61 protein-coding genes (2 of these 61 cut by a window edge) are annotated in these 55,450 nt (G+C 57.0%); 36 read left to right on the top strand and 25 right to left on the bottom strand.

Features of this window, described 5'->3' with window-relative positions; translation table 11 throughout:
• Together OGX80_RS06015 and OGX80_RS06020 are read left to right on the top strand one after the other, a co-directional pair.
• Window positions 1-266, top strand: partial view of an Hcp family type VI secretion system effector gene (locus tag OGX80_RS06015; protein ID WP_225622037.1) — the final stretch only. Its footprint begins 637 nt before the window's first position; the window shows 266 of its 903 coding nt (coding positions 638-903); its start codon lies beyond the left edge, outside the window; it ends in the stop codon at window positions 264-266.
• Window positions 256-516, top strand: coding sequence for a MarR family transcriptional regulator (locus tag OGX80_RS06020; protein WP_071259335.1), 261 nt, complete (start codon window positions 256-258; stop codon window positions 514-516). The genes OGX80_RS06015 and OGX80_RS06020 overlap by 11 nt, the downstream gene beginning before the upstream one ends.
• Window positions 517-603: 87 nt before the next feature.
• Here the strand turns inward: OGX80_RS06020 and ggt are convergent, their stop codons facing one another.
• The gene (gene ggt, locus OGX80_RS06025) at window positions 604-2,349 is read right to left on the bottom strand and encodes a gamma-glutamyltransferase (protein WP_049009224.1); all 1,746 of its coding nucleotides are present in this window, start codon (window positions 2,347-2,349) and stop codon (window positions 604-606) included.
• Window positions 2,350-2,469: 120 nt separating this feature from the next.
• Between ggt and OGX80_RS06030 the strand changes: the two genes are divergently transcribed.
• Window positions 2,470-2,850 (top strand): DUF2756 family protein, encoded by a 381-nt coding sequence (locus OGX80_RS06030; RefSeq protein WP_012135554.1) that lies wholly within the window; start codon window positions 2,470-2,472, stop codon window positions 2,848-2,850.
• Here the strand turns inward: OGX80_RS06030 and ugpQ are convergent.
• The 12 genes from ugpQ to livK all read right to left on the bottom strand — a co-directional run bounded on the left by ugpQ (window position 2,831) and on the right by livK (window position 13,594).
• Complete coding sequence (gene ugpQ / locus OGX80_RS06035; RefSeq protein ID WP_110493709.1) at window positions 2,831-3,580, bottom strand: glycerophosphodiester phosphodiesterase; 750 nt, start codon at window positions 3,578-3,580, stop codon at window positions 2,831-2,833. The genes OGX80_RS06030 and ugpQ overlap by 20 nt on opposite strands.
• On the bottom strand, window positions 3,577-4,647 hold the full coding sequence (locus tag OGX80_RS06040; RefSeq protein WP_049009227.1) for a sn-glycerol-3-phosphate import ATP-binding protein UgpC: 1,071 nt from the start codon (window positions 4,645-4,647) through the stop codon (window positions 3,577-3,579). The genes ugpQ and OGX80_RS06040 overlap by 4 nt, the downstream gene beginning before the upstream one ends.
• A gap of 8 nt (window positions 4,648-4,655) precedes the next feature.
• Window positions 4,656-5,501, bottom strand: coding sequence for a sn-glycerol-3-phosphate ABC transporter permease UgpE (gene ugpE, locus OGX80_RS06045; RefSeq protein WP_047460601.1), 846 nt, complete (start codon window positions 5,499-5,501; stop codon window positions 4,656-4,658).
• Window positions 5,498-6,385, bottom strand: coding sequence for a sn-glycerol-3-phosphate ABC transporter permease UgpA (gene ugpA / locus OGX80_RS06050; RefSeq protein ID WP_024131024.1), 888 nt, complete (start codon window positions 6,383-6,385; stop codon window positions 5,498-5,500). Before ugpA ends, ugpE begins: the two co-directional genes overlap by 4 nt.
• 100 nt (window positions 6,386-6,485) lie before the next feature.
• Window positions 6,486-7,802: a sn-glycerol-3-phosphate ABC transporter substrate-binding protein UgpB gene (gene ugpB, locus OGX80_RS06055; protein ID WP_024131025.1), complete on the bottom strand. Its 1,317-nt coding sequence runs from the start codon at window positions 7,800-7,802 to the stop codon at window positions 6,486-6,488.
• A 200-nt stretch (window positions 7,803-8,002) separates the two neighbouring features.
• Window positions 8,003-8,371 carry a type II toxin-antitoxin system death-on-curing family toxin gene (locus OGX80_RS06060; RefSeq protein WP_047460595.1) on the bottom strand — a complete coding sequence of 123 codons (369 nt, stop codon included), beginning with the start codon at window positions 8,369-8,371 and terminating at the stop codon, window positions 8,003-8,005.
• Window positions 8,368-8,589: a type II toxin-antitoxin system Phd/YefM family antitoxin gene (locus tag OGX80_RS06065; protein ID WP_047460592.1), complete on the bottom strand. Its 222-nt coding sequence runs from the start codon at window positions 8,587-8,589 to the stop codon at window positions 8,368-8,370. Before OGX80_RS06065 ends, OGX80_RS06060 begins: the two co-directional genes overlap by 4 nt.
• Before the next feature lie 138 nt (window positions 8,590-8,727).
• Entirely contained in the window at window positions 8,728-9,441 is a 714-nt protein-coding gene (livF, locus tag OGX80_RS06070; protein WP_047463875.1) for a high-affinity branched-chain amino acid ABC transporter ATP-binding protein LivF, read from the bottom strand.
• A 17-nt stretch (window positions 9,442-9,458) separates the two neighbouring features.
• Window positions 9,459-10,226: a high-affinity branched-chain amino acid ABC transporter ATP-binding protein LivG gene (livG, locus tag OGX80_RS06075; RefSeq protein WP_110493706.1), complete on the bottom strand. Its 768-nt coding sequence runs from the start codon at window positions 10,224-10,226 to the stop codon at window positions 9,459-9,461.
• Window positions 10,223-11,500, bottom strand: a complete 1,278-nt coding sequence (gene livM / locus OGX80_RS06080; RefSeq protein WP_115181027.1) for a branched chain amino acid ABC transporter permease LivM — start codon at window positions 11,498-11,500, stop codon at window positions 10,223-10,225. The genes livG and livM overlap by 4 nt, the downstream gene beginning before the upstream one ends.
• On the bottom strand, window positions 11,497-12,423 hold the full coding sequence (livH, locus tag OGX80_RS06085; RefSeq protein ID WP_012135564.1) for a high-affinity branched-chain amino acid ABC transporter permease LivH: 927 nt from the start codon (window positions 12,421-12,423) through the stop codon (window positions 11,497-11,499). The genes livM and livH overlap by 4 nt, the downstream gene beginning before the upstream one ends.
• 61 nt (window positions 12,424-12,484) lie before the next feature.
• Window positions 12,485-13,594 carry a high-affinity branched-chain amino acid ABC transporter substrate-binding protein LivK gene (gene livK / locus OGX80_RS06090; RefSeq protein ID WP_012135565.1) on the bottom strand — a complete coding sequence of 370 codons (1,110 nt, stop codon included), beginning with the start codon at window positions 13,592-13,594 and terminating at the stop codon, window positions 12,485-12,487.
• A gap of 545 nt (window positions 13,595-14,139) precedes the next feature.
• Between livK and panM the strand changes: the two genes are divergently transcribed.
• On the top strand, window positions 14,140-14,523 hold the full coding sequence (panM, locus tag OGX80_RS06095; RefSeq protein ID WP_024131029.1) for an aspartate 1-decarboxylase autocleavage activator PanM: 384 nt from the start codon (window positions 14,140-14,142) through the stop codon (window positions 14,521-14,523).
• A gap of 110 nt (window positions 14,524-14,633) precedes the next feature.
• Here panM and livJ read toward each other — a convergent pair whose 3' ends face one another.
• From livJ to ftsY, 6 genes are all read right to left on the bottom strand, one after another.
• Complete coding sequence (livJ, locus tag OGX80_RS06100) at window positions 14,634-15,737, bottom strand: branched chain amino acid ABC transporter substrate-binding protein LivJ (protein ID WP_024131030.1); 1,104 nt, start codon at window positions 15,735-15,737, stop codon at window positions 14,634-14,636.
• A gap of 206 nt (window positions 15,738-15,943) precedes the next feature.
• Window positions 15,944-17,209, bottom strand: a complete 1,266-nt coding sequence (locus OGX80_RS06105) for a 4-aminobutyrate--2-oxoglutarate transaminase (RefSeq protein ID WP_115181026.1) — start codon at window positions 17,207-17,209, stop codon at window positions 15,944-15,946.
• Window positions 17,210-17,433: 224 nt separating this feature from the next.
• Window positions 17,434-18,288 (bottom strand): RNA polymerase sigma factor RpoH, encoded by an 855-nt coding sequence (gene rpoH / locus OGX80_RS06110; RefSeq protein WP_012135571.1) that lies wholly within the window; start codon window positions 18,286-18,288, stop codon window positions 17,434-17,436.
• A gap of 258 nt (window positions 18,289-18,546) precedes the next feature.
• Window positions 18,547-19,605: a permease-like cell division protein FtsX gene (gene ftsX / locus OGX80_RS06115; protein ID WP_115181025.1), complete on the bottom strand. Its 1,059-nt coding sequence runs from the start codon at window positions 19,603-19,605 to the stop codon at window positions 18,547-18,549.
• Window positions 19,598-20,266, bottom strand: a complete 669-nt coding sequence (gene ftsE, locus OGX80_RS06120) for a cell division ATP-binding protein FtsE (protein ID WP_012135575.1) — start codon at window positions 20,264-20,266, stop codon at window positions 19,598-19,600. Before ftsE ends, ftsX begins: the two co-directional genes overlap by 8 nt.
• Before the next feature lie 2 nt (window positions 20,267-20,268).
• Window positions 20,269-21,771 carry a signal recognition particle-docking protein FtsY gene (gene ftsY / locus OGX80_RS06125; protein ID WP_115181024.1) on the bottom strand — a complete coding sequence of 501 codons (1,503 nt, stop codon included), beginning with the start codon at window positions 21,769-21,771 and terminating at the stop codon, window positions 20,269-20,271.
• A gap of 136 nt (window positions 21,772-21,907) precedes the next feature.
• On the opposite strand from ftsY, the gene rsmD reads away from it, so the two are divergent.
• Together rsmD and OGX80_RS06135 are read left to right on the top strand one after the other, a co-directional pair.
• A complete protein-coding gene (gene rsmD, locus OGX80_RS06130; RefSeq protein ID WP_115181023.1) occupies window positions 21,908-22,504 on the top strand; it encodes a 16S rRNA (guanine(966)-N(2))-methyltransferase in 597 nt (198 codons plus the stop codon).
• Entirely contained in the window at window positions 22,494-22,763 is a 270-nt protein-coding gene (locus tag OGX80_RS06135) for a DUF1145 family protein (protein ID WP_114647205.1), read from the top strand. Before rsmD ends, OGX80_RS06135 begins: the two co-directional genes overlap by 11 nt.
• Window positions 22,764-22,851: 88 nt before the next feature.
• On the opposite strand, the gene OGX80_RS06140 is transcribed toward OGX80_RS06135, so the two are convergent.
• On the bottom strand, window positions 22,852-23,211 hold the full coding sequence (locus OGX80_RS06140) for a DUF2500 domain-containing protein (RefSeq protein ID WP_112001437.1): 360 nt from the start codon (window positions 23,209-23,211) through the stop codon (window positions 22,852-22,854).
• Between the two features lie 141 nt (window positions 23,212-23,352).
• Between OGX80_RS06140 and OGX80_RS06145 the strand changes: the two genes are divergently transcribed.
• Together OGX80_RS06145 and zntA are read left to right on the top strand one after the other, a co-directional pair.
• Entirely contained in the window at window positions 23,353-23,979 is a 627-nt protein-coding gene (locus OGX80_RS06145) for a lysoplasmalogenase (RefSeq protein ID WP_012135582.1), read from the top strand.
• A 76-nt stretch (window positions 23,980-24,055) separates the two neighbouring features.
• Window positions 24,056-26,254 carry a Zn(II)/Cd(II)/Pb(II) translocating P-type ATPase ZntA gene (gene zntA, locus OGX80_RS06150; protein WP_115181022.1) on the top strand — a complete coding sequence of 733 codons (2,199 nt, stop codon included), beginning with the start codon at window positions 24,056-24,058 and terminating at the stop codon, window positions 26,252-26,254.
• Between the two features lie 90 nt (window positions 26,255-26,344).
• On the opposite strand, the gene OGX80_RS06155 is transcribed toward zntA, so the two are convergent.
• Both OGX80_RS06155 and tusA read right to left on the bottom strand, forming a co-directional pair.
• Window positions 26,345-27,328, bottom strand: coding sequence for a TRAP transporter substrate-binding protein (locus OGX80_RS06155; RefSeq protein WP_012135584.1), 984 nt, complete (start codon window positions 27,326-27,328; stop codon window positions 26,345-26,347).
• Window positions 27,329-27,504: 176 nt separating this feature from the next.
• On the bottom strand, window positions 27,505-27,750 hold the full coding sequence (gene tusA / locus OGX80_RS06160; RefSeq protein ID WP_012135585.1) for a sulfurtransferase TusA: 246 nt from the start codon (window positions 27,748-27,750) through the stop codon (window positions 27,505-27,507).
• A gap of 170 nt (window positions 27,751-27,920) precedes the next feature.
• Between tusA and OGX80_RS06165 the strand changes: the two genes are divergently transcribed.
• Window positions 27,921-28,586: a 7-cyano-7-deazaguanine/7-aminomethyl-7-deazaguanine transporter gene (locus OGX80_RS06165; RefSeq protein ID WP_012135586.1), complete on the top strand. Its 666-nt coding sequence runs from the start codon at window positions 27,921-27,923 to the stop codon at window positions 28,584-28,586.
• A 72-nt stretch (window positions 28,587-28,658) separates the two neighbouring features.
• Window positions 28,659-29,216: a DcrB family lipoprotein gene (locus tag OGX80_RS06170; protein ID WP_024131033.1), complete on the top strand. Its 558-nt coding sequence runs from the start codon at window positions 28,659-28,661 to the stop codon at window positions 29,214-29,216.
• 3 nt (window positions 29,217-29,219) lie between these two features.
• Here OGX80_RS06170 and OGX80_RS06175 read toward each other — a convergent pair whose 3' ends face one another.
• Window positions 29,220-30,437 (bottom strand): MFS transporter, encoded by a 1,218-nt coding sequence (locus tag OGX80_RS06175; RefSeq protein ID WP_012135588.1) that lies wholly within the window; start codon window positions 30,435-30,437, stop codon window positions 29,220-29,222.
• A gap of 131 nt (window positions 30,438-30,568) precedes the next feature.
• On the opposite strand from OGX80_RS06175, the gene OGX80_RS06180 reads away from it, so the two are divergent.
• The 26 genes from OGX80_RS06180 (at window position 30,569) to nikR (ending at window position 53,275) form a co-directional block, all read left to right on the top strand.
• Entirely contained in the window at window positions 30,569-31,618 is a 1,050-nt protein-coding gene (locus OGX80_RS06180; protein ID WP_047460519.1) for an AI-2E family transporter, read from the top strand.
• A 324-nt stretch (window positions 31,619-31,942) separates the two neighbouring features.
• Window positions 31,943-32,320 (top strand): hypothetical protein, encoded by a 378-nt coding sequence (locus OGX80_RS06185; RefSeq protein WP_123907531.1) that lies wholly within the window; start codon window positions 31,943-31,945, stop codon window positions 32,318-32,320.
• A gap of 151 nt (window positions 32,321-32,471) precedes the next feature.
• Window positions 32,472-33,533: a methyltransferase gene (locus tag OGX80_RS06190; RefSeq protein ID WP_104868082.1), complete on the top strand. Its 1,062-nt coding sequence runs from the start codon at window positions 32,472-32,474 to the stop codon at window positions 33,531-33,533.
• A 57-nt stretch (window positions 33,534-33,590) separates the two neighbouring features.
• Complete coding sequence (locus OGX80_RS06195) at window positions 33,591-34,313, top strand: beta-ketoacyl synthase chain length factor (protein ID WP_049011351.1); 723 nt, start codon at window positions 33,591-33,593, stop codon at window positions 34,311-34,313.
• Window positions 34,314-34,354: 41 nt separating this feature from the next.
• Window positions 34,355-35,125 carry a lysophospholipid acyltransferase family protein gene (locus OGX80_RS06200; protein ID WP_265098335.1) on the top strand — a complete coding sequence of 257 codons (771 nt, stop codon included), beginning with the start codon at window positions 34,355-34,357 and terminating at the stop codon, window positions 35,123-35,125.
• A complete protein-coding gene (locus OGX80_RS06205; RefSeq protein ID WP_024131035.1) occupies window positions 35,106-35,363 on the top strand; it encodes a phosphopantetheine-binding protein in 258 nt (85 codons plus the stop codon). Before OGX80_RS06200 ends, OGX80_RS06205 begins: the two co-directional genes overlap by 20 nt.
• 12 nt (window positions 35,364-35,375) lie before the next feature.
• Window positions 35,376-35,627 (top strand): acyl carrier protein, encoded by a 252-nt coding sequence (locus tag OGX80_RS06210; protein ID WP_012135597.1) that lies wholly within the window; start codon window positions 35,376-35,378, stop codon window positions 35,625-35,627.
• Between the two features lie 6 nt (window positions 35,628-35,633).
• A complete protein-coding gene (locus OGX80_RS06215; protein WP_024131036.1) occupies window positions 35,634-36,215 on the top strand; it encodes a COG4648 family protein in 582 nt (193 codons plus the stop codon).
• A complete protein-coding gene (locus OGX80_RS06220; protein ID WP_110493695.1) occupies window positions 36,212-37,573 on the top strand; it encodes a class I adenylate-forming enzyme family protein in 1,362 nt (453 codons plus the stop codon). Before OGX80_RS06215 ends, OGX80_RS06220 begins: the two co-directional genes overlap by 4 nt.
• Window positions 37,560-37,913, top strand: coding sequence for an ApeI family dehydratase (locus OGX80_RS06225; protein WP_049011356.1), 354 nt, complete (start codon window positions 37,560-37,562; stop codon window positions 37,911-37,913). Before OGX80_RS06220 ends, OGX80_RS06225 begins: the two co-directional genes overlap by 14 nt.
• The gene (locus OGX80_RS06230) at window positions 37,904-39,595 is read left to right on the top strand and encodes a glycosyltransferase family 2 protein (protein ID WP_115181021.1); all 1,692 of its coding nucleotides are present in this window, start codon (window positions 37,904-37,906) and stop codon (window positions 39,593-39,595) included. The genes OGX80_RS06225 and OGX80_RS06230 overlap by 10 nt, the downstream gene beginning before the upstream one ends.
• A 3-nt stretch (window positions 39,596-39,598) precedes the next feature.
• Entirely contained in the window at window positions 39,599-40,021 is a 423-nt protein-coding gene (locus tag OGX80_RS06235) for an acyl-CoA thioesterase (RefSeq protein ID WP_115181020.1), read from the top strand.
• The gene (locus OGX80_RS06240; RefSeq protein WP_047460500.1) at window positions 40,018-40,623 is read left to right on the top strand and encodes a LolA family protein; all 606 of its coding nucleotides are present in this window, start codon (window positions 40,018-40,020) and stop codon (window positions 40,621-40,623) included. Before OGX80_RS06235 ends, OGX80_RS06240 begins: the two co-directional genes overlap by 4 nt.
• Window positions 40,592-42,916 (top strand): MMPL family transporter, encoded by a 2,325-nt coding sequence (locus OGX80_RS06245; RefSeq protein WP_115181019.1) that lies wholly within the window; start codon window positions 40,592-40,594, stop codon window positions 42,914-42,916. The genes OGX80_RS06240 and OGX80_RS06245 overlap by 32 nt, the downstream gene beginning before the upstream one ends.
• Window positions 42,917-43,038: 122 nt before the next feature.
• Window positions 43,039-43,590 carry a DUF3261 domain-containing protein gene (locus OGX80_RS06250; RefSeq protein ID WP_096753934.1) on the top strand — a complete coding sequence of 184 codons (552 nt, stop codon included), beginning with the start codon at window positions 43,039-43,041 and terminating at the stop codon, window positions 43,588-43,590.
• Between the two features lies 1 nt (window position 43,591).
• Window positions 43,592-44,761 (top strand): beta-ketoacyl-[acyl-carrier-protein] synthase family protein, encoded by a 1,170-nt coding sequence (locus OGX80_RS06255; RefSeq protein ID WP_115181018.1) that lies wholly within the window; start codon window positions 43,592-43,594, stop codon window positions 44,759-44,761.
• The gene (locus OGX80_RS06260) at window positions 44,758-45,234 is read left to right on the top strand and encodes a hotdog family protein (RefSeq protein WP_023285755.1); all 477 of its coding nucleotides are present in this window, start codon (window positions 44,758-44,760) and stop codon (window positions 45,232-45,234) included. The genes OGX80_RS06255 and OGX80_RS06260 overlap by 4 nt, the downstream gene beginning before the upstream one ends.
• A complete protein-coding gene (locus OGX80_RS06265) occupies window positions 45,231-45,962 on the top strand; it encodes a 3-ketoacyl-ACP reductase FabG2 (protein ID WP_115181017.1) in 732 nt (243 codons plus the stop codon). Before OGX80_RS06260 ends, OGX80_RS06265 begins: the two co-directional genes overlap by 4 nt.
• Window positions 45,959-47,188, top strand: a complete 1,230-nt coding sequence (locus tag OGX80_RS06270) for a beta-ketoacyl-ACP synthase (protein ID WP_058668238.1) — start codon at window positions 45,959-45,961, stop codon at window positions 47,186-47,188. Before OGX80_RS06265 ends, OGX80_RS06270 begins: the two co-directional genes overlap by 4 nt.
• Before the next feature lies 1 nt (window position 47,189).
• Window positions 47,190-47,777 carry a 4'-phosphopantetheinyl transferase AcpT gene (gene acpT / locus OGX80_RS06275; RefSeq protein WP_115181016.1) on the top strand — a complete coding sequence of 196 codons (588 nt, stop codon included), beginning with the start codon at window positions 47,190-47,192 and terminating at the stop codon, window positions 47,775-47,777.
• Between the two features lie 175 nt (window positions 47,778-47,952).
• The gene (gene nikA, locus OGX80_RS06280) at window positions 47,953-49,527 is read left to right on the top strand and encodes a nickel ABC transporter substrate-binding protein (protein WP_114848084.1); all 1,575 of its coding nucleotides are present in this window, start codon (window positions 47,953-47,955) and stop codon (window positions 49,525-49,527) included.
• Entirely contained in the window at window positions 49,527-50,471 is a 945-nt protein-coding gene (gene nikB / locus OGX80_RS06285; protein ID WP_012135612.1) for a nickel ABC transporter permease subunit NikB, read from the top strand. Before nikA ends, nikB begins: the two co-directional genes overlap by 1 nt.
• Complete coding sequence (gene nikC, locus OGX80_RS06290) at window positions 50,468-51,301, top strand: nickel ABC transporter permease subunit NikC (protein ID WP_012135613.1); 834 nt, start codon at window positions 50,468-50,470, stop codon at window positions 51,299-51,301. The genes nikB and nikC overlap by 4 nt, the downstream gene beginning before the upstream one ends.
• Window positions 51,301-52,065 carry a nickel import ATP-binding protein NikD gene (gene nikD, locus OGX80_RS06295; RefSeq protein ID WP_115181015.1) on the top strand — a complete coding sequence of 255 codons (765 nt, stop codon included), beginning with the start codon at window positions 51,301-51,303 and terminating at the stop codon, window positions 52,063-52,065. The genes nikC and nikD overlap by 1 nt, the downstream gene beginning before the upstream one ends.
• Window positions 52,062-52,868 (top strand): nickel import ATP-binding protein NikE, encoded by an 807-nt coding sequence (gene nikE / locus OGX80_RS06300; RefSeq protein ID WP_049011517.1) that lies wholly within the window; start codon window positions 52,062-52,064, stop codon window positions 52,866-52,868. Before nikD ends, nikE begins: the two co-directional genes overlap by 4 nt.
• Before the next feature lie 5 nt (window positions 52,869-52,873).
• On the top strand, window positions 52,874-53,275 hold the full coding sequence (gene nikR / locus OGX80_RS06305) for a nickel-responsive transcriptional regulator NikR (RefSeq protein WP_012135616.1): 402 nt from the start codon (window positions 52,874-52,876) through the stop codon (window positions 53,273-53,275).
• 104 nt (window positions 53,276-53,379) lie between these two features.
• On the opposite strand, the gene OGX80_RS06310 is transcribed toward nikR, so the two are convergent.
• Both OGX80_RS06310 and rbbA read right to left on the bottom strand, forming a co-directional pair.
• Window positions 53,380-54,504, bottom strand: a complete 1,125-nt coding sequence (locus OGX80_RS06310; RefSeq protein WP_049011518.1) for an ABC transporter permease — start codon at window positions 54,502-54,504, stop codon at window positions 53,380-53,382.
• A protein-coding gene (gene rbbA / locus OGX80_RS06315) for a ribosome-associated ATPase/putative transporter RbbA (RefSeq protein ID WP_012135620.1) crosses the window boundary here: on the bottom strand, window positions 54,504-55,450 show its 3' end. It continues 1,801 nt past the right edge of the window; the window shows 947 of its 2,748 coding nt (coding positions 1,802-2,748); the start codon falls outside the window, past its right edge; its stop codon occupies window positions 54,504-54,506. The genes OGX80_RS06310 and rbbA overlap by 1 nt, the downstream gene beginning before the upstream one ends.

Consider the following 55,450-nt stretch of genomic DNA (forward strand, 5'->3'; position numbering starts at 1 on the left):
ATCCTGCAAATGATGTAATGTTCGGCAGGTTGGAAGACATTGAAAAAGGGAAAATACCTCCAGAACAGGTCGATCTGAATTACTATACTCATGAATGCCGAGAATATCAGCGCTACTGTAATCTGGGATGGGAATTTGGGCAGCCTGAGGGGGATGCAGGATATAATCTATGGAATCATGCCCATACAGCCACGCTGGAAGATTACAGACTCAAGGGAACAGTTGACGACTTATACCACCAGGATGCACTTAACTATGATAACTGAAACTGAACTTAACGTACTAAAAGTTATGGCCGAAAAAGATATTAACTGGAACTGGATGAATCTGGATCGCACGCTTTCCATGAAAAGAATCCCGGGGTTCAGCAATGTCGTTAATATTGTGAATAAATTGGCTAGCGAGGGTCTGGTAAATATTGAAGATAGTGGGCATAAGTCCATGCCTTACTATCGCGTATCTGAAAAAGGATACAGGCTAATCAAGAATACTGATACTGACAATAACGTACCATAATCGCCGTGCAGAATAATGCTGTTGAAAAACAAGGTTACAACCAGAACTTCCTGATAAGCCCTCTTCCACCGAAGAGGGCCACTTACCTCAATACCCCGCCGTTAAATCATCGACTGAGCGCGGGTCAGACGCGCCGTACAGCGAACCATCCGGCCCCACCATGATGCTCTGGGTGCTGCCCATCGCTTCTTTCAGCGCGACTTTTTGCCCACGCTGTTCCAGGAGTTTCAGCGTATCCGGGCTAAAGCCCTTTTCCACGCGCAGCTCATCCGGCAGCCACTGATGATGGAAACGCGGTGCGTTGGTCGCCTCAGCGACATTCATCCCGAAATCGATGCTGTTGACCACCATTTGCAGCACGGTGGTAATAATCCGGCTACCGCCAGGGCTGCCTGTCACCAGCCAGGTTTTACCGTCTTTCACCACAATGGTTGGCGACATTGACGACAGCGGACGTTTCTTCGGCCCTACGGCGTTAGCATCGCCGCCCACCAGACCGTAAACGTTTGGTACGCCAGGTTTCGCGGAGAAGTCATCCATCTCATTGTTGAGCAGAATTCCGGTGTTTCCCGCCACAATCCCGGTGCCAAACGTGGTGTTCAGGGTGTAGGTGACGGCCACCGCGTTGCCGTCTTTATCCACCACCGAGAAATGGGTGGTCTGATTGCTTTCGTACGGCGCCAGTTTACCGGGGCGAATCTCGCTGGACGGTTTGGCTTTATTGATATCTATCTGATCGGCGATGGATTTCGCATACGCTTTACTGGTCAGCGCCTGCCACGGCACCTTCACAAAATCCGGGTCGCCGAGATACTCCGACCGATCGGCATAGGCATATTTCTCCGCTTCAGCCATTATCTGCATGGCATCGGCGCTGCCAAACCCGTATTTCTTCATGTCGAAGTTTTCAAGGATATTGAGGATCTGCACGATATGAATGCCGCCGGAGGACGGAGGCGGCATCGAAAAGACCTGATACCCGCGATAATCGCCGCTAATCGGCGTACGTTCTACCGCTTTGTAAGCCGCCAGATCCTCTTTGGTGATAAGCCCCCCGTTCTTCTGCATCTCCTGTGCGATCTGGTCGGCTATTGCCCCTTTGTAGAAGGCATCAGGGCCATTCTCAGCAATCATCTCCAGACTTTTCGCCAGGTTTTTCTGCACCAGCTTGTCGCCCTTCTTCAGCGGTTCGCCGTCTTTCCAGAAAATAGCCTTGCTGTTTTCATAATTCGGCAGCACCTCACTACCGTAGGTTTTCAGGTCATCCGCCAGCGCATCGTTGACGACGAATCCCTCATCCGCAAGTTTCATCGCCGGGCGTATCACTTTGTTGAGCGGCAGGGTGCCGTATTTCTCCAGCGCCAGCGAGAATCCGGCCACGGTGCCCGGCGTACCGGTCGCCAGGTGCGACGTCAGCGATTTTTTACTGTCAGGATTGCCCTGATCGTCCAGGAACATATCGCGGGTGGCATTGGCTGGCGCCATTTCGCGGAAGTCGATCGCCGTGGTATTCCCGTCTTTGGTGCGCAGCAGCATAAAACCCCCGCCGCCGAGGTTCCCCGCCTGCGGATGCGTCACCGCCAGCGCATAGCCAACGGCAACCGCCGCATCGACGGCATTTCCCCCTTGCTTAAGGATATCGACGCCGACCTGGGTCGCCATCGCATCCACGGATGCCACCATCCCCTGCTTCGCACGAACAGGGTGGAAAACATCCTCTTCAACACCGTATGACACCGGAGGTGGCGCAGGCGGCGCGGCAACAACACTAAAACAACTTCCTGAGAGCAGAGCAGCAATGGCTACCCGGCGCAAAAACGTCGGTTTCATCATCGTTATTCTCCAGAGATACGGGGTCAGCCCCCCACTAAGCCTGGTGCATAACTCTGAAATAATCATCGTTGCGACGGGAAAGGAGTAAACTTAATAGATCCCCCCAGAGGAGGAAAGACGATGAAACGACTCTTAATTTTAGCGGCGCTACTGCCGTTTTCCGGCTTTGCGCAGCCCATCAACACCATGAATAACCCGAATCAGCCGGGGTATCAGATCCCGAGTCAACAGCGGATGCAAACCCAAATGCAGACGCAGCAGACCCAGCAGAAAGGGATGCTTAACCAGCAGTTAAAAACGCAGACCCAGCTTCAGCAACAGCATCTGCAAACGCAGATGAACAATAACGCGCAGCGGGTCCAGCAGGGCCAGGTGCGTGAGCAGGTTTTACCAAACAACAATGGCGGGATGTTAAGCGGTGGAACCCGCCAGAGCAGCGGTCAGCAACATCTGCTGCCCCAGCGACAGAGTGGCGATATGCTCAATAACTCGCCGCAGTAAAATCCGGCCCAATCACATCAATGGCATCGGTACAGATGCAGTCCACGCCCCAGCGCAGCAGTTCCGCCGCGCGCTGGGGTTTGTTGACGGTGTAAACCAGAATGCGCAGTCCCGCCGCCTTGAGCGCTTTTACCCGCGCTTCATCGAGCAATTTATGGTTGAGATGAACAGAGACGCAGCCCAGCCGGGTCGTCAGCGCATGCCAGTCGTCACGCCAGTCATCCAGCAGTAAACCGCGCGGTAGCTCTGGCGCCGCCTGTTGCGCCGCTTCCAGCGCATCAATTTCAAACGATGAAAGTAAAGGCGCGGTCATTCCAGACCACAGCTCCCGCGCCGCCAGCGCCACCACTCTCCCCGTCAATGGCCCGGTGCCGGTCGTCGGTTTAATTTCAATATTCGCCATCATGCCGTGCTCGCGGCAGCGTTCCGCTACCTGAGACAACAGCGGCAACGGCTCGCCTTTAAACTTGCCGCTAAACCAGCTCCCGGCATCAACGCGCAGCAGATCCTGCCAGTTGACTTCCCCCGCCACGCCCCAGCCGTTACTGGTGCGCTCCAGGTTGTCGTCATGCAGCAGAAAGATCTCGCCGTCTTTCGACAGCTTCACGTCAAACTCAATCATCGTGTGTCCGCACCGCGCCCCCACGTCAATCGCCGCCAGCGTGTTTTCCGGTGCGAGTTTTCCGCCACCGCGATGCGCGACGATGTGGGGATAAGGCCAGTTACTCATACTCGTTGTCCTGTTTCGCCATCGAAAAGATGCAGATGATTTTCCGGCAAATGCAGCCATAGCGTGCTGCCTGCCGTCGGGCGTTGCTGATGCGCCAGCCGCACGACCATTTTTTGATCGCCCCAGCGTCCGTGCGCCAGGTTATCCGCCCCCAGCATCTCCAGCGTGTCCATCACCAGCGGTACGCCGCCTTCCGCTTGCGAGCTTAGCGCAATATGCTCAGGACGGATACCCAGCGTCATTTTCCGCCCGGCATAGCGACGATAGTTCCAGTTAACGGGCAGCGCCATCCCGCTCTCCAGCTCAAAATGGGTGCCTGCGGCGCTGATGCGCCCCTCCAGCAGATTCATCGCCGGGCTGCCGATAAAGCTCGCCACAAAGCGGCTGGCTGGCTTCTCATACACCTCTACCGGCGTACCGATTTGCTCCGCCACGCCTTTGTTCATCACCATCACCCGCTGGGCGAGCGTCATCGCTTCGACCTGATCGTGCGTCACGTACAGCGAGGTGGTTTTCAGGCGGCGATGCAGATGTTGTAACTCAAGGCGCATCTGGACGCGCAATTTAGCGTCAAGGTTGGACAGCGGCTCATCAAACAGGAAGACGGCCGGATCGCGCACAATCGCACGCCCCATTGCCACACGCTGGCGCTGGCCGCCGGAAAGCTCGCGTGGACGGCGTTTGAGCAAACCGTCCAGCTCCAGAATCCGCGCCGCCTCTTTCACCCGTTCGGCAATATGTCCTTTGCCCATGCCGCGAATCTTCAGCCCCCACGCCATGTTCTCCTCTACGCTCATGTGTGGGTAGAGCGCGTAGTTCTGGAACACCATCGCAATGCCCCTGTCTTTCGGCTCCATCTCCGTAACGCGCTGGCGGTCAATCCAGATATCGCCGCTCGTTACCCGCTCAAGCCCGGCCACCATACGCAGCAGCGTCGATTTACCGCAGCCGGACGGCCCAACCATCACAATAAACTCGCCATCCGCCACATCCAGCGTTAACGGCTGTATGACCTGGGTTTTGCCGTCCCAGCTTTTGGTTACTGCCTGTAATTTCAAACCAGCCATAAAATTTCCTACTTCTCACTGTCCACCAGGCCGCGTACAAACGCGCGCTGCATGGCTAAAACGATAACGACGGGGGGAATCAGGGTCAGCAGCATCGCCGCCATCACCTGATTCCACTGAGTGGTGCCTTCCCCGGTGGCGATCATGCCTTTAATCCCCGCAACGGCGGTGCCGAGATCAACGTCGGTAATAATCAGCAACGGCCACAGGTACTGGTTCCAGCCGTAGATGAAGGTGATGACGAACAGCGCCGCGAGATTGGTTTTCGACAGCGGCAGCACAATGTCGCGGAAAAAGCGCATCGGTGAAGCGCCGTCGATGCGCGCCGCTTCAATCAGCTCGTCCGGCAGCGTCATGAAGAACTGGCGAAACAGAAAGGTGGCGGTCGCTGAGGCCATCAGCGGCAGGGTCAGACCCGCGTAGCTGTCGAGCATTTTCAGATTGGCGATCACTTCCACCGTCGGGAAAATACGCACCTCAACCGGCAGCATCAGGGTGATAAAGATCATCCAGAAAAACAGATTACGCAGCGGAAAACGAAACCAGACAATGGCAAACGCCGACAGCATAGAAACGGTGATTTTCCCCACCGTAATGCCAAAAGCCATGATGAAACTGTTAAGCATCATCAGCCAGAACGGCGCGCTGTTCACGCCCACGCCGTTAACCCAGATCGTTGCCATGTTTTCCAGCAGATGCGTTCCGGGGATGAGCGTCATCGGCGTATCGAACACCGCGCTGTTGTCCAGCGTCGCCGCCACAAAGGCGACGTACAAGGGAAACAGGATCACCACAATCCCCAGAATCAACATAGTGTGGCTGAATATCGTCAGCCCGCGACGGTTCTCAATCATTGGTAACGCACCTTACTTTCCACATAGCGGAACTGGATAACCGTCAGAATGATGACGAGGAACATCAGCACCACCGACTGTGCGGCAGAGGCGGAGAGATCCAGCCCGGCAAAGCCTTCGCGGTAAATCTTATAAATCAGCGTGGTCGTCGCCTGTACCGGTCCGCCTGCGGTAGCGGCGTCGATCACCGGGAAGGTGTCGAAGAAGGCATACACCAGATTGACCACCAGCAGGAAGAAACTCACCGGTGCAATCAGCGGTAGCGAAAGTTTAAAGAAGCGCCGAACCGGACCCGCCCCATCAATCGCTGCCGCTTCCGTCAGCGAGCGGGGAATGGATTGCAACGCGGCAAAAAAGAACAGGAAGTTGTAACTAATCTGCTTCCAGACTGAAGCGAACACCACCAAAAACATGGCCTGGCCGCTGTGTTGCGCATGGTTCCAGTCATAGCCGAACCCGGCAAGAAAATGGGTGATTAGCCCGCGCCCGGGGTTGAACAGGAAGATCCACAGTACGGCGGCCACCGCTGGCGCAACGGCGTAAGGCAGCAGCATCAGCGTTTGATACAGGCGGCTTGCGCGTACCACGTAATCCACCAGCGCGGCGAAAAACAGCGAGACCAACAGGCCGCTTACCGTCACCAGCGCACTGAATTTCATCGTCGTCCAGAAGGAGTCGAGGTAGTAGCTGTCATGGAATAAGGCGACAAAGTTATCCAGACCGACAAACTGGCTGGACAGCCCAAACGGATCGACGCTTTGCAGCGAATACCACAGCGCTTCGCCCGCAGGCCAGATAAAGAAAATGACGGTGATCGCCAGTTGCGGCGCAACCAGCAAATACGGCAGCCAACGCGAGCGAAACACCGGACGGGATGATGACATGAAGATTTGATTCCTGAACAGTGCCGGGTGGCGGCTTCGCCTTACCCGGCCTACGGTCTTGTAGGCCCGGTAAGCGCAGCGCCTCCGGGCATATCATGCGTTACGATTTCGTTGACTGCTCAAAGCGACGCAGCAGCTGATTACCACGCTCAACGGCGGCATCCAGCGCCTGCTGCGGGGATTTCTTCCCGGTCCACACGCTTTCCAGTTCCTCATCCACAATGGTGCGGATCTGCGGCATGTTGCCCAGACGCAGACCTTTGGTGAACGGCAACGGCGGCTTGTTCAGCATCTGGCGCGTGGCAATATCCGCGCCGGGGTTCTTGTCATAGAATCCCTGCTCGCGGGTCAGGTCGTAAGCCGCTTTGGTGATCGGCAGATAGCCGGTTTTCTGATGCCATTCAGCGGCATTTTCCGGCTTCGCCAGGAAGTCGAGGAATTTCGCCACGCCGGTGTAGGTCTCTTTGTCTTTACCCTGCATCACCCACAGGCTCGCCCCGCCGATAATGGCGTTTTGCGGCGCATCTTTGGCGTCTGCGTCATAAGGCATCATGCCTACGCCGTAATTAAATTTGGCGTAGTGGCGGATATCCGCCAGAGAACCGGAAGAGGCGGTGGTGATGGCGCAATCGCCGTTGTAGAACTTCTCAGTGGATTCGTCTTTACGCCCGAAGTAGCTGAAATCACCCTTCTTGTTCAGTTCTTCCAGCAGCGCGATATGTTTCACCTGCTCCGGCTTGTTAAATTCCAGCACCGCGTCAGTACCGTCAAAGCCGTTATTTTGGGTGGCGACCGGCAGACCATGCCAGGCGCTGAAGTTTTCAATCTGAATCCAGCCCTGCCAGCCGCTGGCGTAGCCGCACTTCATTCCCGCCGCCTTCAGCTTCGCGGTGTACTCCGCCAGATCCTGCCAGGTTTTCGGCGGCTGCTCTGGATCTAAACCGGCTTTTTTGAAAGCGTCTTTGTTGTAGTACAGCACCGGTGTGGAGCTGTTAAACGGCTGGGACAGCAGATGTCCGCTTTTGGAATCGGTGTAGTAACCGGACACCGTCGGTACAAACTGCGACTCATCGAAACTGATGCCCGCGTCGCTGAACACTTCATAGACCGGTTTAATTGCTTTCGACGCCATCATAGTCGCGGTGCCGACTTCATAAACCTGCAACAGCGCCGGAGCGTTGCCGGTACGAAACGCAGCGATACCTGCGCTCAGGCTCTGTTCATAGTTGCCCTTATACACCGGCACAATCTTGTAATCAGGATTGGCCGCATTGAAACGTTGCGCCAGAGAATCAACCTCTTTCCCCAGCTCGCCTTCCATAGAATGCCAGAATGGAATGGTGGTAACGGCCATGGCGTTTCCCACGAATGCCAGGCTTAACGCCAGTCCTAACGCTGTATGTCGTAACGATGTCATTCGCTTATCTCTCTTGTTGTGCCGGATGCGCGATATCACGCGTTTTATGCTCGCGAGGTAACATGACATGCGCGAATGACAGAAAAATAACTTTTTAGTTACAAATAAATGACAGCCAAACGTCAGCAGGATGATAAGAAGATGATGGAATGGTGAAGATAATATGTAGGCCCGGTAAGCGTAGCGCCACCGGGCGACGGCTACCGACGCAAACGCTGTACAATTTCCTCTAGCGACAGACGTCCTGCGGCAGCTTCGACTGTCATATCAACATAATCGGGATTAGCAGCCAGAAAGATACCGTTACGTTTGAGAAACAGTAATGTGATGAACAATGCTGTTCTCTTATTACCATCGTTAAAAATATGTCCACGAGAAATAGCGAGTAGATGCATCGCCGCAAGGATCCAGACATCGGTAATACTTTCGTATTCGTATTTATTTAAAACACGGTACAACAGCGCTTCAGCCCGCCCAGGATCCGGCATTCCCGGAACGCCGGGCGTTACGCTCAATAATTTGTCATGAAAACGGATTATCTCTTCCGCTGAGATAAATTGAAGTGTCATTTATCGGCCAGTTCCCTTAATTCGTCGCCGTGAACGCCCATGATGGCATCAAATTCAGCATCCAGTTTTGCTGTCTGATAACGTTCAAATTCTTCTGCGCTGATGATAACCGCAGATTTATGCCCCCGACGCGTAATCGTCACCGGCGTACCCGTGGCAGCAGAATCAAGCACAGAGGCAAGGTTCTGCCGTACCTCACTATAGTTCATTGTACGCATATAGCCTCCTTTTAAGTACACATAAATTGTACAACTAAAACGTACAAAAAACAAAAAGCCGGGTGGCGGCTTCGCCTTACCCGGCCTACAGGATCGAGTAGGCCCGGTAAGCGTAGCGCCACCGGGCACACAGACGGTTCAGCCTCCGAGATATGCGCTGCGCACCGCTTCGTTGGCCAGCAACGCATCGCCGGTATCTTCCAGCACCACATGACCGTTTTCCAGCACGTAGCCGCGATCCGCCAGCTTCAGCGCCTGATTCGCGTTCTGCTCGACGAGGAAGATGGTCATTCCCTGCTCGCGCAGCTGTTCGATGGTATCGAAAATCTGCTGGATGATGATCGGCGCCAGACCCAGGGACGGTTCATCCAGCAGCAGCAAACGCGGCTGACTCATCAATGCGCGGCCAATCGCCAGCATCTGCTGTTCACCGCCGGACATAGTGCCCGCACGCTGGATACGACGCTCATGCAAACGCGGGAACAGCGCGTAAACCCACTTAATGCGCTCCTGAAACTGGTCGCGCTCGGCGAAAAAACCGCCCATCGCCAGGTTCTCTTCTACCGTCATACGGGAAAAGACGCGACGCCCTTCCGGGACAATCGCCACCGCTTCACGCATGATTTTCGCCGTCTGCCAGTCGGTAATGTCTTTACCATCAAACACAATCCGACCACTGGTGGCGCGCGGATCGCCGCATAACGTGCCGAGCAGCGTGGTTTTACCCGCGCCGTTGGCGCCAATCAGGGTGACGATTTCTCCCTGACGAATATGCAGGCTCACCTCGTGCAGCGCCTGGATTTTGCCGTAGTGGGCACTGACTTTGTCAAAGGACAACATGACTTTTTCCATCTTATGCGTCACCACCATTATGCTTCACCTAAATAGGCGCGGATCACGTCCGGGTTGTTGCGAACTTCTTCCGGCGTCCCGTTCGCCAGCGGCGTTCCCTGGTTCACCACGTAAATGCGATCGGAAATCCCCATCACCAGCTTCATATCATGCTCAATCAGCAGAATGGTGGTGTTGTGATGATTACGCAGCTCCGCAATTAATTCGTCCAGCTCTTTGGTCTCTCTCGGGTTCAGGCCCGCCGCCGGTTCATCCAGCATCAGGATCTCCGGCTGCGTTACCATGCAGCGGGCGATCTCCAGACGACGCTGGTCGCCGTAGGCCAGGTTGCTGGCCTGGCGGTTGGCGTGCTCCAGCAGGCCGATACGCTCCAGCCAGGTGGCGGCGCGATCGAGCGCTTCACTCTGCGCCCGACGGAACGCCGGAGTCTTCAACAGGCCCGAAAAAACGCCGGTTTTCAACTGCTGATGTTGCGCCACCAGCAGGTTTTCAATCACCGTCATCTCACGGAACAGGCGGACGTGCTGGAAGGTACGCACCACGCCCATACGGGCAATCTGCTGGCCCGGCAGCCCTTCCAGATGCTGATCGCGCAGCATAATGGTGCCGCCGGTCGGTTTATAGAAACCGGTCAGGCAGTTAAAGACCGTGGTTTTCCCGGCGCCGTTTGGCCCGATCAATGAGACGATTTCGCGTGGATGCAACTCCAGTTCAACGTTGTTTACCGCCAGCAGACCGCCAAAGCGCATCATCAGGCCGTTAACGGATAATAATGGCTGACTCATGCCTGCTCTCCTTTCGCTTCCCCGTTTTTCAGTTTCAACTGCGGACGGGTCATCGGCAGCAAGCCCTGCGGACGCCAGATCATCATCAGTACCATCAAACCACCGAGCATCAACATGCTGTATTCGTTGAAGTCACGCATTAGCTCGCGCGATACCACCAGCAGGATAGCGGCGAGAATAACCGCGAACTGCGAACCCATGCCGCCAAGCACCACAATCGCCAGTACAAAAGCGGATTCGGCAAAGGTGAACGACTCCGGGCTGACAAAGCCCTGGCGCGCGGCGAACAGCGTTCCGGCGAACCCCGCAAACGCGGCGCTGATGGTAAACGCCGTCAGCTTAATGCGCGTCGGGCTTAAGCCTAATGAACGGCAGGCAATTTCATCTTCACGCAGCGCTTCCCATGCCCGCCCCAGCGGCATACGCAGCAGACGGTTGATCACAAACAACGAGAAGACGACCAGCAGCAACGCCACCAGGTAAAGCCAAATCACGCGGTCGGATGGATCGTATTTCACGCCGAAGAAGTTGCTGAAGGTATCCCAGCCTCCTTCACGGGCGGTACGGCTGAACTCCAGACCAAAGAATGTCGGTTTCGGGATCTGGCTGATACCGTTCGGCCCGCCGGTCACTTCGGTGTTATTGAGCAGCAGGATGCGCACAATCTCGCCAAAGCCTAAGGTCACAATCGCCAGGTAGTCGCCGCGCAGGCGCAATACCGGGAAGCCAAGCAGGAAGCCCGCCGCCGCCGCAACCAGCCCCGCCAGCGGCAGGCAGGTCCAGAACCCCAGACCGTAATAGTGGTTCAGCAACGCGAAGGTATACGCGCCAATGGCGTAGAAACCGCCGTAGCCCAGCACCAGCAGACCAGACAGCCCCACCACCACGTTCAGCCCAAGACCGAGGATGATATAAATCATGGTCAGCGTGGCGATATCAACGGTGCCGCGCGACACCATAAACGGCCACACAACGGCGATGACCAGCAGCGCAATCAGGAACAGCTTCTGCTTCACGGTTGAGCCATCAATCGCTGGCAGAACAAATTTAGGCCCGGAAATGCCCTTCAGGCTTTTCTGGAAAATCGGTCGCAGCAACTGGAAGAAAAAGACCACAGCAGTACAGATAAACACCCACTGCCAGCGAATATCCGCAGCAGTCCCCACCACCAGTTTGGTGCCATCGAGTTCCAGTTGAACGCCCATAAAGACGCCCGCCAGCACGAAGAACATGGCGGCAGAGAGCAGCGCCATCGCAAAATGCATCGGTTTCATACTTTCTCTACCTCCGGGCGGCCCAGGATACCGGTCGGCATGACCAGCAGCACCAGAATCAGCAGCGCAAACGACACCACATCTTTATATTCGGTACTCAGGTACGCAGAGGAGAGCGCTTCGGCGACGCCCAGAATCAGGCCGCCAATCATCGCGCCAGGAATGCTGCCGATGCCGCCAAGCACAGCAGCGGTGAAGGCCTTCATCCCGGCCATAAAGCCAATATACGGGTTGATAACGCCATAGAACTGACCGAGCAGCACGCCCGCCACTGCCGCCATCGCCGCGCCAATCACAAAGGTCAGCGCAATCACGCGGTCGGTATTAATGCCCAGCAGACTCGCCATTTTCAGGTCTTCCGCACAGGCGCGGCAGGCGCGTCCCATACGGGAGTAACGGATAAACAGCGTCAGCGCCAGCATCGCCAGGAAAGTGACAATCCAGATGACCAACTGCATGGTGGTAATGCTGGCGGCGAAGTTCTCGCTGCTGCCGATAATCCACTGGCCGTTAAACAGGCTGGGGAGCGCCACGTCACGCGAACCTTCGGTAAGACTGACGTAGTTTTGCAGGAAAATAGACATCCCGATCGCGGAGATGAGCGCAATCAGTCGCTTGGAACTGCGCACTGGCCGATAGGCCACCCGTTCAATACTCCAGCCATAGGCGCTGGCGATAATGATAGCCCCGACGAACCCGGCGGCGACCAGCAGCCAGCTGGTATCAATACCCATCATCATCAGCGCGGCGATGATCATGAAAGAGACATAGCTGCCGATCATATAGACCTCGCCGTGGGCGAAGTTGATCATGCCGATAATGCCGTAAACCATCGTATAGCCGATAGCGATCAGCGCATAGGTGCTTCCCAGCGTGACGCCGTTAAACATCTGCTGCAAGAAATAGAGAAACTGCTCGGACATAAGGTAACCTTTCTCAACCCGCCCGTTTTGCGCGGGCGGAGGGATAACTTGTCTTCAGGCGTTATTTGGCAACGGTCGATGAGCCGTCGGCATGCCACTGGAAGACACCAAACTCAAATCCCTTCAGATCGCCTTTTTCATCCCAGTTCAGCGGCCCAATCACGGTATCAGCCCCGTGTGCTTTCAGATCTTTCACCAGATCGAGCGGCGCTTTGCTGCCGGTACGATCCATTGCGGTTGCCAGCGACTGCACCGCAGCGTAGGTGATCCACACGTAAGGGCCGGTAGGATCTTTTTTGTCGGCTTTAAGGGCATCGACAATGCCTTTGTTCGCTGGGTCCTGGTCATAGCGTTTTGGCATCGTCACCAGCATGCCTTCTGCCGCCGCGCCAGCAATGTTAGACAGTGAGGCATTGCCCACGCCCTCTGGCCCCATAAACTGGGTTTTCAGGCCGATAGCGCGCGCCTGGCGCAACATCTGGCCCATTTCCGGGTAGTAACCGCCGTAATAAACGAAGTCGATATTCTCTTTTTGCAGGCGGGCAATCAGCGCGGAAAAGTCTTTCTCGCCAGCGGTAATCCCGTCAAAGAACACGATATTGGCGTTGCCCGCTTTCAGGCTGTCCTGTACGGAACGCGCCAGACCTTCACCGTACTGCTGCTTATCATGAATAATGGCGATACGCTGCGGCTTCACTTTCTCAAGAATGTATTTCGCCGCCGTCGGCCCCTGGGAGGAGTCCAGGCCCGCCGTACGCATGATGTGTTCGTAGCCGCGCTGCGTCAGTTCCGGGTTTGTGGCGCCCGGGGAGATCATCAGGATGCCTTCATCTTCATAGATATCAGACGCGGGCTGTGTGGAAGAGGAGCACAGGTGGCCGATAACGTACTGAATGCCGTCGTTGACGATTTTGTTCGCCACCGCGACAGCCTGTTTCGGGTCACAGGCGTCGTCATACTCAACGCCCACCAGCTTATCGCCTTTGATGCCGCCTTTGGCGTTGATGTCTTTAATGGCCTGACGCGCGCCGTTAAATTCCATATCGCCCCACTGCGCTACCGGGCCGGACATCGCCCCGACAACGGCGACTTTAATATCGTCCGCCATTGCCGTATGCGACATCGCCAGTGCAACCACTCCTGCGATGATCGTTTTCGCATTCCGTTTCATTTACTGAATCCCCATTCGTGACGTTATTACACTTCATCCTTCAAGCTGCCCCGGTGTTAGCTACGTGCGTTCACCCCAGTCACTAACTTATGTAAGCACCTGGGGATTCACGCTCTTGCCGCCTTGATGCACCTTGAATGATTTTGTGTATATATTTTGTATTTATGTGGTTAAAAAGCAGACTGTGCTTTTTTTGAACTATGCTATTTTTACCTGTTGCATTAATGGTTTAGCACAGCTTTTTATGCAAAATCAGAGTAAACACTCTATTTTTCAGTCGATTAAGAAAAGATAATATTCTGATTTCAGCTATAGATAAACAAAAAAAAGCGCGCTTGTCAGCATAAAATAACGGTACAAAGGGCGGAATAAAACGCTGCCTTCCAGGGGATTATCCTGCCTGTTTTTCATTCTCTGATGTTTCAAACTGTACTTATCGTTGCCAAAAAACTAATCGCCTGGTAAATGAAATAAAAAAGAGAAAGTGTCGGAACACATTATTTCGGTACACTGGTTCTCTCTTTGGTGATTTGGACATGCTGTCGATGAAGCTGACCATCGTTCGTTTAGAAAACTTTAGCGCCCAGGATCTCATCGATCTGGGTAAAATCTGGCCGGAATACTCCGCCTCGTCTTTAAGCGTAGATGATACTCACCGGATCTACGCGGCGCGTTTCAACGAGCGTCTGTTGGGCGCTGTGCGGGTAACGCTAAGCGGTACGCAAGGCGCGCTGGACTCATTGCGGGTTCGCGAGATCACGCGTCGTCGCGGCGTGGGGCAGTATCTGGTGGAAGAGGTGATCCGCAATAATCCGGGCGTTTCAGCCTGGTGGATGGCAGATGTCGGCGTCGAAGAGCGAGGCGTAATGGCGGCGTTTATGCAGGCATTAGGGTTTACGGCGCAGGCGGACGGCTGGGAAAAACGGTAATAAAAAAGCCGGATGGCGCTGACGCTTATCCGGCCTACGTGTTTCGCAACTCTCACGCAATTTTTCAGGCATGCGGGCCGGGTAAGACGAAGCCGCCACCCGGCACTCAATTACCTGGCGTCGGTTGCCGTACCGTCGGCATGCCAGGTAAAGACGCCGAACTCAAAGCCTTTCAGATCGCCCTTCTCATCCCAGGACAACGGCCCCATAACGGTTTCCACGGTATTCGCTTTCAGGTATTTGGCGATTTCAGCCGGATCGTCGGACTGATTCAGACCCGCCTGCAATGACTGCAACGCCGCGTAGGTGGTCCACACAAACGCGCCGCTTGGGTCCTGTTTCTTCGCTTTGATCGCGTCTACGATCGGTTTGTTCGCCGGAACCTGATCGTAGTTCTTCGGCTTGGTGACCAGCATCCCCTCGGCAGACTCACCGGCAATGTTAGACAGCGACACGTTCGCTACCCCTTCCGGCCCCATAAACTTCGTTTTCAGGCCAGCAGCGCGAGCCTGGCGCAGGATCTGCCCCATCTCAGGGTGGTAGCCGCCATAATACACAAAGTCGATGTTCTCTTTCTTCAGGCGCGCCACCAGGGTGGAGAAATCTTTCTCGCCGGCGGTAATCCCGTCGAAGAACACCACGTTGGCGTTGCCTTTTTTCAGGCCATCCTGCACCGCGCGCGCCAGGCCTTCACCGTACTGCTGCTTATCGTGAATAATGGCGATGCGCTGCGGCTTCACGCTTTCCAGAATATATTTCGCCGCCGTCGGCCCCTGATCGGAGTCCAGACCGGTGGTGCGCAGGATCAGCTGATAACCGCGTGCGGTCAGTTCCGGTGCGGTCGCAGCCGGAGTAATCATCAGAATGCCTTCGTCTTCATAGATATCGGACGCAGGCTGCGTGGATGAGGAGCACAGGTGGCCGATAACATATTTAATGCCGTCATTGACCACTTTGTTGGCTACTGCTACCGCTTGTTTCGGGTCGCAGGCATCATCATATTTCACGGCAACCAGCTTATCGCCCTTGATGCCGCCTTTCGCGTTGATATCGGCAATCGCCTGCTCCGCGCCGGTAAATTCCTGATCGCCGTACTGCGCTACCGGGCCGGACATCGCGCCGACAACGGCCACTTTGATATCCTTAGCAAACGCCATATTGCTCAAAGACAGGGCGATACATCCTGCCAATAACGCTTTACCCTTCATATTCATCCTGAGAATCCCCATTATTGTGGTTATTACGTATGTTGTGATGTTGTTGTTCAGCACTTTATTTCAATTAATGGTAAGCCACCCGTGCTTTAGCAGCATACTCTGCTAAAACATACCCGATTTTTATGATTTTGGAATAGCTAATTTGACAGTCAGATAACAAGTTGATGACAAAACGGGGCGTCGCCGCAACGGGCGGCGTCGGTTTATCGTGTCAGCGAACGCGTAATGATCTCCAGCGCTTTACGGAACTGCGCATCGGGGATCGTCAGCGGATAGAGGAAGCGAATCACGTTGCCGTAAACACCGCAGCTGAGCAGCAGCAGACCCTCCTGCAATGCGCGATCCTGCACCTGTCGGGTAAATTCCGGGAACGGCTGGCCGGTTTGCGGATCGGTAAACTCTACCGCCACCATCGAGCCCTGCGCGCGGATCTCGGCAATGAACGGGCAGGCGGCTTTCGCTTTGTTCAACACCTCAACCAGATGCTGACCAAGCTGCGTGGCGCGAGTGCAGAGATCGTCTTCTTCAATCACATCAAGCACCGCATGCGCGGCGGCCACCGCCAGCGGGTTTCCGGCGTAGGTGCCGCCAAGACCGCCCGGCGCAGGCGCATCCATCACCTCGGCGCGACCGGATACCGCCGACAGCGGCATACCGCCAGCCAGACTTTTAGCCATCGTGATGAGATCCGGCTGAACGCCGTGGTGCTCCATCGCAAACAGTTTGCCTGTACGGGCAAAACCGGTCTGCACTTCATCGGCGATCAGCAAGATGCCGTGGGTATCGCATAACGTACGCAGCGCCTGCATGAAATCCGTTGGCGCGACGTTAAAGCCCCCTTCCCCCTGCACCGGTTCCAGGATAATGGCCGCCACCTGGTCCGGCGCAATATCGGCTTTAAAAATCCGTTCGAGACTGTTCAGCGCATCCGCCGTGGTAACGCCATGCAAAGGATTCGGATATTGCGCGTGATAGACCGATCCCGGGAACGGCCCAAAGCCAATTTTGTAAGGCGCGACCTTACCGGTGAGCGCCATCGTCATAAAGGTTCGCCCGTGAAACGCGCCGCCAAAGGTAATCAGCCCCGGTCGTCGGGTACAGGCACGCGCAATTTTCACCGCGTTTTCGACCGCCTCCGCACCGGTAGAGAAGAAAGCCGTTTTCGCCGGGCCGTTGACCGGCACGCGCTCGTTAATACGCTCAGCAAGCGTAACATAGCTTGCATAAGGCACGATTTGATACGCGGTATGGGTAAATGACTGGAGCTGTTTTTCAATTGCCGCGATGACTTTTGGATGACGGTGCCCGGTGTTCAACACGGCAATTCCGGCGGCGAAATCAATCACCTCATTGCCTTCAATATCCCACAGCGTGGCGTTTTCCGCTCTGTCGGCATAGAAACCGCACATCACCCCGATGCCGCGCGGCGTCGCCTGCAACCGTCTTTCATTCAGTTCGTTATTTTTCACCTTCTCCCCCTAAGATGCGCACAACCCATCGGTAAGTGTTTGCCAGGGGGGAAGAATTCGCCAGAGCGGGGGAGAAAAAAAGCGTTATCCCCGTAGCCCGATAAGCGAAGCGCCATCGGGCATTTATGTCGGCCTGTTTGCCGGATGGCGGCGGTGCCTTATCCGGCCTGGAAAACAAAAAACCCCGGATTCTCATCCAGGGTTTTTCGGGCACTTCGCGGAAATTACGCTTCGATAGCGGCGCGCAGTTTCTTCATCGCGTTCTTTTCAAGCTGACGTACACGTTCAGCAGAAACGCCATAGCGGTCGGCCAGCTCCTGTAGCGTGGACTTATTGTCTTCGTCCAGCCAACGGGCGCGAATGATGTCCTGGCTACGCTCGTCCAGACCTTCCATTGCGTGGGTCAGTTTGTTTGCCGCCTGATCTTCCCAGTTATCCTCTTCAATGCCGTCGGCAAAGTTAGAGGTTTTATCCTGCAAATACAGCACTGGCGCCATCGGCTGGCTGTCAGACTCGTCGTCCGAAGACATGTCAAACGTCATGTCCTGCGCCGCCATACGGGATTCCATCTCGCGAACGTCTTTGCTGGTTACGCCCAGTTCGCGCGCCACCATTTCCACTTCATCCTGATTAAACCAGCCCAGACGCTGCTTGGTTTTACGCAGGTTAAAGAACAGCTTACGCTGTGCTTTGGTGGTTGCGACTTTAACGATACGCCAGTTACGCAATACGTATTCGTGGATCTCCGCTTTGATCCAGTGCACGGCGAAAGAAACCAGGCGCACACCCACTTCAGGGTTAAAACGGCGCACGGCTTTCATCAGGCCGATGTTACCTTCCTGAATCAGATCCGCCTGCGGCAGGCCATAGCCCGCATAGTTACGAGCAACATGAACAACAAAGCGCAGGTGAGACAGAATCAGCGTCTTAGCTGCTTCCAGATCGCCCTGGTAATGCAGCTTTTCAGCCAGTGCCCGTTCTTCGTCAGCCGATAACATCGGCCACGCGTTTGCAGCCCGGATGTAAGATTCCAGGTTACCAACAGGGGCTAAAGCTAAATTTTGCATTTCTTTGGTCATTCAAATCCTCTCAATTTATATCGTCTGGCACTGCAAATGAGCAACAAACGTGCCAGCGTTTATGAGCAACGAGAATAGCACTCACTCTTTTATCAGACAGTGATTTTATCCACAAGTTCAATGCAACGTTGTGAATAAATTACGCACAAAATGTGACACCGCTATGAAAAAACACTGTGGGCAGGGGAATGAGATGTTTTGATGCTCTTTCCCTGCGAACGGGAACTCATTGCAGGGAAAGAGTATACCACGCTTTTATTAATCGGGAGTAAAGTGACGTAAATGTTGCACAGTGGCAAGCCACGCCGCAACCCAGCCGATCATCGAGCACACCAGCAGCAGCAACAGGCACTCATCGAACGATAAGCCATTGATATCAAACTTCGTGCCGAAAACCTGCGCCACTTCCGTCACCGCTGACGACAAGCGCATCACCAAAATTTCTGACAAAATCAGTGAAAGAAATGCCCCTGAAAAACCGAGCAGCGCGCCGCCGTACAGGAACGGTCGCAGGATAAATCCATCCGTCGCGCCAATCAGTTTCTGCACGTTGATGGTGTCGCGGCGGGCGAAAATGCTCAGACGCACGCTGTTGCCGATGACGAGGAACACCGCCGCCACCATCAGCACGCCGATCATCGCGGAAACGCGACCTACCAGCCCGGTCAGCGCCGCCAGACGGGCAAACCAGCTGTCATCCATACGCACTTCATCAATGCCGTTAATCTGCGAGATGCGATCGCGTAGCGTATTCAGCGACTCCGTTCCCTGGAAATCCAGTTTCGGGATCACCACCGCCACTGCCGGAAGCGGATTCTCTTCCAGCATGTCCAGCGCGCCGCCAAAGCCGGACCAGTTGCGGAACTCGCCAAGCGCATCGTCGCGGGAGAGATAGTTGACCTTCTCCACCCCCTGCTCGGCCTGGAGCTGTGCGACCACCCCGGCGGCCGCGTCGTCATCCAGCGTCTTTTGCAGATAAACGGTGATCTGCGGGGACGGATAGTACTGCGTCGCCGCCTGGTTGACGTTCTTATAGACCATGTAGCAAACGCTTGGCAGCGTCAGAGAGATGGCAATCACCATCACCGTCAGAAACGTCGCCAGCGGCTTGCTTTTCAGATCCTGTAACGCGCCCTGGAACGCATAGCGCACCTGCTCGTTAAAGACGTTGGTTTTACGCGAGTTCGGCTTTGGCGAGGGTTTTGCGCGTCTCGGCGCATTGCGGCCGCCGTCGCCGGACGAACCGACAGATTTACGAAAACGGTCCAGTCTGCCGCCAAACTGCCTGATTTGGTTGATAGCGTCACGCTTATTCACTGACCAGGCCTCCATGCAAATGACCTTCGCTCAGGGTGAGCATACGGTACGAACGACGGGAGATAAGCCCGATGTCGTGCGTCGCCATCAATACCGTCACCCCAACGCGGTTAAACTCTTCAAACAGACGTAAAATCCCTTCCGATAAGGCATCATCCAGGTTCCCGGTCGGTTCATCCGCCAGCAGCACCGCAGGCTTGTTCACCACCGCACGGGCGATCCCCACGCGCTGCTGCTCACCGCCAGAGAGTTGAATGGGAAAATTCCTCGCTTTGTCCAGCAGCCCGACTTTATCCAGCGCCGCCGACACGCGACGACGGATGTCGTCCCCGCTGGCGCCAGCGATAATCAACGGGATCGCCACGTTGTCATAGACCGTACGATCCATCAGCAGGTGGTGATCCTGGAAAATCATTCCGATCTGACGACGCAGAAACGGCACTTCACGGTTTTTCAGGCGCGTAATGTCATGCCCGCTGAAGAAGATTTTCCCGGCGCTCGGCCGTTCAATCCCACAGATAAGCTTCAGCAGGGTACTTTTCCCCGCGCCTGAGTGGCCGGTCAGAAACGCCATCTCGCCTGGCTGCATGTGGAATGTGACTCCTTGCAGCGCTTGTCTCCCACCGAGATAGGCCTTGCTGACATGTTCAAAGCGAATCATTGTTAATCCTCTCGGGCAAAAAGTGCCTCTATAAAATCGTCCGCCTTAAACGGACGTAAATCCTCGATACGTTCGCCCACACCAATATAGCGGATAGGAATGCCAAACTGATCGGCAACCGAGAAGATAACCCCACCCTTCGCCGTACCATCCAGCTTGGTCAGGGTGATACCGGTCAGGCCAACCGCTTCATGGAACAGTTTGGCCTGGCTTATCGCATTCTGCCCGGTGCTGGCGTCGATGGTCAGCATCACTTCATGCGGCGCATCTTCGTCGAGTTTCTTCATCACGCGAACGATTTTTTTCAGTTCTTCCATCAGGTGCGCTTTGTTCTGCAAGCGACCCGCGGTATCGGCAATCAGCACATCCACATTACGCGCTTTCGCCGCCTGGATGGCGTCAAAGATAACGGAAGCGGAATCCGCGCCAGTATGCTGGGCGATAACCGGAATGTTGTTACGCTGGCCCCAGACCTGCAACTGCTCTACCGCCGCCGCACGGAAGGTATCCCCCGCCGCCAGCATCACGGATTTGCCCTGCTGCTCGAACTGACGCGCCAGCTTACCGATCGTGGTGGTTTTCCCCACGCCGTTAACGCCAACCATCAGAATAACAAATGGCGTTTTGCCTTCAATATTAAGCGGTTCGTCAACTTTTGCGAGGATATCGCCCATCTCGTCTTTCAGCAGGCCATACAGCGCTTCGGCGTCATGCAGCTGTTTGCGGCTGGCGCCCTCTGTCAGGTTAGCGATGATCTTGCGAGTGGTTTCCACGCCCACATCGGCAATCAGTAACTGCTCTTCCAGTTCTTCAAACAGATCATCGTCGATTTTCTTACCACGGAACAGACTGATAAATCCTGAACCGAGATTTTCTTTTGTTTTCAGAAGACTACGTTTCAGGCGCGCAAAGAAACCCTCTTTTGTCGGCTTCTCTTGCTCCTGAATCACCTCCTCAACCGGCGTCTCTTCTTCCGCCGCCGGCACGACAACCACCGCGTCTTCCGCCGCTTCCACCACCAGCGCCTGCGCTTCCCGTTCTTCGTCGGTCAGTTGCGGTTCGTTTTGCGCCTCTTCTTCTACCGCCTCCACGATCTCTACCGTTTCCGCTTCGGCCTGCCACTCTTCAGGCGACGTCTCTTCGACGTTCACCTCTTCCGGCAGCGGCAGTTCTTCATGTTCCACCACCGCCTGCGGCTCAACGATGTCTTCTTCAACCACGGGGTCAACAACAGGCTCTACGACAGGCTCTGGCTCAACCGGCTGCGGTTTTTCGCTTTCCTGAACCTGTTCGGTGACGTTCACCACGGCTTCGGCGAAAGCGTCGGTCTCCGCCTTGCCGTGGGCGTGCGTTTCCGCGTCGGCGTCTGCCGCCGTCTCAACAGGCGTTTCTGGCGCTAACTGTTCTTCAACACGCTGTTGTTCTTCGGTTTTTTGTTCCTGTTCCTGCTCTTTTTCACCAAAGCCCAGCCAGGAAAAGAAGCCACGTTTTTTCTGTTTTGCCATCTGCGACTGTACTCCTCGCGGTTAATATCTGGCGCTATATACATGGAAGCTAAAAAAATGATGAAATAGTCTACCACTTAACTTAATTCACATCACCGCCTGGAATGACACGTCAGCAGCGGATTGAGCAATAGAAATGAAAAAACCGAATCACTCTGGCAGCGGTCAAATCCGCATTATTGGCGGACAATGGCGGGGCCGTAAACTTCCGGTTCCCGACAGCCCAGGGCTGCGCCCGACAACCGACCGGGTTCGCGAGACGCTGTTTAACTGGCTGGCGCCGGTCATGGTAGACGCCCACTGTCTGGATTGTTTCGCCGGAAGCGGCGCGCTGGGGCTGGAAGCGCTTTCCCGCTATGCGGCGGGCGCGACGTTGCTGGAGATGGATCGCGCCGTGTCACAGCAGTTACAAAAGAATCTTGCTACGCTAAAGGCAGGCAACGCCCGCGTGGTCAACGCCAATACGCTGGTCTTTCTGGCGCAGACCGGTACGCCGCACAGCGTGGTATTTGTCGATCCTCCGTTTCGCAAAGGGCTGCTGGAAGAGACGTTAAGCCTGCTGGAAACGCACGGCTGGCTGGCTGATGACGCGTATATTTACGTCGAAAGCGAAGTCGAAAACGGTCTGCCGCCCGTCCCGGCAAACTGGTCGTTGTATCGTGAAAAAGTGGCCGGGCAGGTCGCATACCGCCTGTATCAACGGGAAGCACAAGGAGAAAGCGATGCTGATTAATCTGGGTCGATTACTGATGCTCTGCGTCTGGGCATTTTTAATTCTTAATCTGGTACAGCCTTTCCCGCGCCCGCTGAATATTTTCGTCAACGTCGCACTGGTCTTTATGGTGCTGATGCACGGTATGCAGCTGGCGCTGTTAAAAAGCACCATGCCTAAAGATGGCCCGCAGATGACCACCGGCGAGAAAATCCGTATTTTTCTGTTCGGCGTGTTTGAGCTGCTGGTGTGGCAGAAGAAATTTAACGTTAAAAAATAACCTTTTGCCGGATGGCGGCTGCGCCTTATCCGACCTACAACCCCCTCAGACCGTAGGCCCGATAAGCAACACGCCATCGGGCGAAATCTTATGGCTGGGCGACAAAATCGACAAACCGCGAACCTTTGTAGCTCAGCGTGCCTTTATCCCCGACCGTTAACGCATGGTACTGTTGGGCATCCAGCCGGAACGTCTGCTCAAGCCCGCCGCGTTGCGGTTTAAAGCTAACCTCATAGCGCATACTGGTGCCCGCTGGCGTCACCTGCTGCTGACGCGAGCGCCGATCGTTGATCGGCTTTTCGCGCTTATTGCTCACCACTACCTGCTTTTGCTGCAATGGCGCGGCATCGTTATCGGCTTTTTCTCGCCGCTGCGAAACAAAGCGAAACGACGCGGCGATAACAATCAAGCCAATGATAACAATGAAAAAAAGTGGTGGTTTACTCATCATTTTAACCCATCAGAAAATGCGGAAATAAGCATACTCTGCCCGTTATGGTGTTGTCATCTGCCTGCGCCGACCTCTACACTGGACAACAGGGCCGTGAGCATACCGCTCGCGAAAAAATAACGAATTCAAGGAACTAAGATGCTTTGGTCGTTTATCGCTGTCTGTCTTTCCGCATGGCTATTTGTGGACGCATCGTATCGTGGGCCAGCGTGGCAGCGCTGGGTCTTTAAACCTCTCACCCTGATTCTCCTTCTTTTACTCGCCTGGCAAGCGCCGATGTTCGACGCGATCAGCTACCTTGTGCTGGCGGGCCTGTGCGCCTCGTTGCTGGGTGATGCGTTGACGCTGTTGCCGCGCCAACGTCTGCTGTACGCCATTGGCGCATTCTTCCTGTCACACCTGCTGTACACCCTCTATTTCGCCAGCCAGATGACGCTGTCGTTCTTCTGGCCCTTGCCGTTAGTGCTGCTGGTGTTGGGCGGGTTGCTGATTGCGGTGATCTGGACGCGTCTGGAAGAGCTGCGCTGGCCGATATGCACTTTTATCGCCATGACGCTCATGATGGTCTGGCTGGCCGGTGAACTGTGGTTCTTCCGCCCGACCGCCCCGGCACTCTCTGCTTTTATGGGCGCATCGTTGTTATTCCTCGGCAACATCGTCTGGCTGGGCAGCCATTACCGCTGCCGCTTCCGCGCGGATAACGCTATTTCCGCCGCCTGCTACTTTGCCGGGCACTTCCTGATTGTCCGCTCACTTTATCTTTAATAACGCTTGACTCTGGAGTCGACTCCAGAGTGTATCCTCCGGTTAATGAGAAAATTATCATCAACCGGAGGATGCCATGTTGACACCCGATACTGATGGCAAAAAAGTCCCACAATTTTCATCCTTCAAGCTGGCGCCAGCCCCCCGGAAGGTAGATGACTGCTGCTGTGAGGGCGCCTGCGCAACGGAAGCTCTCGTTCCCGACACCATCGAAGGGACGCGTTACACCTGGAAAGTCGCCGGTATGGACTGCGCCGCCTGCGCCCGTAAAGTCGAAAACGCCGTGCGCCAGGTCGGGGGCGTCAATCAGGTACAGGTGCTGTTCGCCACCGAGAAACTGGTGGTGGATGCGAATGCCGATATCCGCCAACACGTTGAACGCGCCGTACAAAAGGCGGGCTATACCCTGCGTGATGAACAGGCCACAGCAGAGGCGCGCGAATCCCGGCTGCAAGAAAACCTGCCGCTGATCACGCTCATCATTATGATGGCGATTAGCTGGGGGCTGGAGCAATTCAACCATCCGTTCGGCCAACTGGCGTTTATCGCCACCACGCTGGTCGGCCTGTATCCCATTGCCCGTCAGGCGCTGCGCCTGATGAAAACCGGTAGCTGGTTCGCCATCGAAACGCTGATGAGCGTGGCGGCGATTGGCGCGCTGTTTATTGGCGCGACGGCGGAAGCGGCGATGGTGCTGCTGTTATTTCTGATCGGCGAACGCCTCGAAGGGTGGGCCGCCAGCCGCGCCCGCAGGGGGGTCAGCGCGCTGATGGCCCTCAAACCGGAAACCGCCACGCGCCTGCGCGATGGCGTGCGCGAAGAGGTGGCGATCAACACCCTGCAACCCGGCGACATTATCGAAGTGGCGGCAGGTGGGCGCTTACCCGCCGACGGCAGGCTGGTCTCCGGTTTCGCCAGTTTTGATGAGAGCGCGCTCACCGGCGAGTCGATTCCGGTCGAGCGCTCAACGGGCGAGAAAGTCCCCGCCGGCGCCACCAGCGTGGATCGGCTCGTCACGCTGGAGGTGCTGTCAGAACCGGGCGCCAGCGCGATTGACCGTATCCTGAAGCTGATTGAAGAAGCCGAAGAACGCCGTGCGCCCATTGAGCGTTTTATTGACCGCTTCAGCCGGATTTACACCCCGGTGATTATGGCCGTCGCGCTGCTGGTCACGCTGGTGCCACCGCTGCTGTTTGCCGCGTCCTGGCAAGAGTGGATTTATAAGGGACTCACGCTGTTACTGATTGGCTGCCCGTGTGCGCTGGTCATTTCCACTCCGGCGGCCATCACCTCCGGGCTGGCGGCGGCGGCACGTCGCGGGGCGCTGATTAAAGGCGGCGCAGCGCTGGAGCAGCTGGGCAGAGTCACTCAGGTGGCGTTCGATAAAACCGGCACCCTGACCGTAGGGAAACCGCGCGTCACCGCCATCCATCCGGCAAGCGGGATCGGCGAAGCGGAGCTGCTGGCGCTGGCGGCGGCGGTGGAACAAGGCGCGACGCACCCACTGGCTCAGGCCATTGTGCGTGAAGCGCAGACGCGTGAGCTGACCATTCCGCCAGCGCTGGAGCAGCGCGCGCTGGTCGGTTCGGGTATCGAAGCTCAGGTTAATGGCGAGCGCATCCTGATTTGCGCCGCAGGCAAACGCCCGGCGGAAGCCTTTGCCGGGCAAATCAGCGAACTGGAAAGCGCCGGACAGACGGTCGTGCTGGTGCTGCGCAACGACGACGTAATCGGCGTGCTCGCCCTACAGGATACGCTGCGCGATGACGCCCGCACCGCGATCGGCGAGCTTAATCAGTTAGGGGTGAAAGGCGTGATCCTGACCGGCGATAACCCACGCGCGGCAGCGGCCATTGCCGGAGAGCTGGGCCTGACGTTTAAAGCGGGCCTGCTGCCGGAAGATAAAGTCCGGGCGGTGACGGCGCTCAATCAGCACGCCCCGCTGGCGATGGTGGGTGACGGCATTAACGACGCCCCCGCAATGAAAGCCGCCGCGATAGGTATTGCGATGGGAAGCGGAACGGATGTCGCGCTGGAAACGGCAGACGCCGCCCTGACGCATAACCGCCTGCGCGGGCTGGTACAGATGATCCAGCTGGCGCGCGCCACCCACGCCAATATTCGTCAAAACATCGCAATTGCCCTGGGGCTGAAAGGGATCTTCCTCATCACCACGCTGCTCGGCATAACCGGTCTGTGGCTGGCCGTGCTGGCGGATACCGGGGCGACGGTGCTGGTGACCGCCAATGCGCTGCGGCTGTTGCGTAAAGGGTAGATTGTCGTCTGATGGCGCCAGGCTTATCAGGCCTACGGGGATCATGGTACGAACCCACGCAGGCCTGCTCATCCGGCGAAGCGAAGGCGCTTACTGCACGTCGGCAATCGCCTTCATCAACGCCTGGTGTTTTTCGCCATACTGCGCGCGTACCGGCTCGGTGGCCTTCACGAAATACGCTTTATCAATTTCGTGGAACTGCACGCCGCCAGCCTTCATCTTCGCTAATGCCTCCTGGTTGTAGGCATCCCACAATTTACGCTGCTCAAACTGCGCTTCGCGCGCCAGCGTCAGGATCTTCTGCTGCTCATCCGCAGTCAGCTTGTCCCACTTCACTTTGGAATAGAGCAGCATTTCCGGGGTGATAAAGTGCCCGCTGAGGGTGTAATTCTTCGCAACCGGCATGTAGTTATGCGCGACAAAAGTCGGCGGGTTGTTTTCCGCACCGTCAATCACGCCGGTCTGCATACCGCTAAACACCTCGCTCACCCCCATCGCCACCGAGTTCGCCCCCATGTCTTTCAGCGTATCCAGCGCCACCGGGCTTCCCTGCACGCGAATCTTCATACCGTGGAGATCTTCCGGCTTTTCCACCGGGTTTTTAGTAATCAGGTTGCGCGTCCCGGAGTCCATCCAGCCAAGAAACACCAGACGTGATTTCGGGTTGTTCGTCAGCTTATCGCCAATGCTTTTCCCGATATCGCCATCAATAATTTTGTGCATGTGGTCTTCGTCGCGGAACACATAGGGCAGCGTAAAGACTTCGATATCCGGCAGAATAGCCGCCACCGGCGCCATCGATACGCGAATCATATCAATCGCGCCGATTTGCGCCTGTTCAATCATCTGTTTCTCATCGCCCAGCACGCCGCCCGGGAACACTTTAATTTCCAGTTTGCCGTCGGTCTGTTGTTTGAGTTTTTCGCCCATTTTCTGCACGGCGACGACATTCGGGTAGCCCTGCGGATGGACATCCGCCGCTTTAATGACCTGCGCGAAAACGGAATGGGAAAACAGTATTGACGCGGTAGCCAGGCACAGGGAAGCCGCGAGCGGCTTGAGAGTCACTTTCATCGGGTCAGCTCCAGAGGTTGAGAGGGTAGCGTTAAAACATTGTTTTAGTTTTTACGCTTAAACCGTAGCCGATGCCCTGAAAGATGAAGGTGAAGTGCTTCACAAAAAAGCAGGAAAAATTGAAACGATGGTTTAAAAATGTCGCAGCGGTCACGCCGGTTTTATCCGGCTGAGACTCAATGCTTTTTACGCAGCAAATAGCGATACGGCAGCGAATCCGTCTCTTTCGCCATCAGCTCATGTTCCATAAACGTACAAAAGCCAGGAATATCGCGGGTTGTCGCCGGATCGTCGGCAATAATCAGCAGCGTTTCGCCCGTTTGCATGTTACGCACGGTTTTACGCACCATCATTACCGGTTCCGGGCAGCGTAGCCCCTGGGCATCAAGCGTATGGTCGGGGGAGGAAAACAGATCGGTCATCTTCGTCTCATTCACTAAAAAAACGGCTGTAGTTTACGCCCTGTTTGCCCGTAAGCAAATCAAGTTAACGATTGCGTGAAAAACAACCATTGCAATACGTTTTCAAAGCAGTATGATGCGGCGGTTTTATTGGGTTCCCTCACCCCAAATATCGATCAAAAAGGTACAATATGAACTCCTTTACTCAAATACAGCGCGTAAAAGCGTTGTTCTGGCTATCGCTATTCCACTTACTGGTGATCACCTCCAGTAACTATCTGGTACAGCTTCCGATCTCTGTTTTCGGGTTCCACACGACGTGGGGCGCCTTTAGCTTTCCCTTTATTTTTCTCGCGACCGACCTGACCGTGCGCATTTTTGGCGCGCCGCTGGCACGACGGATAATCTTTGCGGTGATGATCCCGGCGCTGCTCATCTCCTATGTCATCTCATCGCTGTTTTATATGGGTTCCTGGCAGGGATTTGGCGCGCTGCTGCACTTCAACCTGTTTGTCGCGCGTATCGCCACCGCCAGCTTTATGGCGTATGCGCTGGGCCAGATTCTGGATGTACACGTCTTTAACCGCCTGCGCCAGAACCGCCGCTGGTGGATGGCTCCTACGGCCTCCACGCTGTTTGGCAACGTCAGCGATACCCTCGCCTTCTTCTTCATCGCTTTCTGGCGCAGCCCCGATGCCTTTATGGCCGAGCACTGGATGGAAATCGCCCTAGTCGATTACTGCTTCAAGGTGCTCATCAGCATTATTTTCTTCCTGCCGATGTATGGCGTATTGCTGAATATGTTGCTGAAAAGGCTGGCAGATAAATCTGAAATCTCGGCATTGCAGACGAGTTAAAGGTTCATTTTCCGAGTTGTGATAAGATGGATGAATGAGCCGTTATGGCCGTTTATCGAAAGGAAGAAGTCAATGCGCAATCTGGTTAAATATGTCGGTATTGGCCTGCTGGTTATGGGGCTTGCGGCCTGTGATAACAACGATACCAATGCTCCGGCAGAGGGAACCTCTACGGAAAGCAACGCAACCGGACAACCTGTCAGCCTGCTGGACGGTAAGCTGACGTTCTCACTGCCAGCGGATATGACCGACCAGAGCGGCAAGCTGGGCACTCAGGCCAATAATATGCACGTCTACTCTGACGCGACAGGCCAGAAAGCGGTGATCGTGATTGTTGGCGATAACACCAATGAAGACCTCGCCGTGCTGGCGAAACGTCTGGAAGATCAACAGCGCAGCCGCGACCCGCAGTTGCAGGTCGTGACCAATAAAGCCATCGAGCTGAAAGGCCACACGCTGCAACAGCTGGACAGCATTATCTCTGCGAAAGGCCAGACCGCGTACTCTTCCGTACTGCTGGGCAAAGTGGATAACCAACTGCTGACCCTGCAAATCACGCTGCCAGCAGACGATCAGCAGAAGGCGCAAACCGCCGCTGAAAACATCATTAACACGCTGGTTATCCAGTAACGGTTAAGACGATGACACGGCCTCCTGCGATACCGCCGGAGGCCGTTTTTTTAACCGCCAGGTCAGCAACAGCGCAATCGCCACCAGACCCGCCGCCGCCAGATAGATAACCGGCACGCCCGCCCAGGTCATCAGCAGCCCCGCCAGCGGCCCGGTCACGCCCAACGATAAATCCATAAACACCGTATAGGTCGCCAGCGCCGCCCCTTGATTCTGCTGCGGCACCGCCTTTACCGCCACCACGCCCAGCGCCGGGAAGACCAGCGAGAACCCTGCCCCCGCCAGTAACACGCCAATTTTCGCCATCCACGGCATCAGCGCAACGCCCACCAGCAGCAGCCCGATAATCTCCACGCTAAAGCAGATCATCGCCACGTTTAAGCCGCCTAACCGATTGATGCCATTGGGGAACAATAAACGAGCGCCCACAAACGCACAGCTAAACAGCGTGAGCGCGAAGGCGGCGCCATCCCACCCTTTCGCGTCATAAAACAGCGTGATGAAGGTGGCGATAACGCCGAATCCCGCGGATGCCAGCGCCAGCGCCATTCCATACAGCCAGACGCGCCCAAGCACAGCGCGAAACGGCAGCGGTTTGCCCTTACTGGCTTTCACCGCCGGGCGCGGGAGCGCAAACAGCACGGCCAGCAGCGCCACGCCCATGATCGTCAACGCCAGCCCCTGTAACCCGCCCCAGGCGTAAAACAGCACGCCAAGCGGGGCGCCCATCGCCATCGCGCCATACGTGACAATACCGTTCCACGAAATCACCCGGCCAATATGCAGCGACCCCACCACGCCTACGCCCCAGAGCGTTGATCCGGTTCCGGCGAAGCTTTGTCCAATACCCAGAATGACACGCCCCAGGCATAACAGCAGCAGGCTTGCAATCGGCCAGCCGCTGGCGAATCCCGCCAGGAGATAGCTCAGGCCGCTCAGAAAGCAGCCGCACAAACCAAAGACGACAACCTTTTTCGGCCCCAGCAGGTCAGCGTAGCGCCCCGCATGAGGGCGGCTCACGAGCGTCGCAAAATATTGTAAGCTTATGACCAGCCCCGCCCAGAAAGCGCTAAACCCCATCACATCATGGACATAGCCCGGCAGGACTGCGAGCGGCAAACCGATCGTCAGATAACTGGCGAAGTTAAAAATCACAACAGAAACGATACGCAGATTGAGGCGTAATCCGCTAAGCGCCGGTTCAGCGACGGGTTCGGGCATGGGAGGTCACCACGTTTTTACAACAGTGTTTCATTTTTATCATGCTGAGTCGCGAAAATCAGTAGCAAGATTAAGAATATTGGTCTCAGGCCAGGCGCTACACTTAGAAAAAATGCAAAAAGGAAGATGACATGACAACCCCTCAACCCGACAAAACGGGGATGCATATTCTGCTCAAACTGGCGTCGTTGGTCGTCATACTGGCAGGGCTTCATGCCGCAGCAGATATTATTGTACAGCTCTTACTGGCGCTCTTTTTCGCCATTGTCCTCAACCCGCTGGTAACCTGGTTTATTCGTCGCGGCGTTAACCGCCCGGTGGCGATTACCCTCGTGGTGGTCGTGATGCTTATCGTGCTGACGGCGCTGATCGGCGTACTGGCTGCGTCAATCAATGAATTCGTCGCCATGCTGCCGAAATACAACAAGGAGCTGACGCGTAAGGTTCTGCATTTGCAGGAGATGCTACCCTTCCTCAACCTGCACATGTCGCCGGAACGCCTGCTGCAACGCATCGACTCCGATAAACTGATGACCTTCACCACCACACTGATGACCGGCCTTTCCGGGGCGATGGCAAGCGTAGTCCTGCTGGTGATGACGGTGGTGTTTATGCTGTTCGAAGTCCGCCACGTTCCCTACAAACTGCGTTTCGCGCTGAACAACCCGCAAATTCACATTGCGGGTTTACACCGGGCGCTCAAAGGCGTGTCGCACTATCTGGCGCTGAAAACGCTGCTGAGCCTGTGGACCGGCGTGATTGTCTGGCTAGGGCTGGCGCTGATGGACATCCAGTTTGCGCTGATGTGGGGCGTGCTGGCGTTTTTACTCAACTATGTCCCTAATATTGGTTCGGTCATTTCGGCGGTGCCGCCGATGATTCAGGCGCTGCTGTTCAACGGTTTCTACGAATGCGTTCTGGTCGGCGCGCTCTTTCTGGTGGTGCATATGATCATCGGCAATATCCTGGAACCGCGCATGATGGGCCACCGCCTGGGAATGTCCACGCTGGTGGTGTTCCTCTCTTTACTGGTGTGGGGATGGTTATTAGGCCCGGTAGGGATGCTGCTTTCCGTTCCGCTTACCAGCGTCTGTAAGATCTGGATGGAGACCACCAAAGGCGGCAGCAAGCTGGCGATTTTACTGGGGCCGGGTCGCCCGAAAAGTCGGTTGCCCGGATAATTAATTTACCTACCAACCAGGGTAGTTTTTATCTACGCACCTGCCCGGTAAACTGTCATGCGTTTTAAATATATGTGGCAGTTTACCTTAAATGAAATATGTCCTGCCGCCCGTTATTTAATAAATAAGAAACAGCATTCACCGGAATAAAGCGACTTAACTCAAACAGATATAACAATACCGCATTCAGTCGGTTTTCGCGTGAAATGAAAAATGCATAAAATAAAAACCGACGCCATTATGGCTGGCGTTCGTTATTAATAAATTAATAAGCACATTATTAGTCAACTAGTTAATTGATAGGGAGTTTTCATGAAACAATTCATTAAATGGTTTGCCGCTATTGCGGTTGTGGGTGCTCTGGCGGGTTGCGCGCGTACTGCGCCTATCGATCAGGTTCACTCCAGCGTGAGCGCGGGCCATACTCAGGAGCAGGTCAAAAACGCCATTCTGAAGGCAGGCGTTCAACGTCAATGGATCATGTCTGAAGTCGGGCCTGGCGTTATCAAAGGACGTCAGCAGACGCGCAACCACGTCGCTGAAGTGCGCATTACCTACTCCGCCACCAGCTACGACATCAAATACGACAGCAGCCTCAATTTGCAGGCTTCCGGCGGCAAAATTCACAAAAACTACAACCGCTGGGTACATAACCTGGACAAAGACATCCAGGTTAACTTGTCCGCAGGCGCGGGTCTGTAATTCAGGCGGTACGCACTTTCATTCAGGCGGCATTGAGCTGAACGTTCACGCGTCAAAAGCGGCGGCCTGAAAGATGACGCGGATTATTAAAGTCGGGTCGAAGACGGCCCGATAACTCGCTTTTACCCCCTCTTAACAGGTTGTCCCCATTATGTACGAACAGGACTCGCTTAGCGCACTGGATGCCATCACGGAAGCACAACGTATCGCCTTCGCCCCCATGCTTTTCCAGGCCGCATTGTGTCTGCGTAACGCGGGTGTGCTGACATATCTGGATCGGCAGGGTAAACGCGGCGCAACGCTCGACGATATCACTGAAAACAGCAGCATCAATGAATATGCCGCCAGCGTACTGCTGGATATGGGATTAAGCGGACGTATTATTACTCACAAAGAGGGGCATTATTATCTCGCGAAGGTGGGGCATTTTCTTCTGCATGACGCCATGACCCGCATAAATATGGATTTCACCCAGGATGTTTGCTATCAGGGGCTGTTTTATCTGGAAAATGCGCTAAAGGAAGGCAAACCGTCAGGACTGAAAATATTCGGCGACTGGCCAACGATTTATCCCGCGCTGTCGCAATTACCGCAGGCGGCGCGTGACAGTTGGTTCGCCTTCGATCATTACTATTCCGACGGCGCATTTGACGCCGCGCTGCCTTATGTATTCGCCAGTCGCCCGGCAACCCTGTACGATGTGGGCGGAAATACCGGGAAATGGGCATTACGCTGCTGCCAGTACGATGAAAATATCGCGGTCACTTTATTAGATTTGCCACAACAAATTGCACTTGCCCGTAAAAATATCGAAAATGCAGGATTATCTCATCGCATAGATTTCCATGCAGTGGATATGCTGGGTGATACGCCTTTACCTGGAGAGGCCGATATCTGGTGGATGAGCCAATTTCTGGACTGCTTTTCACCGGAACAGATTATCACCATGCTCAGTAACGTTGCCCGCGTGATGAAATCCGGCGCAAGGCTGTGCATTATGGAGCTGTTCTGGGATGCGCAGAAATTTGAAGCGGCCTCTTTTAGCCTGAATGCGTCTTCGCTTTATTTTACCTGTATGGCAAACGGCAACAGCCGTTTCTACAGCGTAGAGAAGTTTTATCACTACCTGGACATGGCAGGGTTCCAGGTGGATGAACGCCATGACAACCTGGGCGTTGGGCATACTTTATTGATATGCCAAAAGAAAAAATAACAAAGTGACGTTAAAAAAACGTCACTGGTATCACCGGATTACCGCGGACGCGCGTTGATGAAATTTGCACTAAACATAACAGACTGGCAGGCCAGAGCCCCAGGACTTAGCGAAGCGACCCACTGGCAGCAGTGGTCGCGGGAGCCGTACGCCATCGATCCCGCCGCGCCGCAGGCAAAACTGCACGAACTCCCGATGATGACCGCCCGGCGGCTCAGTTCCGGCAGCAAACTGGCGGTAGAGTGCGGGCTGGCCATGCTGCGTCGCCACGATATCGACGCGGTGCTCTATACCAGCCGCCACGGCGAACTGGAGCGTAACTACCGCATCCTGCACGCGCTGGCGATGGAACAGGCGCTCTCTCCCACCGATTTCGCCCTGTCAGTACACAATTCCGCGGTCGGTAATCTGACCATTGCCGCAAAACAGCCGGTTGTCTCATCCTCGCTTTCCGCCGGGAGAGACACCTTCCAGCAAGGGTTGTGCGAAGTGATGTGTCTGCTTCAGGCGGGTTATCAGCGGGTATTGATGGTCGATTTCGACGGCTTCCTGCCCGAGTTTTACCATCCGCGATTACCGCCGCAGATGCCGACCTGGCCTTACGCCGTCGCCTTTGTCATTGAAGCGGGGAATACGCTGTCCTGCGCCACGCGTCCCGGCGCGCCTCAGGATGAAACGCCGCTTCCGCAAAGCCTGCTGTTTTTACAGCGTTACTTACAAAACGCCGACGCCTTTACGCTGCCGGGCGAGCGGGTAGAGTGGCAGTGGAGCCGCGCGTGAATACGCTTCTGGCGCGTCTGGATTGGGCATGGCGACTGGTGATGACCGGTTTTTGTTTTGCCCTGTTCGGCATCGGCGGGCTGTTGCTTTCTGTCGTGTGGTTCAACTTATTGTTACTATTGGTATGGAACCCCGTCAGACGCCGCCGCCTGGCCCGTCGCAGCATTGCGGCCAGTTTTCGCGCCTTTTTAACGGTAGCGAAAACGCTTGGCGTTCTGGACTACCGCATCGAGGGGAGCGACGTGCTGCGACAGGAGAAAGGGTGTCTGGTGGTGGCGAACCATCCCACGCTTATCGATTACGTGCTGCTGGCTTCCGTCATGCCCGAAACCGACTGCCTGGTGAAGAGCGCACTGCTGAAAAACCCGTTCGTCAGCGGCGTTATTCGCGCGGCGGATTACCTGATCAACAGCCAGGCCGACGCGCTGTTACCGGCCTGCCAGCAGCGTCTGGATCAGGGCGACACAATATTGATTTTCCCCGAAGGGACGCGAACGCGACCCGGTGAAAAAATGACGCTGCAACGCGGCGCGGCCAATATCGCCGTGCGCTGCGGCAGCGATTTACGCGTAGTGACTATCCACTGTAGCGAGCATCTGCTGGATAAGCAGAGCAAATGGTATGACGTGCCTCCCGCGAAACCTCTGTTTACCGTAGAGGTGCGCGAGCGGATCGCGATCGACCCGTTTAACGATGCAAGTTTACAAGAACCGGCGCTGGCGGCAAGGCAGTTGAACCGGCATCTTTTGCTTCAATTACAACCAGGTGCTACACCTCTTTCAGGAATTAATGATGCAAGCGCTCTACCTTGAAATTAAAAATCTCATAATAAATACGCTGAATCTGGACGAGCTGTCCGCTGACGATATCGATACCGAGGCGGCGCTCTTTGGTGATGGTTTAGGACTGGATTCGATCGATGCCCTTGAGCTGGGGCTGGCGGTGAAAAACCAGTATGGCGTGGTGCTCTCCGCAGAGAGCGAAGAGATGCGTCAGCACTTCTTTTCCGTCGCCACGCTGGCATCTTTCATTCACGCTCAACGTGCCTGAGGCGAGTCCGTTATGACAGAACAACATGCCATTTATGAAGAAGTCTCCGCGCTGCTGGTCAAACTGTTTGAAATCGACCCTCAGGACATCAAACCTGAGGCGCGCCTGTATGAAGATCTGGAGCTGGACAGCATCGACGCCGTTGACATGATCGTGCATCTGCAAAAGAAAACCGGTAAGAAAATCAAGCCGGAAGAGTTCAAAGCGGTGCGTACCGTGCAGGATGTCGTCGACGCCGTAGAACGCCTGCTGAAAGAAGCGTAATACGCCATGTCAGGCGCTCACGCGCGTATGGGTATTCAGTTGCTGACCGGCCTGATGCTGCTGGCCTGGCCATTTTTGATCTGGTTTGGGCTGACGCATAACAGCCTCCACTGGCTGCTGCCGCTGATGGCGTTGCTGCTCTTTTTACGCTTTCGTCAGACCCGGCGACAGGCGGGGCCGCTGCGCGTCGTCACTCAGGTGGCGGCGGTGGCGGGCATAGCGCTTTGCGTCGCCAGCTATCTGCTTAAAACACATCAACTGCTGCTGTTTTACCCGGTCGTTGTTAACGGCGTCATGCTTGCCGTTTTTGGCGGCTCGCTGTGGACATCCATGCCGATTGTCGAACGTCTGGCGCGACTGCGTGAACCTGCGCTGCCGGAAGCCGCAGTGCGCTACACCCGTCGCGTAACACAAATCTGGTGCGCCTTTTTCATCGGCAACGGCGGTATTGCGCTCTTTACCGCGCTACACGGCGACATGGCGCTATGGACCGCCTGGAACGGCATGATTGCCTATCTGCTGATGGGCGCGTTGATGGCGGGCGAGTGGCTGGTGCGCCGCCAGGTGATTAAACGAGAAACACAATGAAGCAGACCCTTCCGCTCTCCCGCTGGCTCACCGCGCCACGCCCGGATGAAACGCCTGTTGCCTGGCTGGGTGAGGACACCTGGACGCTGGGCCACCTGCGCCATGACGTCGCGCAGCTGGTGAAACACCTGCAACAGCAGGAGGGCGAGCGCTGGGCGCTGTGTTTTGAGAACAGCTATCTGTTTATTGTTGCGCTGCTGGCAACGCTGCATAGCGGAAAAACGCCCGTTATTCCGGGGCATAACCGCGTCTCTCTGCTGGATGAGCAGCGCGCGCTGTTCAACGGCGTGCTCAGCGATAAGACGTCTGGCTGGCACGGCCCGCTGCTGGTGGTCAATACATCACGACAGTTCAGCGCAGAAGCCTTCACATTCGACGATATTGCCGCCGATGCCTTCGTTGAATTGTTTACCTCTGGCTCCACCGGTCAGCCCAAGCGCATCATCAAACCCATCGCGCGGCTGGATTGCGAGGCCGAACTGCTGGCGATGCGTTTTGCCGACCGCCTGGCAGGCTGTCGCGTCGTGGCGTCAGTCGTTCCTCAGCATCTGTACGGTCTGACTTTCCGTATTTTCCTGCCGATGGCGCTCGGCCTGCCGCTTCATGCCGCAATGCTCTACTACGCAGAGCAGCTTGCCGCGCTAAGCCACGACCACCGCTATGCGTTTATCAGCAGTCCGGCGTTCCTGAAACGCCTCGACCACCGGCTCACGCCGCCGCCGGTCAACATGATCCTTTCCGCAGGCGGTATGCTGCCCTGGGGCGATGTCACGCAAACTGCCGCCTGGCTCAATATCTGGCCGGATGAAATCTATGGCAGCACCGAAACCGGCATTCTCGCCTGGCGCTACCGCCAGCAGGAGGAGATCGCCTGGCTCCCCTTCCCCGGCGTACATTTCCAGCCGGAGGGCGAAGCATTTCGCGCCTTTTCGCCGCTGATCGTGCAGCAGGACGGCCTGTTGCTCGACGATATCCTCCAGTTTGATGAGAACGGCCAGTTCCGCCTGATGGGACGCCGGGGGCGCGTCGTCAAAATTGAAGAGAAACGGATCTCGCTCAGCGAAGTTGAACAGCGGCTGCTGGAGCTGAAGGGCATCCGCGAGGCGGTCGCGCTGCCTGTTTCACGCGGCGGTCGTCAGGGCATTGGCGTTCTGCTGGTGCTGGATGACGAAACCCGCCAACAATGGCAGCGCTGCGGCGGCAAAGCCCAGGAGCTGACCTGGCGTCGCTCGCTGCTGCCGTGGCTGGAGCCGGTTGCCGTACCTCGCTACTGGCGCGTGATCGACGAGATCCCGGTCAACAGTATGAACAAGCGTGTCTATGCGCAATTACAGGAGTTATTTCATGATACCCCATGAAATTGAGCGCCATCAGGCACAACCCCAACAGCTTGAGATCGTCCTGCATCTCGACCCTTCCCTGTTCTGGTTCAGCGGCCACTTTACCGTGCAACCGCTGTTGCCCGGCGTCGCGCAGCTGGACTGGGTGATGCATTACGCCACCACGCTGCTCACGCCCGGCTGGCGTTTTCACAGCATCCAGAACGTCAAATTCCAGGCGCCGCTGCTGCCTGAAACCACGGTGACGCTGACCCTGAGCTGGCAGGAAACCCGCCAGCTCCTGACGTTTAGCTATCAGCGCCACGATGGCGACGCGCGGCATACCGCCAGCAGCGGGAAGATCCGGTTATGCCGTTGACCTTCACTCCCTGCGTACTCATCCCCTGCTACAACCACGGCGCGATGATGGCGCGGGTGCTGGCGCGGCTACAGCCGTTTAATCTGCCCTGCATTGTGGTGGATGACGGCAGTGACGAAACAACACGTCGGCGATTAGCACAGCTGGCGGCTCAGGAACCGAACCTGACGCTGATCCGCCAGCCGGAAAACGCGGGCAAAGGCGCCGCGGTGATTCGTGGGCTACAGGCAGCCTCAGACGCGGGATTTACCCACGCGGTGCAGGTGGACGCCGACGGCCAACATGCCATTGAAGATATTCCGAAGCTGCTCGAACTGGCGCAGGAAAACCCAGCCGCGCTGATCTCCGGGCAGCCGATCTATGACGATTCCATTCCCCGTTCGCGCCTGTACGGTCGCTGGATAACCCACGTCTGGGTATGGATTGAAACGCTTTCGTTCCAGCTGAAAGACAGCATGTGCGGGTTTCGCGTGTATCCGGTCGCCCCTGTGCTGCAACTGGCGCAGCGCGTCACGCTCGGCAAACGGATGGACTTCGACACCGAAGTCATGGTGCGCCTCTACTGGCAGGGCAACACCAGCTATTTTGTCCCGACCCGCGTTACCTATCCGCTGGACGGGCTGTCCCATTTTGACGCGCTAAAAGACAACTGCCGAATTTCACTGATGCACACCCGCTTGTTCTTCGGCATGCTGCCGCGCATCCCGTCTTTGCTGTTTCGCCGCTCGTCGCCGCACTGGGCGCGCCAGCAGGAAGTTAAAGGGCTGTGGGGAATGCGTCTGATGCTGCTGGTCTGGCGTCTGCTTGGGCGTAAGGCGTTCTCGCTGCTGCTTTATCCGGTGGTCGGCGTCTACTGGCTGACGGCAGCGCATGCCCGCAACGCGTCGCAACACTGGCTGACCCGTGTGCGAACGCAACTGACGTCACGCCAGCGCCCCGTTCCGTCCCGGCTGACCAGCTTCCACCACTTTCTGCGTTTTGGCGAGGCGATGCTGGATAAAATCGCCAGCTGGCGCGGGGAGCTACAGTTTGGCCGCGATGTGGTCTTTGCGCCGGGCGCAGAAGCGACGCTCAACATCACGGCGCCAACGGGCAAACTGCTGCTGGCCTCGCATCTGGGCGATGTCGAAGCCTGCCGCGCGCTGGCGCAATTGCAGGGCAGCAAAACCATCAACGCTCTGGTGTTCAGCGACAATGCCCAACGTTTTAAACAGATCATGGACGAGATGGCGCCGCAGGCCGGGCTGAACCTGATGCCCGTCACCGACATCGGCCCGGACACCGCCATCCTGCTGAAAGAGAAGCTGGAACGCGGCGAGTGGATCGCCATTGTTGGCGACCGTATTGCGGTTAACCCACAGCGTGGCGGCGAGTGGCGCGTCTGCTGGAGCCGTTTTATGGGCCAGCCCGCGCCGTTTCCGCAGGGGCCATTTATTCTGGCCTCCATCCTGCGCTGCCCGGTTCAGCTTATTTTCGCTCTGCGCCAGAACGGGAAACGGCATATCCACTGTGAACCGTTCGCCGACCCGCTGCTGTTGCCGCGCGCCGAACGCCAGCAGGCATTACAGCAGGCCATCGACCGCTACGCCGAACGCCTTGAGCACTACGCGCTACAGTCGCCGCTCGACTGGTTTAATTTTTTCGATTTCTGGCAACTGCCGGATGCCAAAAACAAGGAGTAAAGGGTGCTTAACGATCCCCGTTTTACTGCTGAAGTAGAGCTGACCATTCCGTTCCACGACGTCGATATGATGGGCGTTGCGTGGCACGGCAACTATTTCCGCTACTTCGAGATTGCCCGTGAGACGCTGCTCAACCAGTTCGACTATGGCTACCGCCAGATGAAAGCGTCCGGCTACCTGTGGCCCGTGGTCGATACCCGCGTGAAGTACCGCAACGCGCTGACATTCGAACAACGCATTCGGGTGCGCGCCCGTATTGAAGAGTACGAAAACCGCCTGCGCATCGGCTACGAAATTTTTGATGCGCAGACGGGAAAACGCGCCACGACGGGTTACACCATCCAGGTGGCGGTAGAAGAGAAAAGCCGCGAGATGTGCTTCGTCAGCCCGGATATTTTGTTTGAACGTATGGGGGTAACGCCATGAGATTCCTGCCGCTGCTGGCGCTGATCATCAGCCCGTTCGTGAGCGCTCTGACGCTCGACGATCTGCAACAGCGCTTTACCGAACAGCCGGTTGTCCGCGCCCACTTCGATCAAACCCGGACGATTAAGGATCTGCCGCAGCCGCTGCGATCCCAGGGCAGGATGCTGATCGCTCGCGACCAGGGGCTACTGTGGGATCAAACCGCCCCGTTTCCGATGCAGCTGCTGCTGGACGACAAACGGATGGTGCAGGTGATCAACGGCCAGCCGCCGCAGGTCATCACCGCCGAAAACAACCCGCAGATGTTCCAGTTTAATCACCTGCTGCGCGCGCTGTTCCAGGCTGACCGCAGCGTGCTGGAGCAGAACTTCCGCGTTGATTTCGCCGATAAAGGCGAGGGACGCTGGGCGCTGCGACTGACGCCGATCACCACGCCGCTGGACAAGATTTTCGCCACGATTGACCTGGCCGGACAAACGTATCTGGAGTCAATCCAACTGAATGATAAACAAGGCGATCGCACGGATATCGCACTCACTCAACACCAACTGACGCCCGCTCAACTGACCGATGACGAACGCCAACGTTTTACCGCGCAATAACCGTAAAAGCCTCGCGCTGCTATGGGGTGTCGCCTGCCTGATTATGTTGGGCGCATTGCTGACGCTGCTGCCCCAGTCACGGCTGAACAGCAGCGTGCTGGCAATGCTGCCAAAACAGGCTTTAGGGAACATTCCGCCTGGCCTGAACGACGGTTTCATGCAGCGCCTCGACCAACAGCTGGTCTGGCTGGTAAGCCCGGGTAAACAGGCCGATCCGCAGGTGGCGCGCGACTGGCTCGCGCTGTTGCAAAAATCCCACGCGCTGGCGGACGTCAAAGGCCCGATGGACGCCGACAGCCAGCAGGCATGGGGCGCCTTTTTCTGGCAGCATCGCAACGGCCTGATCGATGAGGCCACCCGCGCTCGTCTGCAAAACGGCGGCGACGCGCAGGCGCAGTGGATTCTGTCTCAGCTGTATTCCGCCTTCTCCGGGGTGAGCGGTAAAGAGCTGCAAAACGATCCGCTGATGCTGATGCGCGGTTCGCAGCTGGCGATGGCGAAAAACGGCCAGCGTCTGCGGCTGATGGACGGCTGGCTGGTCACTCAGGATGAGCAGGGGCACTACTGGTATCTGCTGCACGGCGAGCTGTCCGGTTCGTCGTTTGATATGCAGCAGACGCACCAGCTCGTCACCACGCTCAGCGCGCTGGAAGGTGAACTAAAAACGCGTTATCCGCAGGCGCAGCTGCTGTCGCGCGGTACGGTTTTTTACAGTGATTACGCCAGCCAGCAGGCGAAACAGGATATCTCCACCCTTGGCGTGGCGACGGTTCTGGGCGTGATTCTGCTGATCGTGGCGGTCTTTCGCTCGCTGCGCCCGCTGCTGCTGTGCCTGATATCAATTGGCGTCGGCGCGCTGGCCGGAACCGTCGTCACCCTGCTGATTTTTGGCGAGCTGCACTTGATGACGCTGGTGATGAGCATGAGCATCATCGGCATTTCGGCCGACTATACGCTTTATTACCTGACCGAGCGCATGGTGCACGGCAACGACGCGTCGCCGTGGCAGAGCCTCGCCAAAGTGCGTAACGCCCTGCTGCTGGCGCTGCTGACCACCGTCGCGGCGTATCTGATCATGATGCTCGCTCCTTTCCCCGGCATTCGCCAGATGGCGGTATTTGCCGCCGTGGGATTAAGCGCCTCCTGCCTGACGGTCATTTTCTGGCATCCGTGGCTGTGTCGCGGGCTGCCTGTGCGCCCCGTTCCGGCAATGGTGCTGATGTTGCGCTGGCTGGCGGCGTGGCGGCGCAATAAAAAACTGTCCATCGGCCTGCCCGTGGCGCTGGCGATCTTCTCTCTGGCGGGCATCGCAACGCTGCATGTGGATGACGATATTTCACAGCTACAGGCGCTGCCACAGCAGATTCTGGCGCAGGAAAAAGCGATCACTGCCCTGACCGGGCAGAGCGTCGATCAGAAATGGTTTGTGGTTTACGGTCAGTCCGCACAGCAAACGCTGGAGCGGCTGGAAGCCTTTACCCCAGCGCTGGAACAGGCAAAACGTGACGGGCTGCTCAGCGGCTATCGCACGCTTCCGATCAACTCGCTCGCCCGTCAGCAGCAGGATCTGAAGCTATTGAAAAACGCCGCTCCGGCGGTGAGCCGCGCGCTACAGAATGCCGGGCTTTCCACGGTTAACCCGGATCTGAACGCCATGCCGGTAACGGTGGACGCCTGGCTTGCCAGCCCGGCCAGCGAAGGCTGGCGGCTGCTGTGGCTGACGCGGGAGAATGGCGAAAGCGGCGTGCTGGTGCCGGTAGACGGCGTGAAGCGGAGCGCCGCGCTGAACGCCCTCGCCACGCAATATTCCGGCGTGGCGTGGGTTGACCGAAAAAGCACCTTCGACACGCTGTTCGCCCTCTATCGCAATGTGCTGACGGGACTGCTGTTTGTGGCGCTGGCGGTCATTGCCTGCGGCGCGATGATCAGGCTTGGCTGGCGCAAAGGGCTGGTAAGCCTGGTGCCGTCAGTGCTGTCGCTGGGCTGCGGTCTGGCGGCGCTGACATTGAGCGGCCATGCGGTCAATCTGTTCTCGCTATTAGCGCTGGTGCTGGTGCTGGGGATTGGCATCAACTATACGCTGTTTTTCAGCAACCCACGCGGAACGCCGTTGACCTCGCTGCTGGCGATTACGCTGGCGATGATGACCACGCTGCTGACCCTCGGCATGCTGGTCTTTAGCGCCACCCAGGCCATCAGCAGTTTCGGTATCGTACTGGTCAGCGGGATTTTCACCGCATTTCTGTTATCGCCTCTGGCAATGCCCGGTAAAAAAGAGAAAAAAAGAAGATGATCAAACAAACAGCGCACTGGTTGAGACACCTTTTGCCGGATGGCGGCTTTGCCTTATCCGGCCTACGCCAGCGCACAAACCGCAGACCGGATAAGCGTAGTGCCATCCGGCAGTTTCTGCTGATGACCGCGGCGCTCATTCTGACCGGATGCAGCCACTCGCAGAAAGCGCCGGAAGGCCGCCCGCAGGCGTGGCTGGAACCCGGCGCGCGCGTCACGCTGCCTGCGCCGGGCATCTCTCCGGCGGTCAGTTCGCAACAACTGCTCACCGGCAGCTTTAACGGCAAAACCCAGTCGCTGCTGGTGATGCTCAATGCCGACGAGCAAAAAATCACCCTTGCCGGACTGTCGTCGGTTGGCATCCGCCTGTTCCTGGTCACCTATGATGAGAAAGGGCTGCACACCGAGCAGTCCATCGTGGTGCCGCAGCTGCCGCCCGCCAGCCAGGTTCTGGCCGACGTAATGCTCAGCCACTGGCCGATTAGCGCCTGGCAGCCGCAGTTGCCGACGGGCTGGACGCTCACCGACAACGGCGACAAACGCGAGCTGCGCAATGCCAGCGGTAAGCTGGTGACGGAAATTATCTATCTGAACCGCAAAGGCAAACGCGAGCCGATCAGCATTGAGCAGCATGTGTTCAAATACCACATCACCATTCAATATCTGGGTGACTGATATGATCTATATTTCTGCGATCGGTATGATCAACGCGCTGGGCAACGATACGGATGAGATCGCCACGAACCTGACGCGCGGCGTGGCGCCTGGTATGCGCCCTCGCCCCGGCTGGCTACAGGGGCATCCGCAGGCGGTGCTCGCCGGTGTTGACGGCGAACTGCCCGCCATCCCCGATGACTTTGCCGCTCACCGTTCGCGCAACAATCAGCTGCTGCTGGCCGCGCTCGCGCAGATCCAGCCCCGGGTGGATGAAGCCATCGCGCAGTATGGCCGCGATCGCGTCGCCGTGGTGCTCGGCACCAGCACCTCCGGCCTCGACGAGGGTGATGCCCATGTCAACCTGACGCTAAACGGCCAGGAAAGCCTCTCCTGGCAGTACCCGCAGCAGGAGCTGGGCGATCCGTCGCGCTTTCTCAACCACTGGCTGGCGCTTGATGGCCCGGCGTTCACCCTTTCCACCGCCTGTTCCTCCAGCGCCAGAGCGATCATCAGCGGACGCCGACTGATCGAAGCCGGTCTGGCGGACGTGGCGATTGTCGGCGGCGCGGACACCTTAAGCCGGATGCCGATTAACGGCTTCCACAGCCTGGAGTCGCTCTCTCCAACACGATGCCTGCCGTTCGGCCGGGATCGCAGCGGCATTACCATCGGTGAAGGGGCCGCGCTGATGCTGCTGACCCGCGAACCGCAGCCTGTCGCGCTGCTGGGCGTCGGCGAGTCCAGCGACGCGTACCATATTTCCGCGCCGCATCCGCAAGGTGAAGGCGCGATTCGCGCGATTACCCAGGCGCTCGATGACGCAGGCATCACGCCGACGCAGGTGGGTTATATCAACCTGCACGGCACCGCCACGCCGCTCAACGACCAGATCGAATCGAAAGTCGTGAGTGAACTGTTTGGCGAGAATGTGCCCTGTAGCTCCACCAAACATCTGACCGGGCACACGCTGGGCGCAGCAGGAATCACCGAAGCCGCCCTCAGCATGTTGATTCTGCAACACGACTTGCCGCTGCCGCCGCAGGATTTCAGCGATTCGCCGCGTGACCCGGCGTTGCCGCGCTGCGGTATCATCGAACAACCGCGCGCGCTTGAACGCCCGGTGATCTTATCTAACTCGTTCGCCTTTGGCGGCAACAACGCCAGCATTCTGCTCGGGAGGGTTTCATGAGTCGCTATTTATCACCCGGCGAGTATCTGCCGCATGACGCCCCCATGTTGCTGCTCGAAGACGTCGAGTGCGTCACGGACGAGTCCGCCGCCTGCCGCGTCACCGTGGCGCCAGGCGGCGTGCTGGCCCCGTTTCTTGACCCGCAGGGCAATCTGCCCGGCTGGTTCGCGCTGGAACTGATGGCGCAAACCGTCGGTGTCTGGTCAGGCTGGCATCGTCATCAACAGGGTCAGAGCGCCATCTCTTTGGGCATGGTGCTCGGCGCGCGTGAACTCGTCTGCGCCGCAGGCGCCCTCCCCGCCGGGGAAACGCTGACCATCAGGGCCACATTACTCATGCAGGATGAGCGTTTCGGCAGCTTTGAATGCACAATCGACGTGGGGGATGACACGCTGGCGACAGGCCGTGTAAATACGTTCCAACCCACGCAGGAAGAACTCACCACGCTATTTCAACAGGGAGCTGCAACATGAGTCGTTCCGTTCTGGTTACCGGGGCCAGCAAAGGCATCGGTCGCGCCATCGCCCGTCAACTGGCGGCTGACGGCTTTGTTGTCGGGGTTCACTATCACCGTGACGCACAGGGCGCGCAAGAAACGCTGGACGCCATTCTCGCCGTCGGCGGCGCAGGCCGTCTGCTCAGTTTTGACGTCGCCAGTCGCGAGCAGTGCCGCGAGGTGCTGGAGCAGGATATCGACGCGCATGGCCCGTGGTATGGCGTAGTCAGCAACGCCGGGATCACCCGCGACGCCGCCTTTCCGGCGCTGAGCGACGACGACTGGGATGCCGTGATCCACACCAATCTCGACAGCTTTTACAATGTGATTCAACCGTGCATCATGCCGATGATTAGCGCACGTCAGGGTGGACGGATCATTACCCTGTCATCCGTTTCCGGCGTGATGGGCAACCGTGGTCAGGTTAACTACAGCGCCGCAAAAGCGGGCATTATCGGTGCGACAAAAGCGCTGGCGATTGAGCTGGCAAAACGTAAAATCACCGTCAACTGCATCGCGCCGGGGCTGATTGACACCGGCATGATCGCAATGGAAGAGGCCGCGCTGAAAGAGGCGATGTCCATCATCCCAATGAAACGTATGGGCCAGGCAGATGAAGTGGCAGGGCTGGTCAGTTATTTAATGTCGGATATTGCGGGTTACGTTACCCGCCAGGTCATATCCATCAATGGAGGGATGTTATGACGCGTCGCGTTGTGATTACAGGCATGGGCGGCGTCACCGCGTTTGGCGAGAACTGGCAGGACGTTTCCACCAGACTGAAAGCTTACGAAAACGCCGTGCGCCAGATGCCGGAATGGCAGGTTTATGACGGACTGCATACGCTGCTTGGCGCGCCAGTCGATGATTTCACCCTACCGGCACACTATACCCGCAAGCGTATTCGGGCGATGGGCCGCGTGTCGCTCATGTCCACCCGCGCCACCGAACTGGCGCTGGAGCAGGCAGGGCTTATCGACGATGCGGTGCTGACCAACGGCGAAACCGGAATTGCCTATGGTTCTTCTACCGGCAGTACCGGCCCGGTGAGCGAATTCGCCACCATGCTGACGGAAAAACACACCAACAACATCACCGGCACCACTTACGTGCAGATGATGCCGCACACCACCGCCGTCAATACCGGGCTGTTCTTTGGCCTGCGGGGTCGCGTGATCCCGACATCCAGCGCCTGCACCTCCGGCAGTCAGGCGATTGGTTATGCCTGGGAAGCGATTCGTCACGGCTATCAGACGGTGATGGTCGCCGGTGGCGCAGAAGAGTTATGCCCGTCTGAAGCGGCGGTTTTTGACACGCTGTTCGCCACCAGCCAGCGCAATGACGAACCGAAAACGACGCCTTCTCCGTTCGATGAAAAGCGCGACGGTCTGGTAATTGGCGAAGGCGCAGGGACGCTGATTCTCGAAGAGCTGGAACATGCCAAAGCCCGAGGGGCGACCATTTACGGCGAAATCATCGGCTTTGCCACTAACTGCGACGCCGCGCATATCACCCAGCCACAGCGTGAAACCATGCAGATTTGCATGGAACAATCGCTGAAAATAGCAGGCTTAAGCGCACGGGATATAGGGTACATTTCCGCCCACGGCACGGCGACCGATCGGGGCGATATCGCAGAAAGTCAGGCAACGGCCGCAATTTATAGCGATAATGTGCCGATCTCCTCGCTAAAAAGCTACTTTGGGCATACCCTTGGCGCCTGCGGGGCACTGGAAGCCTGGATGAGTCTGCAAATGATGCGTGAAGGTTGGTTTGCACCTACGCTAAACTTGAGTCAGCCGGATACCCAATGCGGCGCGCTGGATTACATCATGGGTGAAGCCCGCAAGATTGATTGTGAATTTTTGCAAAGCAACAACTTTGCGTTTGGCGGCATCAATACTTCTATCATTATTAAACGTTGGCCCTGATATGTACCGGATTGTTCTGGGAAAAGTTTCGACACTGAGCACAGGCGCGCTGCCGTCGCCACTGTACGCACAGGCGCCGCAGGGCGCTCGCCGCGCGCGCTGGCTGGCCGGTCGCGTACTGCTTTCCCATGCCCTTTCGCCATTGCCGGAGATTGTGTATGGCGAACAGGGAAAACCTGCTTTTTCTCCTGACACCCGGCTCTGGTTTAACCTGAGTCATAGCGGGGACGATATCGCCCTGCTGCTGAGCGACGAGGGCGAAGTCGGCTGCGACATTGAAGTGATCCGCCCGCGAGATAACTGGCGGTCGCTGGCCAACGCGGTGTTCAGCCTTGGCGAACATGCGGAAGTGGAAGCCGAACATCCCGAACAACAGCTGGCGGCGTTCTGGCGCATCTGGACGCGCAAAGAGGCTATCGTAAAACAGCGCGGCGGCAGCGCCTGGCAAATCGTCAGCGTGGACAGCACGCTCAACTCGGCGTTGTCGGTCAGCCAGTGCCAGCTCGATACCCTGAGTCTGGCGGTCTGCACGCCGACACCGTTCACGCTAACCGCCGATTGCGTGCAGCGCCTGGAATCCATCGCGTAAATTTATTGCGGAAAAGGGGCTCACCCGGTGTCCCTTCCGCCGCCGCTACCATATGATTTTCGTATACCTTCCCCCTTTGACCGCCCAACTATTGATCCAGAACACGTCAAAAGTATGATGAATCCTTAGAATCGTCATACTCATTTAGTCGTACCTCTTTTTAATCGGGGCCACCATTTTGTCCAGACTACGCCGCACACTTTTTGCGCTGCTGGCCTGTGCGTCATTCCTCGCGCATGCCGCCGCACCTGACGAGATCACCACCGCATGGCCGGTAAACGTAGGGCCGCTAAACCCGCACCTTTATACGCCTAACCAGATGTTCGCCCAGAGCATGGTGTATGAACCGCTGGTGAAGTATCAGGCGGATGGTTCAGTAAAACCCTGGCTGGCAAAAAGCTGGACCCACTCGGCAGATGGCAAAACCTGGGTGTTTACGCTGCGCGATGACGTAACCTTCTCTAACGGCGAAGCGTTTAACGCCCAGGCCGCAGCAGAGAACTTCCGCGCGGTGCTTGATAACCGCCAGCGCCATGCCTGGCTGGAGCTGACGAACCAAATCACCGACGTCAAAGCGCTGAGTAAAACCGAACTGCAAATCACCCTGAAAAGCGCCTATTATCCTTTCCTGCAAGAACTCGCCCTGCCGCGTCCTTTCCGCTTTATCGCCCCGTCCCAGTTTAAAAACAACGAAACGATGAACGGCATTAAAGCGCCTGTCGGAACCGGGCCGTGGGTTCTGAAAGCGTCGAAGCTCAACCAGTACGACGTGCTGGTACGCAATGACCACTACTGGGGCGAGAAACCCGCGATCCGCCAGATAACGATTAAAGTGATCCCGGACCCGACGACCCGCGCAGTGGCCTTTGAGACCGGCGATATTGACCTGCTGTATGGCAATGAAGGACTGCTGCCGCTCGATACCTTCGCCCGTTTCAGCCAGACGCCGGAATACCGTACCCAGCTTTCCGCGCCGGTTGAGACCGTCATGCTGGCGCTGAACTCCGCCAAAGCGCCAACCAACGAGCTGGCGGTGCGTGAAGCGCTGAACTATGCGGTAAATAAAAAATCGCTGATCGATAATGCTCTGTACGGCACCCAGCAGATCGCCGATACGCTGTTTGCCCCCTCCGTGCCTTACGCCGACATTGGCCTGAAACCACGCCAGTACGATCCCCAACAGGCTAATGCGCTGCTGGAAAAAGCGGGCTGGACATTGCCTGCCGGGAAAACCATTCGTGAAAAAGCCGGTCAGCCGCTGCACGTTGAGCTGGCCTATATCGGCACCGACGCGCTGAGCAAATCAATGGCGGAAATCATCCAGGCCGATATGCGCAAAGTGGGCGTCGATGTGTCGCTGGTAGGCGAGGAAGAGAGCAGTATTTATGCCCGTATGCGCGATGGCCGTTTCGGGATGATTTTCTCCCGCACCTGGGGCGCGCCGTACGATCCGCATGCGTTTATGAGCTCAATGCGCGTACCGTCCCACGCCGATTATCAGGCGCAGCTTGGGCTGCCGGACAAAGCGCAAATTGATAAAGAAATTGGCGAGGTGCTCACCACTACCGATGAGGCGCAGCGTAAGTCTCTGTATCGCGACATCCTCACGCGTCTGCATAACGATGCGGTGTATCTGCCCATCAGCTATATGTCGATGATGGTGGTGGCGAAACCCGAGCTGGGGAAAATTCCTTATGCGCCCATCACCTCCGAGATCCCATTTGAACAGATCAACCCGGTGAAACCCTGATGCTGCGTTATATTGTGCGGCGCATTTTGCTGCTGATCCCGATGATTTTCGCCGCGTCGGTGATTATCTTTTTGATGCTGCGCATGGGCACCGGCGACCCGGCGCTCGACTATCTGCGGCTCTCTAACTTACCGCCAACGCCAGAGATGGTCGCCTCCACGCGGGTTATGCTGGGGTTGGATCAACCGCTGGTCGTGCAGTACGGCTCCTGGCTGTGGAAAGCGCTGCATCTGGATTTTGGCATCTCTTTCGCCACTCAGCGCCCGGTGCTGGAGGACGTACTGAACTTTCTGCCCGCCACGCTACAGCTGGCGGGCGCGGCGCTGGTGCTGATCCTGCTCACGTCTGTACCGCTGGGGATCTGGGCGGCGCGCCATCGTGACCGTCTGCCGGACTTCATCGTGCGGCTGATCGCGTTTCTCGGCGTATCAATGCCCAACTTCTGGCTCGCCTTCCTGCTGGTGATGTTCTTCTCGGTGTATTTAAAGTGGCTACCGGCAATGGGCTACGGCGGCTGGCAGCACATCATTCTGCCTGCGGTGTCGATTGCGTTTATGTCGCTGGCGATTAACGCCCGCCTGCTGCGCGCCAGCATGCTGGAAGTCGCCGGGCAGCGCCACGTCACATGGGCGCGTCTGCGCGGCCTGAACGCGAAACAAACCGAGCGCCGCCATATTCTGCGTAACGCGTCGCTACCCATGATTACCGCCGTCGGGATGCACATTGGCGAACTGATTGGCGGCACGATGATTATCGAAAACATCTTCGCCTGGCCGGGCGTCGGGCGCTATGCGGTGTCAGCCATTTTTAACCGCGACTACCCGGTCATTCAGTGCTTTACGCTCATTATGGTGGTGGTTTTCGTGGTCTGTAACCTGATTGTTGACCTACTGAACGCCGCGCTGGACCCGCGCATTCGTCGCCATGAAGGAGCGCATTCGTGAATTTTTTTCTCTCTGCACGCTGGCCGGTGCGCCTGGCGCTCCTCATTATCGCTTTGCTGGCGATCATCGCGCTCACCAGCCAGTGGTGGTTGCCGTACGATCCGCAGGCGATTGATTTACCGTCACGTTTACTGTCGCCGGACAGCCAGCACTGGCTGGGCACCGACCATCTGGGGCGCGATATTTTCTCCCGCCTGCTGGCGGCAACCCGCGTCTCGCTCGGTTCCGTAATCGCCTGTTTGTTGCTGGTGTTAGCGCTGGGGCTGATCGTCGGCGGCAGCGCCGGGCTGATGGGCGGTCGCGTCGATCAGTTCACCATGCGCGTCGCGGATATCTTTATGACGTTCCCGACCTCCATCCTCTCTTTTTTCCTCGTGGGCGTGTTGGGGACGGGGTTGACCAACGTCATCATCGCAATCGCCCTGTCGCACTGGGCCTGGTATGCGCGGATGGTGCGCAGCCTGGTGATCTCCCTGCGCCAGCGTGAATTTGTGCTCGCCTCGCGCCTTTCCGGCGCCGGGCATGTGCGCGTGTTTATCGACCACCTGGCCGGGGCGGTAATTCCCTCCCTGCTCGTGCTGGCGACGCTGGATATCGGCCATATGATGCTGCACGTCGCCGGGATGTCATTCCTCGGCCTCGGCGTCACTGCGCCAACGCCGGAATGGGGCGTAATGATTAACGATGCGCGCCAGTATATCTGGACTCAGCCGCTACAGATGTTCTGGCCGGGACTGGCGCTGTTTATCAGCGTGATGGCCTTTAACATGGTGGGTGACGCCCTGCGCGATCACCTCGACCCTCATCTGGTGACGGAGCATGCCCACTGATGCCACAACAAATTGAATTACAAAACATTGTGTTGCAAGCAGACAGACCGTTGGTGCACGGCGTGTCGTTAGCGCTCAGGCGTGGGCGCGTACTGGCGCTGGTAGGCGGCAGCGGCAGCGGTAAATCGCTGACCTGCGCGGCGGCGCTGGGCATCCTGCCCGCAGGCGTGCGTCAGACAGCGGGCGCCATTCTGGCCGATGGTCAGCCGATTTCCCCCTGCAAGCTGCGTGGAATTAAGGTCGCGACCATCATGCAGAACCCGCGCAGCGCCTTTAATCCGCTGCACACGATGGCGGCCCACGCAAAAGAAACCTGCCTGGCGGCAGGTAAACCGGCGGATGACGCCACGCTTATCGCGGCACTGGAGGCGGTAGGTCTGGAAAATGCCGCGCGGGTACTGAAGCTTTACCCGTTCGAGATGAGCGGCGGCATGCTGCAACGCATGATGATTGCAATGGCACTGCTGTGTGACGCGCCGTTCATCATCGCGGACGAACCAACAACCGACCTGGACGTGGTCGCCCAGGCACGAATCCTCGATCTCCTGGAAAGCATTATGCGCAGCCGCGCGCCCGGTATGCTGCTGGTCACTCATGATATGGGCGTCGTCGCGCGACTGGCGGACGATGTGGCAGTAATGGACAACGGCAAGATCGTAGAACTGGGTGACGTGGAAACGTTATTCCGCACCCCGCAGCATAGCGTGACGCGTAACCTGGTTTCGGCGCATCTCGCGCTGTACGGTATGGAGTTAGCCTCATGACGTTACTGACGGTAAGCGGTATTTCCCATCAATACGCGCACGCTAACCTCAGCGGCAAACATCAGCATCACACGGTGCTGAAAGAGGTGTCATTAAGCCTGAAAAGCGGCGAAACCGTGGCGTTATTGGGGCGTAGCGGCTGCGGGAAAAGCACGCTTGCCCGCCTGCTGGTCGGGCTGGAATCGCCGACGCAGGGCCGCGTCTGCTGGCGGGACGAGCCGCTCTCCACGCTTAACCGGGCCAGACAAAAAGCGTTTCGCCGTGATATCCAGATGGTGTTTCAGGACTCAATCAGCGCGGTAAACCCGCGTAAAACCGTACGCGAGATCCTGCGTGAACCGATGCGCCATTTGCTGTCGCTTTCCAGAGCCGAACAAATCGCGCGCGCCAGCGAGATGCTGCGGGCGGTGGATCTGGACGACACACTTCTGGATAAACGTCCGCCACAGCTGAGCGGCGGGCAATTACAGCGCGTCTGCCTGGCGCGGGCGCTGGCGGTCGAACCCAAATTACTGATTCTGGATGAAGCGGTCTCCAACCTCGATCTGGTATTGCAGGCGGGCGTCATTCGTCTGCTCAAAAAGCTGCAACAGCAGTTCGGCACCGCCTGTCTGTTTATCACCCACGATTTACGTCTGGTGGAACGTTTTTGCCACCGGGTAATGGTGATGGATGAAGGGCAGATTGTTGAGACGCGAACCGTAGGTGACACATTAACCTTTTCCTCTGACGCCGGGCGTGTGTTACAAAATGCGGTACTTCCCGCATTTCCCGTGCGCCGTCGCGCAACAGAAAAGGTTTAATTCAGATGCAACGTGTCACTATTACTCTCGATGACGATTTACTCGAAACGCTGGATAGCCTGAGCCAGCGCCGGGGTTACAACAACCGCTCCGAAGCGATTCGTGACATTCTGCGCGGCGCGCTGGCGCAGGAGGCCACGCAGGAGCACGGCACCCAGGGTTTCGCGGTGCTCTCGTATGTTTATGAGCATGAGAAACGCGATTTAGCCAGCCGCATCGTTTCCACTCAGCATCATCACCATGATTTGTCGGTGGCGACGCTGCATGTACACATTAATCACGACGACTGTCTGGAGATCGCCGTACTGAAAGGCGATATGGGCGACGTTCAGCATTTTGCCGATGACGTCATCGCCCAGCGCGGCGTGCGCCACGGTCATTTGCAGTGTTTGCCGAAGGAAGAGTGATTGCCTGTTTCGTTGCCGGGGGCGCTTCGCTTGCCCGGCCTACGTCCGTTTCCGTTGGTAGTTCGTAGGCCGGATAAGGCGTAGCCGCCATCCGGCAATAATGTTTACGCCATCGTGCCAATCGTCTTTCTGAAACGCAGTAGCGCTATCAGGAAGAAAGCGCTGCCGATCGCCAGCAGCGTCAGAAACTGCGGCCAGACGATGCCAAACCCGGCGCCGCGATAAAGTATCGCCTGCGCGAGGCTGACAAAGTGAGTAGTTGGCATCGTCAGCATGATGTCCTGCACCATCTGCGGCATACTTTCACGCGGCGTGGAACCGCCGGAGAGCATCTGCAACGGCAGCAGCACCAGAATCATCAGCAGCCCCAGTTGCGGCATCGAACGCGCCAGGGTGCCCATAAAAATCCCGATAGACGTGGTGGCGAACAGGCTTAACGCGACACCCAGCATAAACAGCGGAATGGAGCCCTCAATCGGCACGCCGAGTGCCCCCTTCACCATCAGCATCAGCGACAGCCCGGAAACCACCAGCACCACCAGCCCCATCGACCAGACCTTCGCCATCATGATCTCAAACGGGGTGATCGGCATCACCAGCAGGTGTTCAATCGTCCCGTGCTCCCGCTCGCGGATCAGCGCCGAGCCGGTCAGCACAATCGCCAGCATGGTGATGTTATTAATAATCGCCATTACGCCGCCGAACCATGCCGGGTCCAGATTCGGGTTGAAGCGCATCCGGGTTTCCAGCGAGACCAGCGGCTCGCTATTGTCGCGGTAACGCGCCACAAAGCTGTTCACCTCGCCGCTGATGATGTTCTGGATATAGCTGTTGCCGGTAAACGCCTGACTCATGCGCGTCGCATCGACGTTCACCTGAATATCCGGCTGCCGCCCCGCCAGCACATCCCGTTGGAAATTGGGCGGAATATTGACGGCAAAGGTGTAACGTCCGGCATCCAGTCCGGCGTCCATCTCATCGGCGGTGATCATCTCCGGCGGCAGGAACCACGGGCGATAGAAGCTGTTCACAATGCGATTCGACAGCTGAGACTGGTCCATATCGGCAATCGCGATTGGCGCAAGGTGCAGCGAACCCGGCAGAACGGTGGCGGAGGAGTACACCGAAATCGTGAAGGCAAAGACAATCAGCGTCAGCATTGCCTTATCCCCCAGCAGGCTGCGTAGCTCTTTGATACCGAGGTTATAAATGTTGCGTAATCGGCGCATCACCCCTCCTGTTTTTTCAGCAGCAATACGCTCAGGCCAATCACCAGCGGAATGGCGATCGCCAACGGCACGAACAGCGGCCAGAGATCCATCAGATCCAGCGCTTTCGAGAACGTACCGCGCGCGATCGTCAGAAAATGGCTGGTCGGGTAGATCTCGCCGATCCATCTCCCCGGCCCTTCCAGCGACGCCACCGGGTCGATCATCCCGGAGAACTGCGTCGCCGGGATCAGTGTAATGATCGAGGTGCCGAAAATCGCGGCGATCTGGCTTTTCATAAACGTCGAAATCAGCAGCCCCATTCCGGTGGCGATGGTGACGTAGAGCAGCGCCGCCAGGGTGAGCGTCAGGAAGCTGCCCTTATGCGGCACGCCAAAAACAAACACCGACAGCGCGCAGAGCAACAGGAAGTTCAGCATCCCCAGCGCGATGTACGGCAACTGTTTACCGAGTAAAAATTCGCTGCGGGTGGTCGGCGTCACATACAAGTTGATAATCGATCCCAGCTCTTTTTCACGCACCACGCTCAGGGCGCTGAGCATCGACGGGATCATCATCAACAGCAGCGGAATCACCGCCGGCACAATCGCTGGCAGGCTTTTCACATCCGGGTTGTAGCGATAGCGCGTTTCAATGGTCATCAGCCCGCCCTGGCTGCTGGCATTCGGCTGACGGCTCGCCACATCCTGTAGCCAGCTCTGGTGCATCGCCTGTACGTATCCCCTTACCGTTTCCGCGCGACTGGGCATTGCGCCATCCACCCACACGCCAATCTGCACCGGCGTGCCGCGGGCGATATCCCGTCCAAAATTGGGCGGAAGTTCTATCGCGACCGCCACCTCGCCCGAGCGCATACGCCGGTCAAGATCGTCATAGCTGGTGAGCGGCGGCTGCTCGATAAAATAGCGAGACCCCGCCAGGTTCAACGACCAGGCCTGGCTGCTGA

The organism is Citrobacter sp. CK194 (assembly GCF_030333395.1).
GTDB classification, from domain to species: Bacteria; Pseudomonadota; Gammaproteobacteria; order Enterobacterales; family Enterobacteriaceae; genus Citrobacter_B; species Citrobacter_B koseri.

What these genes read in the sequence shown, in the direction of transcription:
- OGX80_RS06200 (WP_265098335.1), top strand. Translation starts at nt 34,355, where the DNA reads ATGACCGGTTTTTGTTTTGCCCTGTTCGGCATCGGCGGGCTGTTGCTT.
- OGX80_RS06040 (WP_049009227.1), bottom strand. Translation starts at nt 4,647, where the DNA reads ATGGCTGGTTTGAAATTACAGGCAGTAACCAAAAGCTGGGACGGCAAA.
- livF (WP_047463875.1), bottom strand. Translation starts at nt 9,441, where the DNA reads ATGGAAAAAGTCATGTTGTCCTTTGACAAAGTCAGTGCCCACTACGGC.
- OGX80_RS06230 (WP_115181021.1), top strand. Translation starts at nt 37,904, where the DNA reads ATGCCGTTGACCTTCACTCCCTGCGTACTCATCCCCTGCTACAACCAC.
- OGX80_RS06250 (WP_096753934.1), top strand. Translation starts at nt 43,039, where the DNA reads ATGACCGCGGCGCTCATTCTGACCGGATGCAGCCACTCGCAGAAAGCG.
- OGX80_RS06255 (WP_115181018.1), top strand. Translation starts at nt 43,592, where the DNA reads ATGATCTATATTTCTGCGATCGGTATGATCAACGCGCTGGGCAACGAT.
- OGX80_RS06180 (WP_047460519.1), top strand. Translation starts at nt 30,569, where the DNA reads ATGACAACCCCTCAACCCGACAAAACGGGGATGCATATTCTGCTCAAA.
- livG (WP_110493706.1), bottom strand. Translation starts at nt 10,226, where the DNA reads ATGAGTCAGCCATTATTATCCGTTAACGGCCTGATGATGCGCTTTGGC.
- ggt (WP_049009224.1), bottom strand. Translation starts at nt 2,349, where the DNA reads ATGATGAAACCGACGTTTTTGCGCCGGGTAGCCATTGCTGCTCTGCTC.
- OGX80_RS06140 (WP_112001437.1), bottom strand. Translation starts at nt 23,211, where the DNA reads ATGAGTAAACCACCACTTTTTTTCATTGTTATCATTGGCTTGATTGTT.
- nikE (WP_049011517.1), top strand. Translation starts at nt 52,062, where the DNA reads ATGACGTTACTGACGGTAAGCGGTATTTCCCATCAATACGCGCACGCT.
- OGX80_RS06310 (WP_049011518.1), bottom strand. Translation starts at nt 54,504, where the DNA reads ATGCGCCGATTACGCAACATTTATAACCTCGGTATCAAAGAGCTACGC.
- OGX80_RS06030 (WP_012135554.1), top strand. Translation starts at nt 2,470, where the DNA reads ATGAAACGACTCTTAATTTTAGCGGCGCTACTGCCGTTTTCCGGCTTT.
- OGX80_RS06190 (WP_104868082.1), top strand. Translation starts at nt 32,472, where the DNA reads ATGTACGAACAGGACTCGCTTAGCGCACTGGATGCCATCACGGAAGCA.
- OGX80_RS06065 (WP_047460592.1), bottom strand. Translation starts at nt 8,589, where the DNA reads ATGCGTACAATGAACTATAGTGAGGTACGGCAGAACCTTGCCTCTGTG.
- ugpQ (WP_110493709.1), bottom strand. Translation starts at nt 3,580, where the DNA reads ATGAGTAACTGGCCTTATCCCCACATCGTCGCGCATCGCGGTGGCGGA.
- rsmD (WP_115181023.1), top strand. Translation starts at nt 21,908, where the DNA reads ATGAAAAAACCGAATCACTCTGGCAGCGGTCAAATCCGCATTATTGGC.
- OGX80_RS06060 (WP_047460595.1), bottom strand. Translation starts at nt 8,371, where the DNA reads ATGACACTTCAATTTATCTCAGCGGAAGAGATAATCCGTTTTCATGAC.
- livH (WP_012135564.1), bottom strand. Translation starts at nt 12,423, where the DNA reads ATGTCCGAGCAGTTTCTCTATTTCTTGCAGCAGATGTTTAACGGCGTC.
- livJ (WP_024131030.1), bottom strand. Translation starts at nt 15,737, where the DNA reads ATGAATATGAAGGGTAAAGCGTTATTGGCAGGATGTATCGCCCTGTCT.
- OGX80_RS06135 (WP_114647205.1), top strand. Translation starts at nt 22,494, where the DNA reads ATGCTGATTAATCTGGGTCGATTACTGATGCTCTGCGTCTGGGCATTT.
- ftsE (WP_012135575.1), bottom strand. Translation starts at nt 20,266, where the DNA reads ATGATTCGCTTTGAACATGTCAGCAAGGCCTATCTCGGTGGGAGACAA.
- panM (WP_024131029.1), top strand. Translation starts at nt 14,140, where the DNA reads ATGAAGCTGACCATCGTTCGTTTAGAAAACTTTAGCGCCCAGGATCTC.
- OGX80_RS06220 (WP_110493695.1), top strand. Translation starts at nt 36,212, where the DNA reads ATGAAGCAGACCCTTCCGCTCTCCCGCTGGCTCACCGCGCCACGCCCG.
- OGX80_RS06020 (WP_071259335.1), top strand. Translation starts at nt 256, where the DNA reads ATGATAACTGAAACTGAACTTAACGTACTAAAAGTTATGGCCGAAAAA.
- OGX80_RS06225 (WP_049011356.1), top strand. Translation starts at nt 37,560, where the DNA reads ATGATACCCCATGAAATTGAGCGCCATCAGGCACAACCCCAACAGCTT.
- nikD (WP_115181015.1), top strand. Translation starts at nt 51,301, where the DNA reads ATGCCACAACAAATTGAATTACAAAACATTGTGTTGCAAGCAGACAGA.
- nikR (WP_012135616.1), top strand. Translation starts at nt 52,874, where the DNA reads ATGCAACGTGTCACTATTACTCTCGATGACGATTTACTCGAAACGCTG.
- OGX80_RS06270 (WP_058668238.1), top strand. Translation starts at nt 45,959, where the DNA reads ATGACGCGTCGCGTTGTGATTACAGGCATGGGCGGCGTCACCGCGTTT.
- OGX80_RS06175 (WP_012135588.1), bottom strand. Translation starts at nt 30,437, where the DNA reads ATGCCCGAACCCGTCGCTGAACCGGCGCTTAGCGGATTACGCCTCAAT.
- rpoH (WP_012135571.1), bottom strand. Translation starts at nt 18,288, where the DNA reads ATGACCAAAGAAATGCAAAATTTAGCTTTAGCCCCTGTTGGTAACCTG.
- zntA (WP_115181022.1), top strand. Translation starts at nt 24,056, where the DNA reads ATGTTGACACCCGATACTGATGGCAAAAAAGTCCCACAATTTTCATCC.
- ftsY (WP_115181024.1), bottom strand. Translation starts at nt 21,771, where the DNA reads ATGGCAAAACAGAAAAAACGTGGCTTCTTTTCCTGGCTGGGCTTTGGT.
- OGX80_RS06170 (WP_024131033.1), top strand. Translation starts at nt 28,659, where the DNA reads ATGCGCAATCTGGTTAAATATGTCGGTATTGGCCTGCTGGTTATGGGG.
- OGX80_RS06205 (WP_024131035.1), top strand. Translation starts at nt 35,106, where the DNA reads ATGCAAGCGCTCTACCTTGAAATTAAAAATCTCATAATAAATACGCTG.
- ugpB (WP_024131025.1), bottom strand. Translation starts at nt 7,802, where the DNA reads ATGACATCGTTACGACATACAGCGTTAGGACTGGCGTTAAGCCTGGCA.
- tusA (WP_012135585.1), bottom strand. Translation starts at nt 27,750, where the DNA reads ATGACCGATCTGTTTTCCTCCCCCGACCATACGCTTGATGCCCAGGGG.
- OGX80_RS06215 (WP_024131036.1), top strand. Translation starts at nt 35,634, where the DNA reads ATGTCAGGCGCTCACGCGCGTATGGGTATTCAGTTGCTGACCGGCCTG.
- OGX80_RS06165 (WP_012135586.1), top strand. Translation starts at nt 27,921, where the DNA reads ATGAACTCCTTTACTCAAATACAGCGCGTAAAAGCGTTGTTCTGGCTA.
- OGX80_RS06245 (WP_115181019.1), top strand. Translation starts at nt 40,592, where the DNA reads ATGACGAACGCCAACGTTTTACCGCGCAATAACCGTAAAAGCCTCGCG.
- OGX80_RS06195 (WP_049011351.1), top strand. Translation starts at nt 33,591, where the DNA reads ATGAAATTTGCACTAAACATAACAGACTGGCAGGCCAGAGCCCCAGGA.
- OGX80_RS06260 (WP_023285755.1), top strand. Translation starts at nt 44,758, where the DNA reads ATGAGTCGCTATTTATCACCCGGCGAGTATCTGCCGCATGACGCCCCC.
- livM (WP_115181027.1), bottom strand. Translation starts at nt 11,500, where the DNA reads ATGAAACCGATGCATTTTGCGATGGCGCTGCTCTCTGCCGCCATGTTC.
- OGX80_RS06265 (WP_115181017.1), top strand. Translation starts at nt 45,231, where the DNA reads ATGAGTCGTTCCGTTCTGGTTACCGGGGCCAGCAAAGGCATCGGTCGC.
- OGX80_RS06155 (WP_012135584.1), bottom strand. Translation starts at nt 27,328, where the DNA reads ATGAAAGTGACTCTCAAGCCGCTCGCGGCTTCCCTGTGCCTGGCTACC.
- ugpE (WP_047460601.1), bottom strand. Translation starts at nt 5,501, where the DNA reads ATGATTGAGAACCGTCGCGGGCTGACGATATTCAGCCACACTATGTTG.
- OGX80_RS06210 (WP_012135597.1), top strand. Translation starts at nt 35,376, where the DNA reads ATGACAGAACAACATGCCATTTATGAAGAAGTCTCCGCGCTGCTGGTC.
- ugpA (WP_024131024.1), bottom strand. Translation starts at nt 6,385, where the DNA reads ATGTCATCATCCCGTCCGGTGTTTCGCTCGCGTTGGCTGCCGTATTTG.
- acpT (WP_115181016.1), top strand. Translation starts at nt 47,190, where the DNA reads ATGTACCGGATTGTTCTGGGAAAAGTTTCGACACTGAGCACAGGCGCG.
- livK (WP_012135565.1), bottom strand. Translation starts at nt 13,594, where the DNA reads ATGAAACGGAATGCGAAAACGATCATCGCAGGAGTGGTTGCACTGGCG.
- OGX80_RS06240 (WP_047460500.1), top strand. Translation starts at nt 40,018, where the DNA reads ATGAGATTCCTGCCGCTGCTGGCGCTGATCATCAGCCCGTTCGTGAGC.
- nikB (WP_012135612.1), top strand. Translation starts at nt 49,527, where the DNA reads ATGCTGCGTTATATTGTGCGGCGCATTTTGCTGCTGATCCCGATGATT.
- OGX80_RS06145 (WP_012135582.1), top strand. Translation starts at nt 23,353, where the DNA reads ATGCTTTGGTCGTTTATCGCTGTCTGTCTTTCCGCATGGCTATTTGTG.